Annotated in this window: 43 protein-coding genes; 12 read left to right on the plus strand and 31 right to left on the minus strand. The window is 65.0% G+C overall.

Annotated elements, in window-relative coordinates:
• The first annotated feature begins 544 nt into the window (after positions 1-544).
• The 4 genes from E5Z01_RS14725 (at position 545) to E5Z01_RS14740 (ending at position 3373) form a co-directional block, all read left to right on the plus strand.
• Positions 545-1171: an endonuclease dU gene (locus E5Z01_RS14725; RefSeq protein ID WP_135230058.1), complete on the plus strand. Its 627-nt coding sequence runs from the start codon at positions 545-547 to the stop codon at positions 1169-1171.
• Between the two features lie 83 nt (positions 1172-1254).
• Complete coding sequence (locus E5Z01_RS14730) at positions 1255-2427, plus strand: amidase (RefSeq protein WP_240738459.1); 1173 nt, start codon at positions 1255-1257, stop codon at positions 2425-2427.
• A complete protein-coding gene (locus E5Z01_RS14735; RefSeq protein ID WP_135230060.1) occupies positions 2424-2849 on the plus strand; it encodes a hypothetical protein in 426 nt (141 codons plus the stop codon). The genes E5Z01_RS14730 and E5Z01_RS14735 overlap by 4 nt, the downstream gene beginning before the upstream one ends.
• A 77-nt stretch (positions 2850-2926) precedes the next feature.
• Positions 2927-3373, plus strand: a complete 447-nt coding sequence (locus tag E5Z01_RS14740; protein ID WP_167757952.1) for a hypothetical protein — start codon at positions 2927-2929, stop codon at positions 3371-3373.
• Between the two features lie 79 nt (positions 3374-3452).
• Here the strand turns inward: E5Z01_RS14740 and E5Z01_RS14745 are convergent, their stop codons facing one another.
• On the minus strand, positions 3453-4538 hold the full coding sequence (locus tag E5Z01_RS14745; protein WP_135230061.1) for an NADH:flavin oxidoreductase/NADH oxidase: 1086 nt from the start codon (positions 4536-4538) through the stop codon (positions 3453-3455).
• A gap of 78 nt (positions 4539-4616) precedes the next feature.
• Between E5Z01_RS14745 and E5Z01_RS14750 the strand changes: the two genes are divergently transcribed.
• The gene (locus tag E5Z01_RS14750; protein WP_240738461.1) at positions 4617-5027 is read left to right on the plus strand and encodes a GNAT family N-acetyltransferase; all 411 of its coding nucleotides are present in this window, start codon (positions 4617-4619) and stop codon (positions 5025-5027) included.
• On the opposite strand, the gene E5Z01_RS14755 is transcribed toward E5Z01_RS14750, so the two are convergent.
• The 4 genes from E5Z01_RS14755 to E5Z01_RS14770 form a co-directional block, all read right to left on the minus strand.
• Complete coding sequence (locus tag E5Z01_RS14755) at positions 5010-5462, minus strand: hypothetical protein (protein WP_167757953.1); 453 nt, start codon at positions 5460-5462, stop codon at positions 5010-5012. The two genes, E5Z01_RS14750 and E5Z01_RS14755, sit on opposite strands and share 18 nt — an antisense overlap.
• Positions 5463-5491: 29 nt before the next feature.
• Positions 5492-6280: an ABC transporter permease gene (locus E5Z01_RS14760; protein ID WP_135230064.1), complete on the minus strand. Its 789-nt coding sequence runs from the start codon at positions 6278-6280 to the stop codon at positions 5492-5494.
• Positions 6281-6353: 73 nt separating this feature from the next.
• A complete protein-coding gene (locus E5Z01_RS14765; RefSeq protein WP_135230065.1) occupies positions 6354-7157 on the minus strand; it encodes an ABC transporter permease in 804 nt (267 codons plus the stop codon).
• On the minus strand, positions 7154-8167 hold the full coding sequence (locus tag E5Z01_RS14770; RefSeq protein WP_135230066.1) for an ABC transporter ATP-binding protein: 1014 nt from the start codon (positions 8165-8167) through the stop codon (positions 7154-7156). Before E5Z01_RS14770 ends, E5Z01_RS14765 begins: the two co-directional genes overlap by 4 nt.
• A 70-nt stretch (positions 8168-8237) precedes the next feature.
• Here E5Z01_RS14770 and E5Z01_RS14775 point away from each other — a divergent pair, with 70 nt between their 5' ends.
• Positions 8238-8552: a hypothetical protein gene (locus E5Z01_RS14775; RefSeq protein WP_135230067.1), complete on the plus strand. Its 315-nt coding sequence runs from the start codon at positions 8238-8240 to the stop codon at positions 8550-8552.
• Here E5Z01_RS14775 and E5Z01_RS14780 read toward each other — a convergent pair.
• From E5Z01_RS14780 to E5Z01_RS14825, 10 genes are all read right to left on the minus strand, one after another.
• Positions 8542-9285 carry a hypothetical protein gene (locus tag E5Z01_RS14780; protein ID WP_135230068.1) on the minus strand — a complete coding sequence of 248 codons (744 nt, stop codon included), beginning with the start codon at positions 9283-9285 and terminating at the stop codon, positions 8542-8544. The genes E5Z01_RS14775 and E5Z01_RS14780 overlap by 11 nt on opposite strands.
• A gap of 371 nt (positions 9286-9656) precedes the next feature.
• On the minus strand, positions 9657-10682 hold the full coding sequence (locus E5Z01_RS14785; protein WP_135230069.1) for an ABC transporter ATP-binding protein: 1026 nt from the start codon (positions 10680-10682) through the stop codon (positions 9657-9659).
• A complete protein-coding gene (locus E5Z01_RS14790) occupies positions 10679-11728 on the minus strand; it encodes an ABC transporter ATP-binding protein (protein ID WP_135230070.1) in 1050 nt (349 codons plus the stop codon). The genes E5Z01_RS14785 and E5Z01_RS14790 overlap by 4 nt, the downstream gene beginning before the upstream one ends.
• 47 nt (positions 11729-11775) lie before the next feature.
• Entirely contained in the window at positions 11776-12903 is a 1128-nt protein-coding gene (locus E5Z01_RS14795; RefSeq protein WP_135230071.1) for an ABC transporter permease, read from the minus strand.
• A 7-nt stretch (positions 12904-12910) separates the two neighbouring features.
• Entirely contained in the window at positions 12911-13891 is a 981-nt protein-coding gene (locus E5Z01_RS14800) for an ABC transporter permease (RefSeq protein WP_119766190.1), read from the minus strand.
• A gap of 97 nt (positions 13892-13988) precedes the next feature.
• Positions 13989-15743, minus strand: a complete 1755-nt coding sequence (locus E5Z01_RS14805; protein ID WP_135230072.1) for an ABC transporter substrate-binding protein — start codon at positions 15741-15743, stop codon at positions 13989-13991.
• A gap of 326 nt (positions 15744-16069) precedes the next feature.
• On the minus strand, positions 16070-16300 hold the full coding sequence (gene secG / locus E5Z01_RS14810; RefSeq protein ID WP_119766188.1) for a preprotein translocase subunit SecG: 231 nt from the start codon (positions 16298-16300) through the stop codon (positions 16070-16072).
• Positions 16301-16422: 122 nt separating this feature from the next.
• Complete coding sequence (gene trmD / locus E5Z01_RS14815) at positions 16423-17223, minus strand: tRNA (guanosine(37)-N1)-methyltransferase TrmD (protein ID WP_135230073.1); 801 nt, start codon at positions 17221-17223, stop codon at positions 16423-16425.
• 1 nt (position 17224) lies between these two features.
• A complete protein-coding gene (rimM, locus tag E5Z01_RS14820; protein ID WP_135230074.1) occupies positions 17225-17773 on the minus strand; it encodes a ribosome maturation factor RimM in 549 nt (182 codons plus the stop codon).
• On the minus strand, positions 17770-18009 hold the full coding sequence (locus E5Z01_RS14825) for a KH domain-containing protein (RefSeq protein WP_167757954.1): 240 nt from the start codon (positions 18007-18009) through the stop codon (positions 17770-17772). Before E5Z01_RS14825 ends, rimM begins: the two co-directional genes overlap by 4 nt.
• A 499-nt stretch (positions 18010-18508) precedes the next feature.
• Between E5Z01_RS14825 and metG the strand changes: the two genes are divergently transcribed.
• The 3 genes from metG (at position 18509) to E5Z01_RS14840 (ending at position 23008) form a co-directional block, all read left to right on the plus strand.
• Positions 18509-20518, plus strand: coding sequence for a methionine--tRNA ligase (metG, locus tag E5Z01_RS14830; RefSeq protein WP_135230075.1), 2010 nt, complete (start codon positions 18509-18511; stop codon positions 20516-20518).
• Positions 20519-20804: 286 nt separating this feature from the next.
• Entirely contained in the window at positions 20805-21647 is an 843-nt protein-coding gene (gene rapZ, locus E5Z01_RS14835) for an RNase adapter RapZ (protein ID WP_119766182.1), read from the plus strand.
• On the plus strand, positions 21644-23008 hold the full coding sequence (locus E5Z01_RS14840; protein WP_338069159.1) for a gluconeogenesis factor YvcK family protein: 1365 nt from the start codon (positions 21644-21646) through the stop codon (positions 23006-23008). Before rapZ ends, E5Z01_RS14840 begins: the two co-directional genes overlap by 4 nt.
• A 157-nt stretch (positions 23009-23165) precedes the next feature.
• Here E5Z01_RS14840 and E5Z01_RS14845 read toward each other — a convergent pair whose 3' ends face one another.
• The 3 genes from E5Z01_RS14845 to argJ all read right to left on the minus strand — a co-directional run bounded on the left by E5Z01_RS14845 (position 23166) and on the right by argJ (position 25615).
• Positions 23166-23498, minus strand: a complete 333-nt coding sequence (locus E5Z01_RS14845; RefSeq protein WP_119766665.1) for a cyclic-di-AMP receptor — start codon at positions 23496-23498, stop codon at positions 23166-23168.
• Between the two features lie 162 nt (positions 23499-23660).
• Positions 23661-24179, minus strand: a complete 519-nt coding sequence (locus E5Z01_RS14850) for a transcription initiation factor IIE subunit alpha family protein (protein ID WP_119766181.1) — start codon at positions 24177-24179, stop codon at positions 23661-23663.
• Between the two features lie 284 nt (positions 24180-24463).
• Positions 24464-25615: a bifunctional glutamate N-acetyltransferase/amino-acid acetyltransferase ArgJ gene (argJ, locus tag E5Z01_RS14855; protein ID WP_167757956.1), complete on the minus strand. Its 1152-nt coding sequence runs from the start codon at positions 25613-25615 to the stop codon at positions 24464-24466.
• 168 nt (positions 25616-25783) lie between these two features.
• Between argJ and E5Z01_RS14860 the strand changes: the two genes are divergently transcribed.
• Entirely contained in the window at positions 25784-26308 is a 525-nt protein-coding gene (locus E5Z01_RS14860) for a hypothetical protein (protein ID WP_119766179.1), read from the plus strand.
• A gap of 119 nt (positions 26309-26427) precedes the next feature.
• Here the strand turns inward: E5Z01_RS14860 and E5Z01_RS14865 are convergent, their stop codons facing one another.
• The 3 genes from E5Z01_RS14865 to E5Z01_RS14875 form a co-directional block, all read right to left on the minus strand.
• A complete protein-coding gene (locus tag E5Z01_RS14865; RefSeq protein ID WP_135230077.1) occupies positions 26428-27375 on the minus strand; it encodes an aldo/keto reductase family protein in 948 nt (315 codons plus the stop codon).
• 83 nt (positions 27376-27458) lie between these two features.
• Positions 27459-28094, minus strand: a complete 636-nt coding sequence (gene mqnB / locus E5Z01_RS14870) for a futalosine hydrolase (RefSeq protein WP_135230078.1) — start codon at positions 28092-28094, stop codon at positions 27459-27461.
• Positions 28095-28118: 24 nt separating this feature from the next.
• Positions 28119-31013 carry a hypothetical protein gene (locus E5Z01_RS14875; protein ID WP_135230079.1) on the minus strand — a complete coding sequence of 965 codons (2895 nt, stop codon included), beginning with the start codon at positions 31011-31013 and terminating at the stop codon, positions 28119-28121.
• 163 nt (positions 31014-31176) lie between these two features.
• Between E5Z01_RS14875 and E5Z01_RS14880 the strand changes: the two genes are divergently transcribed.
• Positions 31177-31881, plus strand: a complete 705-nt coding sequence (locus E5Z01_RS14880; RefSeq protein WP_135230080.1) for a tetratricopeptide repeat protein — start codon at positions 31177-31179, stop codon at positions 31879-31881.
• Positions 31882-31909: 28 nt separating this feature from the next.
• On the opposite strand, the gene E5Z01_RS14885 is transcribed toward E5Z01_RS14880, so the two are convergent.
• The 10 genes from E5Z01_RS14885 to E5Z01_RS14930 form a co-directional block, all read right to left on the minus strand.
• The gene (locus tag E5Z01_RS14885; RefSeq protein ID WP_135230081.1) at positions 31910-33031 is read right to left on the minus strand and encodes an RNA-guided endonuclease InsQ/TnpB family protein; all 1122 of its coding nucleotides are present in this window, start codon (positions 33029-33031) and stop codon (positions 31910-31912) included.
• Complete coding sequence (gene tnpA, locus E5Z01_RS14890) at positions 33032-33430, minus strand: IS200/IS605 family transposase (RefSeq protein WP_135230082.1); 399 nt, start codon at positions 33428-33430, stop codon at positions 33032-33034. It lies immediately after the preceding gene.
• A 188-nt stretch (positions 33431-33618) separates the two neighbouring features.
• Positions 33619-34938, minus strand: coding sequence for a tRNA uridine-5-carboxymethylaminomethyl(34) synthesis GTPase MnmE (mnmE, locus tag E5Z01_RS14895; protein ID WP_135230083.1), 1320 nt, complete (start codon positions 34936-34938; stop codon positions 33619-33621).
• A gap of 128 nt (positions 34939-35066) precedes the next feature.
• Positions 35067-35843 carry an ABC transporter permease gene (locus E5Z01_RS14900; RefSeq protein ID WP_135230084.1) on the minus strand — a complete coding sequence of 259 codons (777 nt, stop codon included), beginning with the start codon at positions 35841-35843 and terminating at the stop codon, positions 35067-35069.
• Between the two features lie 48 nt (positions 35844-35891).
• The gene (locus tag E5Z01_RS14905; RefSeq protein WP_119766173.1) at positions 35892-36830 is read right to left on the minus strand and encodes an ABC transporter ATP-binding protein; all 939 of its coding nucleotides are present in this window, start codon (positions 36828-36830) and stop codon (positions 35892-35894) included.
• A gap of 100 nt (positions 36831-36930) precedes the next feature.
• Positions 36931-37794: a 1,4-dihydroxy-6-naphtoate synthase gene (locus tag E5Z01_RS14910; RefSeq protein WP_135230085.1), complete on the minus strand. Its 864-nt coding sequence runs from the start codon at positions 37792-37794 to the stop codon at positions 36931-36933.
• Between the two features lie 89 nt (positions 37795-37883).
• A complete protein-coding gene (gene ribF / locus E5Z01_RS14915) occupies positions 37884-38795 on the minus strand; it encodes a riboflavin biosynthesis protein RibF (protein WP_135230086.1) in 912 nt (303 codons plus the stop codon).
• Complete coding sequence (locus tag E5Z01_RS14920) at positions 38792-39283, minus strand: NUDIX domain-containing protein (protein ID WP_135230087.1); 492 nt, start codon at positions 39281-39283, stop codon at positions 38792-38794. The genes ribF and E5Z01_RS14920 overlap by 4 nt, the downstream gene beginning before the upstream one ends.
• 77 nt (positions 39284-39360) lie before the next feature.
• Positions 39361-40440, minus strand: coding sequence for a [LysW]-lysine hydrolase (locus tag E5Z01_RS14925; protein WP_135230088.1), 1080 nt, complete (start codon positions 40438-40440; stop codon positions 39361-39363).
• Positions 40430-41713, minus strand: a complete 1284-nt coding sequence (locus tag E5Z01_RS14930; protein ID WP_135230089.1) for a hypothetical protein — start codon at positions 41711-41713, stop codon at positions 40430-40432. Before E5Z01_RS14930 ends, E5Z01_RS14925 begins: the two co-directional genes overlap by 11 nt.
• Before the next feature lie 233 nt (positions 41714-41946).
• Here E5Z01_RS14930 and E5Z01_RS14935 point away from each other — a divergent pair, with 233 nt between their 5' ends.
• Positions 41947-42204 (plus strand): hypothetical protein, encoded by a 258-nt coding sequence (locus E5Z01_RS14935; protein ID WP_135230090.1) that lies wholly within the window; start codon positions 41947-41949, stop codon positions 42202-42204.
• The last annotated feature ends 416 nt before the right edge of the window (positions 42205-42620 follow it).

Here is a 42620-nt window from a genome sequence, read left to right on the forward strand (position 1 = left end):
ACGCCCTGCTGGCCCAAGTGATTTTGTCCAAGTTGGATCTCTCGGCCCGCTTTGAAGAATTAGAACATCTGCCGTCCAGTCCGCTAAATTTCGGCCTCAAAGCCGCCTAAAACTGCACGAACCATTGTGCGTGTCCTAGGCGCAAAAAACCTGTTTGGTGAGACACTGTACCTGGCGTACCACGGTCATGCTCGATTGGCTCTGGAACGCTATGCCAAAAGGTGGAATTGCGAGAACATGCACCAGGCGATGAAATCCAGAGGATTTCATCTGGAGGATACGAATGTGACCGACCTAGAGCGGATTTCAACACTGTTTGGAGTGCTGTCCCTGGCATTCATGTGGTGCTGCTTGATTGGGGAATTCGAGGAGCAACGCGAACCAGCCAAGCCACTGAAACATGGCTATCCGCCCAAAAGCTTATTCCGCCGAGGATTGGACGCCCTGAGAAAAGCTATCGAGAACCTTGCCTGGGGGAAAAGATCCACTAGGACGAGGTTCAGGCACCTCCTCGCTACTTTTGTACCCTAGAGAGAAAACTTTTATGACGCACGCACGAAATCCGCTTAGGCTGGAGGGCGTGAACCCCACCGGGCCTGACGCATCACGCTCCGCCGGCAAGATCAGCCACGCCATCGGCTTCGACGACGCGCCGTTTGACCGCACCTGGCGCGGCGACGTTCGGATGTTCGGCACGGTGTATGCGCACAGCACGCTGCACGCGGTGCTGAGTGGTCAGGTACGGCGCGACGGGCGCAACAGCACCGACGAACTGACGCGGCTGGTGGGCCAGACCCGGCATCTGCACCTGATTTTCCTCCAGGGCATCGCGCTGGCGGGGTTCAATGTCGTGGACATTCACCGCCTTCACATTCAAACCGGCCTGCCCGTGCTGGTCGTCGCGCGGCGAAAACCCGACCTGAAAAAAATCAGGGCGGCCCTGCTGGAACACGTTCCCGCAGGCGCGCGCAAATGGAAACTCATCGAGCAGGCCGGCGACATGGAGGCGTGCGGGCCGGTGTTCGTTCAGCGGGCTGGCCTGAGCCTGGGTGACGCGCGGGGGGCCTTGCAGACCTTTACCCGGACCGGCACCGTTCCTGAACCACTGCGTACCGCCCACCTGATCGCCAGCGGCGTGACCCGCGGCCACAGCGCCGGACAGCGGGTGTGAACGGGAAAGAGGCGTCCAGGGGGGGTGGAACGCGGTTTTCCATTCCCCAGTGACCCTTGCCGTTTTCTGCCATCATGCGGCCCATGGGTGCTATCGGCAATGATCCGCAGCGGGCGTGGGCTTTCGTGGCCCCGGAGCCACTTCAGGGGCAGGCGGGCGGGCCGCTGTCGGGGTTGACCTTCAGCGTGAAAGACCTGTACGGCGTGCCCGGCTGGCCGCTGCGGGCGAGTACCCGGGCGCCGGTGCCTGAGCCGGGCCAGAGCGTGCTGGTACAGCGCCTGCTGGAACTGGGCGCGGCCGCCGTGGGCAAGACGCACCTTCACGAAATCGCGCTGGGCATCACCGGGCTGAACGGCTTAGGGGGCACGGCCCACCCCTTCCGGCCGGACGCCGTGCCGGGCGGCAGCAGCAGTGGCGCGGCGGTCAGTGTGGCGCTGGGGCAGGTGGATTTCGCGCTGGGCACCGACACGGGCGGCAGCATTCGCGTGCCGGCGGCCTGGTGCGGCGTGGTGGGCTTCAAACCCACCAAGGGCCACCCGGACTGGAGCACCGAGGGCGTGCTGCCCCTTTCGTGGACATGCGACCACGCCGGGCCACTGGCGCGCGACGTGAAAACGGTGGTGCGCGTGCATGAAGCCCTGACCGGCGCGGGCGTGGCCAAGCAGGCCTGGGACGGGGTGCGCGTGGGCCTGTGGCTGCCCGAAGGCTGGACGGACACCACTGTGAAAGAAGCGGTGCTGTCCTTCGCGGGCCGCTTGAGGGGGCTGGGGGCAGACCTCTCCCCCGTTCACCTGCCGGAAATGCTGGACGCCTACTCGCCCATCGTGCTGAACGAGGCGGCGCAGGTTCATGCCGACGCGCTGAAACAGGATGATCCGGGGTTCCTGCCCTTCACGCTCGCGTCGCTCAGGCAGGGCGCGGCGCTGAGTGCCCAGGAGGTTCAGCGGGCCTTCGACTTGCGGGCCGACTACGCCGCCCTGCTGGACGGAATTTTCACGGCATTCGACGTGATTCTGGCGCCCGGCGTGCCCACGCCGCCTCCCCTCCAGGGTCAGGAGGAAGTCGAGCTTGGCGAGGGTATTACGCCGCTGCGCCGGGCTGTGCTGCGCCTGACCACGCCGTTCAGCCTGCTGGGGGCGCCCGTCGTCGCCTACCCGACCGCTGCCCCGTTTGTGGGTGTGCAACTGGTGGGCCGTCACGGCGAGGACGACCGCCTGCTGGGTCTGGCCCTGGGTCTTGAGGAAAGCGGCGCATGAAGCGCCTGCTGCCGCTGCTGGCCCTGAGTGCCTGCCTGAGTGCCTGCGCCCCCAGGCCCCAGCCCGTGCAGGTATGGGAAGGTTCCGGGCGCGTGCTGCTACAGGAGCAGCTCTACCGCCTGACCTTCACTGTGAACGACCAGACGCACGCCCTGCGCGGGCAACTTCAGAACCGCAACAATGGCGTGAACTACCTCGTGGACGGCACCTTTCTGCCGGTGCAGGGCGGCGCGGAAATCACTGCGAAAGCCAGTGCCGGGGACTCCGCAAAACTGAACGCCTCCCTGCTGGGCTTCGGCGTAAGCAACATCACCCCGAAATCCGACGCGCTCCTGACCGGGCGGGTCACGGGGAACACCTTCGACGCCACCCTGACCGTGAACGGCCTGCGCTACAGCGTGGCTTTCACGCGGGTGCAGTAACGCCGGGCGCAATAACGACTGGTGCAGAACCACACCGTCATCAGCCTGATTTCATGAGTGGCCTTTAGGGTGCAAGTATGCCCGCCGACAAGTTGCTCTATAGCCTGCTGCCCGTCCTGGCCCTGCCCGCCCTGCTGGGCAGTTGCGCCATCGGGGCGTACTTCTCGCCCGTCACGGCCTTCGAGCGCAGCGTGAACGGCATGTACGAGGGCGAGGGAAACGGCATCACAGGCCGCGTGCCCTACCGCCTGACGCTGACCGTGCAGGAGCAGGCGCAGCGGGCCAATGCCGTTCTGGTGAATCTGGAAAGCCGCAAAACCTACACCGGCAGCGGCAAGTTCACGCGCACCACCACGGGCGGGCAACTCGACCTGAACTTCTTCGAGGACGGCAACAAATTTCGCGCCGCCATCCACGCCGACCTGACCCCGGAAACCATCAGCGGGCAACTGCGCACCGTCCTGCTGGGCCGCGAACTCCTGCCGTACAACATCACTTTCAAGAAAGTCTCCAGCGGGCCGTAAAAGGCGGAGTCCTCAAGCCAGAAAAAGACAGCCCAGCCAGATTCTTTCCACAATCCACCGGCCAGGCACCCACCCCCGTTTACCAGCCCGCGCGCGCGTACGCCTGCGGCAGTTCGGGCCTGAGGCCCAGTTCGCGGGCGGCGCGCTGCGTCCAGTGGGGGTCGCGCAGGAAAGGGCGCGCCAGGGCGATCAGGTCGGCGTCGCCGGCTTGCAGGATGCCTTCGGCCTGCTGGGGCGTGTCGATCATGCCGACAGTCATGACCTGCAGGTCAGGCACTTCGCGCTTGATATGCGCGGCGAAAGGCGTCTGGTACAGCGGGCCGGGCGTAATCTGCTGCGCGGGCGTGAGGCCGCCGGTGCTGACATCCAGCACGTCGACGCCCTCGTAACGCAGCAGGCGGGCCAGTTCGGTGGTCTGCGCGATGTCCCAGCCGCCCTCGGCCCAGTCGGTGGCACTGACGCGCACGAAGATGGGCAGGTGCCCCGGCCACGCGGCGTACACGGCCCGCACGACTTCCAGGGTCAGGCGCACGCGGTTCTCGAAACTGCCGCCGTACTCGTCGGTGCGGGTGTTGGCAAGCGGCGACATGAACTGGTGCAGCAGGTAACCGTGCGCGGCGTGAATTTCCACCGCGTCGAAACCTGCCATCTGGGCGCGGCGGGCAGCGTCCGCGAAGGCTTTCACGACGCCCTGAATGTCCTCGACGGACAGGATGCGCGGCGAACCCAGCAGTTCGTGGTAGGCGTTGCCGTCTGGGCCGACCACGATCCAGCCGCCCTCGGCCTCCGGCACCCAGCCCCGGCCGCGTCCGGGCGCGTAGGTGCTGGCCTTGCGTCCGGCATGCGCCAGTTGAATACCGATTTTCCCGCCGTGCTGGTGCACGAAATCCGTGACGTGGCCCAGTTGCAGCATCTGAGCGTCGTTCCAGAGGCCCAGGTCTTCGGGGCTGATGCGCCCTTGCGGCGTCACGGCCGTGGCCTCGGTGAAGATCAGGCCCGCGCCGCCCAGCGCGTACTGCCCGTAGTGAACCAGGTGGAACTCGTGCGCCGCGCCGTCTGCTCTGGCGGAATACATGCACATGGGCGACACCACCACGCGGTTGGGCAGGGTCAGGTCCTTCAATCTGAGCGGCTCGAAAAGCAGCGGCACGGAAGCTTCGGTCATGCCCTCAATCTATGGTCGCCGGGCCAGGTCAGCCAGTTCAGGCAGGTTTTCCAACCGTTCATGGGGCAACATGATGGGGTGCACATCCAGACCGATTTGACAGGCATCACGCCGGACATGCTTTCAGGCTTCTTCGAGTTCTGGCCCAACCCGCCCAGTACCGACACGTTCCTGCGTCTCCTTCAGGGTTCCTCGCATGTGGCGCTGGCGGTCGAGGAAGGTCAGGTGGTGGGCTTCGTGAATGCCCTCAGTGACGGCGTGCTCAGCGCTTATATTCCCCTGCTGGAAGTCCGCCGCGAGTGGCGTGGGCGCGGCATTGCCAGCCAGCTTATCCAGTCGCTTCTGGCGCAACTGGACGGCCTGTACATGATCGACACCGCCTGCGACGACGACCTGGTGCCGTTCTACCAGCGTTTCGGCATGGGGCGCGGCAACGCCATGATCCTGCGAAACTACGAGCGCCAGAACGGTTCAGCGCCGCAACCGTGACCAGGCCGCGTGGCGCTGCCGGGCGAAATCACCCGCCTGCCGCCAGAAGGCCTGTTCCAGCGCCGCCAGTTCAGGCGCTGGCGGCACCCCCAGCCGGGCCGTGAGCGAGTCTCCAGCCCCCTCGCCGTGAGGAAACACCGCCCTGAACAACCTGGAGTACAGCCGCGTCAGGATCTGGAGTTCCCGGACGTTCTGAACGAAGACCCACGGCCCGCGCTCGTCCAGCAGAGCCAGGAACCCGGCCCACTCCGAATCGAGCAGGGCGGCGGGAATGTCCCGCCCCGCCATCTCCGGCGCCAGCCAGGGGCGAACGCGCCGCAGGTCGTCGGCGAAGTGCAGCTCCCGCCCGAACTCGGCGCCCGTGCGCCGCGCCGCCGCAGGCGAATCCACATCCCTCAACTCTGCCAGCATGGGCAGGGCGGGAGGCAGGCTCATCTGTCGCTTGAACATCGGGTCTGGGGCCTTCAACTGCTGGCGCTGGTGTAACTGCCGACCGCCTTGCGCCAGAAGAGGCGGGTGCCGATGAACAGGGCAGCGGCAATCAGCGGCGAGGCGATGGCCAGCACAGGGGTAAGCTGCCCGGTCATGGCCTGCGCCGGGACACTGGTAATCAGCGCCACGGGAACGATGAACGTGAGCAGGAAACGGATGGGAACAGGAAAAGCGGTGACGGGGAAGCGGGCCGCGCCGAAAATCCCGTTAAAAAGTTCCGAGGCGTTCTGCGTTTTCACGAACCAGAAGGCCGTGGTGGAAAGGCCCAGCCAGATGCAGTACACGATGACAAGGGACGACAGGTACAGCACGGCGGCCACCAGGACGCCCATGGCGGAGATGGTGAGGCCCGACGCGGCGTAGATGATGAGACCCAGCCCAATCAGCAGATCCGGGATGCGCAGGATGTTCAGGTAACGCGTGGACACGTTGAATTGCGCGTCGATGGGCTTCAGGAGCGTGAAATCCATGTTGCCGGTGCGCACCGCCTCGGCAATGCGGCTCATGTTCGGCTGCACCACCACGCTGATGAAGCCCTCAGTCAGCATGAAAAACCCCGTGACCAGCAATGCTTCCCGAAACGTCCACCCGCCCACCGTCTGGGTGCCCGGTTGAAAGAACAGCACCGAAATGCCCAGCAGCGCCACGCCCACCTCGCCCAGGCTGGCCAGCACTGCCCCCACGAAATTCGCGCGGTACTCCATCTGCGCGGCAACCGTCGCCCCGATGAAAATACGCATGAGCCGCAGGTAACGGGTCATGCCTGCCCCCGGCGCTGGTCGTGGCTTGTGGAACGCTGGCTGGGGATGAAATTAATCCGTGACACACGCCCTTTCACGCGCCCACCGCCCCGTATTTCTTCAGTCCGGTGCGCCACACCAGGAGGCGCAGGGCGGCGAAGATGACCAGCCAGGCCAGCAGGACAAGGACGCCGCGGGTGGCCTGCTCCAGGGTGGCTTTTCCGGCCAGGAGCTGGGCGGGGAGGCCCAGCATGTAAGGAAAGGGCGTCCATACGGCTATGTTCTGTACCCAGACCGGGTAGAAAGACAGGGGCGCGAACATGCCGCCGAGCGCGGCGTAGGCGAGCCACAGCAGCTCATGAAAGGCATTGCTGCTTTCGGTCCAGAAGGCCAGCAGGCCCACGGTGTACTCCCACAGGAAGCGGGCGGTAAAGCCCAAAAAAGCGAGGGCGAACACGGCAGGGTAGACGCGCCAGTCGCTGGTAAAGCGTGCGCCGGACAGCCACGCGAACACCGTCACCAGGCCCAACATGGGAAGCAGGCGGAACAGGCGCTCAGAGAGGTGGCCCAGGTAGTGAATCCAGAAGGGGTCGAGGGGCCGCATGAGCTTGGGGGAAAGTTGCCCCTGCCGGATATCGAAATCCAGTTCGTAGGTGACCCACACGACAATAAGTTGCGACACGAACCAGGTAGAGAGGAAGTAACTGGCGAATTCGGCGGGGCTGTACCCGTTGACCTGCCCGCCGGGGCTGCCCTCGGCCTGGGCCATCCAGACCAGCATCATGATCAGCGACAGCGTGCCGGACAGCATCCAGATGATGACCTCGGCGCGGTACTCGACCATCTGCGCGAACTGCGTGGCAAAAATAACGCGGATTTTCCGGATGGTGTGGCTCATACCGTGACCTCCTCGCGCCGGGTATGCTTGCCAAACAGTTCCGCCATGATGGCCTCGATGGGCGGGTCTTCCACGGTCAGGTCGGCCACGTCCAGATCGGCCAGGAGGCGGGCGGCACGGGCGCTGACTTCGCTGCGCGCAATGGCGAGTTCCACGCTGAGGCCGTCGTTGCTGACGACCTGCCCGTACTGGCTCAGGCGGGCATTCTCGGCGGGGTGCCGGAGCTGGAGTTTCACAGTTTTGCCCCCGGAACCCTGCTCGGCGAGGTGGGCCAGGTCACCGTCGAACACCAGTTCGCCCTTGTCGATCACCAGAATGCGTTTGGCGAGGGCGGTCACGTCCGCCATGTAGTGACTGGTCAGGATCACGGTGGCATCGTAGCGGCGGTTGTACTCGCGCACGAACTCACGCACGGCTTCCTGCATGTTCACGTCCAGGCCGATGGTGGGTTCGTCCAGAAACAGGATTTTCGGGCGGTGCAGCAGCGCGGCGGCCAGTTCGCACTTCATCCGCTCGCCCAGGGACAGTTTGCGCACCTGTTTCTTCAGGATGCCGCCCAGGTCGAGGACTTCGGTGAACTCGCGCATGGTGGCGTGGTACTGCTCATCCGGAATTTCGTAGATGGCCTGGTTGACCAGGAAACTGTCGAGGGCGGGCAAGTCCCAGATGAGTTGCTGCTTCTGCCCCATGACCAGGGTGATCTGTTTCAGGAAGGCCGTTTCGCGCCTGCGCGGCTCGAACCCGCCGATGGTGGCCTGCCCGCCGGACGGGTGCAGCAGCCCGGACAGCATTTTCAGGGTGGTGGTCTTCCCTGCCCCGTTCGGCCCCAGGAAACCCACCACTTCGCCGGGCGCCAGGTCGAAGGTCACGCCTTTCACGGCGTCCACGTAGTGCGTCTTGCGCTTCACGAACGAGCGGAGGCTGCCCAGCAGGCCGGGGTCTTTCTCATGAACGGCGTACTGTTTCCTGAGATCGCGCACCTGCACCGACGCCGGGTTGAGGTTGGTCATAAGTGGCCTCAGATTACGTCATGGACGGATTTTAATGAAGGCGCTAGGCCAGTCGGCGTAGTGTGTGGCCATGCATGACGCTGAACTTCTGGTGCGCCACATGCTGACTGATCTGAAGCTCACGCTGCCGGACGATTTCGAATGGTCAGTCAGTCAGGACGCACACATGGTCTACACGACGTTCAGAAGCGGAAAGTTGCGCAGCACTTCCGGGATTCCCCTGCTGAACTCCTCACGCTGTGAGGTGGCCGAGAGGGTTGTGAGCAACGTGCAGGACTTCATGGCGGACACCTACTCGGTGTGGTGGCCCCAGCTGGCTGAACAGCGCTTGCAGTACGAAATCGACTGCCTGGACGACCGCCCGCGCCTGATCTTCAGGCTGTAACGACAAGTGTCAGGGTTTTTCCCACTCGACGACCCGGCGGCCCCGGCGGTAACTGTAGAACTGCCCCAGCAGCAGGAACACGTTCATGATGGCGGCCGACAGCACGCGTTCGCAGATGCCGTAAAACTTGCCGAGCGGCGAGTGCAGGTCGGTCGGCGACAGGAAAATAACGGCCCACAGAGTCGCCAGCACCACCAGGGACGTGATGTTGATGTTGTAGACGTGCTCGCGGTAGAAGCCCTGCCACAGCCGGTGCCGGGCCGGCGTGACGCGCCCGGTGGTCAGGTCGGTGCGTTCGCCGTGTACGTCCAGCAGTACGAAGCAGCGCGTGTGCGGCGTGATCCTGCACGTCCAGCAGGCGGTGAATAAACCACTCGCTGGTGCTCTGAATGTCGGTCAGGAAACGGCCGAAAATGCGCACCGTCACTTCACTGGTGGCCGGATCCAGGCTGATCAGGCACTCGTTCGGGGCGGGCCTGTCCACGTCCTCCAGCAGCAGCACCTGCCCGGCCAGCGCCTTCTGTCTGGCCTCCGGGTTGAGGCGCGCCATCACCTGCTCCATGCGCGGCGTGAATGCGCCTGCCACGTCCCGCACCGGCAGGAAAGTCCAGGTGGGCAGCAGGGCGCGCCAGAACGCCTCACGGCCCACCACACTGAGGTCACGGGCATGGACGGTCGTGATGGAACGCAGAAAACTGGGCAGCAGGACAGACTGGACGGACGACGCGGTCATTTCACTTCAAGGTACGTCAGGCCGATCAGGCGGGTGACGGGTTGTTTCGACGTTGACGACATATTCAAGCGACCCTGCCGCGCGTCTCTCTGGAGCAATCAGGCCTCCAGGCGGAAGATGAGCGCGTTTGCCTGGGCCATCGCTGTTGGGTTTCCGCTTGATGTTCCAGATGAAGTTCAGCCACTTCAGAAACTCAATACGGGTGGCGCGCCCGAAGGCGCAAGATCATCGGAGAGAGCACTCCACCATCGGAACGCTTTTTCTTCCTTCTCCCGCTGCTCAACCCTTCACTGTCAGGCCTTTACGGGGAACCGCACCCTTATGACATCAAAAAAGACCCGGCATGAACCGGGTCTGGCAGGAAAAAGGCTTTACAGCACGTCGTCGCGGATGCAGGCCTTGTAATGATCCGGGCCGACCTGACGCAGTTCCGGTACGGTGGTGGCGCACTCGGCAATAGCGTAGCGGCAACGCGTGCGGAACACGCATCCACTGGGCGGGTTGATGGGGCTGGGAATGTCCCCTTCCAGAATGATGCGCTGGCGCTTCACAGTGGGGTCCGGCACGGGCGCGGCGGAGAGCAGCGCCTCGGTGTACGGGTGCTTGGGGTTGCGGTTCAGTTCACGGCTGGGCGCCACTTCCATGATGCGGCCCAGATACATCACGATCATGCGGTCACAGATGTACTCCACGACGTGCAGGTCGTGCGCAATGAACAGCACGGTCAGGCCCAGTTCTTCCTGCAAGTCCTGAATCAGGTTCACGACCTGCGCCTGAATGGACACGTCCAGCGCCGAGACCGGCTCGTCGGCGACGATGAAGCTCGGGTCGACCGCCAGGGCACGCGCAATCCCGATACGCTGGCGCTGCCCGCCCGAAAACTCGTGCGGGTAACGGCCCATGTGCTCGGGGCGCAGGCCCACACGCTGAAGCAGTTCGGCGATGCGGTCGATGCGGCCCTTGCCGGGGTGCAGGTTGTGAATCTGCATGGCCTCGCCGATGATGTCGGTCACGGTCATGCGCGGGTTGAGGCTGGCGAAAGGATCCTGGAAGATGATCTGCATTTCGCGGCGGTAATCGCGCATCTGCCCTTTCGACAGTTTGGTGATGTCGGTGCCGTTGAAGACCACCTGTCCGCCTGTCGGTTCGATCAGGCGCAGAATGGCGCGCCCGGCGGTGGTTTTCCCGGAGCCGGATTCGCCGACCAGACCCACCACTTCACCGCGTCGGATATTGAAGCTGATGTCGTTGACGGCCTTGACGTTCCCGACCACGCGCGACAGCAGCCCACCGCGGATGGGGAAGAACTTTTCCAGATTCTTGACGTCCAGCAGCACTTCACCGCTGGCGGCCATGGCGCTGCGGTCGCGCGCCACCGATTGAGTTGCTGCCGTCATGCCCGTACCTCTTCCTCTTGAACCTGAGTGAACTCCTGCCAGCGAATGCAGCGTGACATGTGGCCGTGGCCGGTGTCTTCCAGCGGGGGAACGGCGTCATTGCACTGGGGAATCGCAAACTTGCAGCGCGGCTCGAAGGCGCAGCCGGGCGGCAGGCTCAGGGGGTTGGGCACGTTGCCGGGGATGGCTTCCAGGCGCGGCTTGGGCTGGCCGGGCACGTGCTCGTAATCGCTGGGCCGCGGAATGCTGTTGAGCAGGCCCATGGTGTACGGGTGGCGCGGGGCCTTGAAGATCGGCACCACGTCCCCTTCCTCGACCACACGCCCGCCGTACATGACCACCACGCGGTCGGCCATCTCCGCCACCACGCCCAGGTTGTGCGTGATGAACAGGATGCTCATGCCGATGTCGGTCTGCAATTTGCGCATCAGGTCAAGAATCTGCGCCTGAATGGTCACGTCCAGCGCCGTGGTGGGCTCGTCGGCGATCAGCAGGGCCGGGTTGCACGAGAGGGCCATGGCGATCATGACGCGCTGGCGCATCCCCCCGGACATCTGGTGCGGGAACTCGTGCACACGCTTCTCGGGGGCAGGAATGCCCACGAAACGCAGCATGTTGGTGGCGACTTCCATGGCTTCCTTCTTGTTCTTACCCTGGTGCAGCATCACCGCCTCGGCGATCTGATCGCCCACCGTGTACACCGGGTTGAGGCTGGTCATGGGTTCCTGGAAGATCATGGCGATGTCGTTGCCACGAATCTTGCGCATGTCGGCTTCGGTCAGTTTCGTGATGTCGCGCTGCACGTTGTCACTGCCCGTGAACAGAATCTCGCCTTCCACGATCTTGCCGGGCGGCATAGGAATCAGGCGCATGACCGACAGGCTCGTCACGCTCTTGCCGGAGCCGGACTCGCCCACCACGGCCAGCGTCTCGCCCTTGTTGATGTGGAAGGTCACGCCGTCCACGCTTTTTACCACGCCGTCATCCGTATAGAAATACGTTTTAAGGTTATTGACGGCCAGAATCACTTCACCCTGATGGGTCATTTATTCCCCCTGTCATGCATGCTCATCATCATACAGTCCCCGAACAATTATTTGCGTTTGCGTGGGTCGAAGGCGTCCCGCAGCCCGTCCCCGACCAGCTGCCAGCACATCACCGTGAACACGATGAAGAAGCCCGGAATCAGCACCCACGGGCGGCTGGTAAATGAGGAGAACCCCCCTTCCTGCGCCTTGTTCAGCAGACTGCCCCAGCTGGCGTAAGGTTCCACTGCACCGATGCCCAGAAAGCTCAGGCCAGATTCTGTGAGAATGCTGCCAGGAATGGCGATACTGAGGTTCACGATAAAGAGCGTGGTCATGCTGGGCAGCATGTGCTGAAACATGATGCGGGGCGTACTGGCGCCCAGGGCGTTGGCGGCCATCACGTAGTCCTGTTCACGCACGGACAGCAGTTGTGCGCGCACCAGCCGCGCCACCCCACCCCAGTTGATGAAGGCGAGCACGCCCAGCACGATGTATAGACGCAGCAGTGGGTTCACGTTGGCCGGGAAAATAGACACCAGCATGATGATCAGAAAGAGGTCCGGAATGGACGCCAGCACCTCGACGATACGCATGATCAGGTTGTCCACCCAGCCGCCGAAGTAAGCGGCCAGCGAACCCATGACCGCGCCGATCAGGTAGGAGATGAACACCGCCGCGATCCCGATGGTCAGGCTGATCTGCGCCGCGTACATGATGCGGGTGTACAGGTCACGACCCAGGTTGTCGGCCCCCAGCAGATACACCTTGCAGTCAGATCTGCCGGTGCCAAAGAGGTGCGTCGACATAGGAATGACGCCCAGCAGCTTGTAACTGTCACCCCGCGCAAAGAAGTTTACCGGGCACTTCTCCGGGGTGGCGACGTATTTGTTCTCGAAGGTGGTCATGTCGAGCTGCTGGGTGTACTTGTACACGAAAGGCCCTTTGATCTCCCCGGCGGGATCGCGCCAGTGGATGGCGGTGGGCGGGTGGTAGGGAGTCAGCGTTTCGGTGGAGTAGTTGTTCAGGCTGTCCTGCGCCAGAAAGGGCGCGAACAGGGCCATGAAGTACAGCAGGGCCAGTCCCAGCAGGCCAGTGCGGGCCAGTGGGTTTTTGCTGAACTGCCTCCAGGCGACCTGCCACTGCGTCTGGGCTTTGGGGGTAACGCCCTGTTTTTGAGTCGTTGCAACAGTCATGTGAGCCTCAGTGATAGGAGATACGCGGGTCGACCACGGCCAGAAGAATGTCGCTGATGGCGTTGCCGATCACCAGCAGAAACAGCGTGATCATGGTAAAACCGGCGATCAGGTACAGATCCTGCGTCCCGATGGCGTTCAGCAGCATGGGCGTAATGCCGGGGTAGGCGAACACCACTTCAACGAAACCAGCGCCGCTGATCAGGCCGGGCAGCAGACCGCCCAGCGTACCGATAAACGGAATGATGGCGTTACGCAGGGTGTGCTTGTAGATCACCGAGCGTTCGCTCAGGCCCTTGCTGCGGGCGGTGCGGACGTAGTCGGAGTTCAGGGTGTCCAGCATCAGGCCGCGCAGACCGCGCGTGAATCCCGCCAGGCTGATCAGGGTCAGCACCGTGGCCGGCAACAGCATGTGCGAGAGGTAATCCCAGAATTTGCCCAGCACGCTCAGAGAGGCGTGATTGTCGCTGACCATACCGTTGAGGGGAATGTCCCAGCCGGTCTTGAAGCGCAGTTGCAGCGCGAAGAAAATGACGATCAGGGCCAGGAAGAAGGTCGGGAAGCCCAGCAGGAAGTACAGCAGCACGCTGAAGAAACGGTCGCCGAAGGAATACTGGCGCACGGCTCCGTACACGCCCAGGGCAATCGCCAGCGGGTAGAACATGCCGATGTTCAGCAGCACCAGCCACAGCGAATTGAGAATGCGCGGCAGCGCGATCCCCAGCACCGGTTGCTCGTAAGCGAAGGACTGGCCGAAGTTGCCGGTGACCATATTCTTCAACCAGATCAGGTACTGCTGCCAGACGGGCTTGTCCAGGCCGAACTGCTGGGTCAGAATGCGGATCTTCTCCTCACCGCCGGAGGGACTGAGTTTCAGTGGCGTCAGGAAGTCGCCGGGGGCCATCTGAATAATGAAGAACACCAGGGCGCTGGAGAGCAGCAGCACCGGAATGCTGGCGATGATGCGCCGAAAAATGAATGGAAACATGACTGGAACTCCCTACCACGGAAAAGGGAGAGAAGACGAGTGGCTCGGCCTTCCCTCCCAGAACATGAACGTTTACAAGTAAGTCAGGTGTGACCCGTTATTTGATGTAGGTCTGGATGAAGTTGCGGCTGCCGTAGTAGGCGTCCCACAGGTTCCTCGGCATTTCACCGCCCAGGCGACTGTTGAAGGTCACGTGGTAGTTGGTGGCGGCCAGGTACACGACGGGTTGCAGCGCGGCTTCGGCGTCCAGCAGTTTCTTACCGATGGCGATGCGTTTGTTCATGTCGACTTCCTGATCGCCCTGGTAGAACAGTTTGGTCATGAGCTGTTCCTGGGGGGTCAGGCACTTGCCGTTGGTGGGGTTGTTGTAGCTGTGCAGTGCGCCGCCGCAAGGCACCACGTTGTCACCGAAGGGCCAGATGTTGTCGCCGCCGGACAGTCCCAGCAGGATGGCGTCAAACTTGCGGTTCTCGCCTTTCTCGTACAGCATGTCGACCAGGTTGTTGAAGTTGATCGGCACGAAGTTGACCTTGACACCGGCTTTCTTCGCGTCGTCCGCGAAGATGCGGCCCAGTTGCTCGCGCACGGTGTTGCCGCTGTTGGTGTTCAGCGTGAATTCCAGGACTTTGCCCTTGCTGTCGACCAGGTAGCCTTCGCTGTTCTTCTTGGTGTAACCCATTTCGGCCAGCAGCTTACGGGCGGCGTCCAGGTCGTACTTGTACTTGGGCGCGGAGTCCGAGATCCAGGACTTGAACACGGGGTAGACGCTGTAGTACACCTCGCTGCCCAGGCCGCCCAGCGCCAGTTGAATCATGGCCTGACGGTTGGCGATGTGGCTCATGGCGCGGCGGAAACGCACGTCACGGAACAGCTTCTGCTTGGCGGGGTCACCGCTCTTGTTCCAGTTGAAGGTAATCCAGGAGCTGGTGGACTGTGGCCCCACGTTGGGGAACAGTTCGGCTTTCAGGCTGCCCGCGTCGATGGCTTTCTTGATCTGGGCCAGGTCGTCGGCGCCGCGAGCAGCGTAGACGTCCAGCTGTCCGGCCAGGTAGGCGGCCAGCGCAGCGTTCTGGTTTTCCAGCACACGGAAGGAGATCTTGTCCAGGTAAGGCACGGGCTTGCCGGCGGCGTCCACGTTCCACTCACCGAAGCGCTCGTTGCGCTTAACAACTGCACGCTGACCGGCCTGGTAGGAGTCCAGGGTGTAAGCGCCAGGCACGACGATCTGGCTGGCCGGGGTGCTCAGGCCCCACATCTTGGTCACGGCAGCCGCGCCGCCTTCACGGTAAGCCTTGCCGAACACGTGGTCGGGCCAGGGGGTGTAGCTCATTCTCACGTAAGCGGTGGCGCTGGGGCTGGGGAAGTCGAACTGCAGGGTGTAGTTGTCGAGCTTCTTGACCATGATGGGTTTTTCGGCGACAAAGAAGCTGTCGCGGCTGTTGCTGCCCACTTTGTCGTCTTTGTGCAGGGTCGCGGTGGTCACCCAGTCGTCGGCCGTGATGGCCTGACCGTCGCTGAACTTCATGCCCTGGCGGATTTTCACGACGAAACGCTTGCCACCGTTGCTGACGACAGGCATGGATTCAGCCATGTTCGGAATGAATTTGTCGTTGGTGGGGTCCTGGGTAAAGAGGCCCGTACCGGCCGCAAACCAGGTGGTGGGCAGGCTGCCCGATTCCTTGCTGGTGAAGGGGTTCAGGGTTTTGAAGTCGGAGAGCGTCCAGTTGCGCAGTTCACCGCCGCGCTTGGCGCTGGCCGCCGGGTCAGCACTCCAGGCCTGCGGGTAGACAAAGGGAGCAGCCAGCGAGGTGCTGGCCATCAGGGCAAAAGCAAGGGCGAAAGCTTTCTTCATTTCATTCCTCCTGAGGATTCTGGAAAAGAACGTGTTAGACGAAACTTGGTCTACACGTGGGTTGGGTTGAGGTGAGTTTCCAGCGCGGTCAATATACGAATTGGCTTAGTCAAGGTCAAGTATTCGTCAGTCATTTCCATTACACTTGTCTCTTGACTGACAAGTGCGTGAATGGAGCACCCGCTTCTGGAGCAGACCAAAAGCTTGCACTTCAACGTCTGTTGTAAACACAAGACCGGATTGCTCATGAAAGGAGGCAGCAAGTGCCATGCACTGACGCCTCCTGCCCCTATTGCGCTCGCCCGTGTCGTTTCCGCCTTCAGAATTTACTTCGAAATGAAGTCGATCAACAGCGCCAGCAGCATGAAAAAGCCCCCCAGTACGCTGCTGATGCGCACCAGTCCGCCTTCTACACCGCGCCCGCCGAGCAGCGAGCCGCCGGAGGCCATGCTGGCACTCAGGCCTGCCTGTTTAGGAACTTGCAGCAGCACGAAGAACACCAGCCCCACACACACCAGAGCGAACAGCACCAGAAACAGATTCAGAATTGCAGTCATCGATTATCCTTGCAAAGGCCGCCAGACGCGGCTTTGACTTCATGAAGTGACGGAGTCCGAGCGACCCACAGACGCCCAGTATATCCGGAGAGACAGGGGATCTGGAGGCCTGGCAGCCCCCTTCAGGAACTGGAGGTGTCCTTTTTACGGCGGCGCTGGGCAGGCGGGGGCGGCGCACCCCACTGCGCGAGTTGCTCGGCATGCACACCCAGGTTCAACAGGGTGGCGCTGTCGGCGGGTTCCAGAGGGGCCGTGTTCAGCAAGTCAGGGCGGCGTTCCAGCGTGCGGCGCAGCGCCTCTCCCCTGCGCCACTGCCGGATGGCCGCGTGATTTCCGGAAGTCAGCACGGTGGGCACCGCTTGCCCCTGCCACTCCAGCGGGCGGGTGTATTCCGGGTAATCCAGCAGCCCGCTGGAGAAGGAATCGGCCTGATGCGATTCCTCGTCGCCCAGCACGCCGGGACGCAAGCGCGACACCGCCTCCAGCACGCAGGCCGCCGCGGCCTCGCCGCCCATCATCACGAAATCCCCGATGCTCAGTTCGCGCGTGACCAGGTTCTCGACCCGCGCGTCAAACCCCTCGTAACGGCCACACAGGAAAACCATGTGCGACTTCTGCGCGAGTTCCTCGGCCACGCGCTGATCGAAGCGCTGCCCGGCAGGGGTGAAGAGAATGACCTCGTCGGCGGGCGGCAGGCTGTGCAGGGCGCGCTGGGCCACGTCCACCCGGATCACCATGCCGGCCCCGCCCCCGTAAGGCGTGTCGTCCACCTTCAGGTGTTTGTTTTCTGCGAAATCGCGCATGTTCACGAGGTTTACGTCGATCAACCCGCGTCCGCAGGCCTTGCCGATGAGGGCCTCACGCGCGAACGGTTCCAGCAACTCCGGGAAAAGAGTCAGGAAGGAGAAAACCAGCGGGGTCATGTCAGCGGTCACTCTCACCGTCGTCCTCGCCTAGCAGGCCTTCCGGGGCGTCATCGGTCAGGCGCACCAGGGTGGGTTTTCCACCCGCTTGTTCAATGACCACGTAAGGCGCTTGCAACGGCACGAAGGACTGCCTGGCCGCGTCCCGCACGACCAGCAGATCCTGATATCCGGCGTCCTCCACTTCCTCTACTGTGCCAAGCGTGCGGCCCGTACTGTCCAGCACCGGCAGGCCACGCAGCTCATGGTAGTAGTAATGGCCTTCCTCCAGCGGCGGCAATTCGCTGTCGGCCGCGTACACCTTCAGGCCCCGCAGTTCCTGGGCAGCCTCGCGGGTGGAGACGCCGATCAGGTGCAGCACCAGGCCGGGCGCGAGTGGCTCGGTCTTGCGCAGCCGCAACCAGCCTTTGCCCTCCACGAACACGCGCCTGAGGGCCGTGACCTGTGCCGGATCGCCCAGCAGGTACAGTTTGACGCCGCCCTGCACGCCGTGCGGGCCGAGCAGGTGGCCCAGGCGCGTGGTGTCGGCGGGCTGGCCCTCCCCCGTCATGCCTTACGCGGGGCGTCCAGATCGACGTTCATGCGCTCGCGCGGATCGGTGGCGCTGCGCACGAGCGTGCGAATGGCCTGGATGACGCGGCCTTGCCGTCCGATCAGGCGACCTTCCTCGCCCGGCCCGACGCGCACCACCACGACGTTGCCGCGCTTGCTGGCACGCACCAGGGACGGCTGATCGACGACGCACTGCGCCAGAAACAGGGTGAGGTCAACGGGATCGTTTTTCATGCCGGGCAGTCTAGGGCATTGGACAAAAGAACGAAGTGCTTTCTGGTTGAGTGGACTGGCATAGCTTCAGAGAGCAAGTGAATTGAGATGAACACGACACAGAATGGAGCCATGTAGGGCACCCTTCCACACCTGACAGAATTCGGAGAATGGCGCCAATTGCAACCCCACCGGGTGCGCCGCCTTTGCCACTGGGCCGCGGCGCCCTGGGCGGGCACAGACGGCCTCGACCATCTGGCGTATCGTTTTTGACCGCCCGGCCCCCTACACTGCTGGGATGAAACTCGTGCAGATCAGCGTAATGCGTAGGCCCCGGCGACCCTGAACCGACTGGGCGGGGCCGCGCGGGGCGTACCTGAAGGGGTGCGCCCCCGCTGCTTTGTCCCAGGATTTTGCTCCAGGGGTTGGCTCGGGGCTTTCGGGGAAGGCTTTTTCCTTTATTCTGGGGAGGTTGTCCGGCGGGCCTCCCATCAGGGCCAGCGGCCGGAAGGGAGCAGACATGGCACAGCAGAACGATTTTTTCATCACGACCGCGATCGATTACCTGACCGGCCCGCCACACGTGGGGCACGTCTACGAAAAGATCCTGACCGACGCTATTGCGCGCTATATGCGCCTGGCGGGCAGGAACGTGCATTTTCTGACCGGCACTGACGAACACGGCGAGCGCATCGTGAAACTCGCGGCGCAGGCGGGCGTGACTCCGCAGGCCTTCGCGGACAACCTCAGCAACAACGCCTTCCGGGGCCTGTGGGACCGGCTGGGCCTGAGTTATGACGATTTCATCCGCACCACCGAGGGGCGGCACAAGCGCTACGTGCAGGAGGTGCTCCAGCGGGTGTACGACGCGGGCGACATCTACTTCGCGGAGTACGAGGGCCTCTACTCGCTGGGCGCCGAACGCTACGTGACCGAGAAAGAGCTGGTGGAAGGGCCGGACGGCGTGCGGCGTTACCCCGGCGACAAGGATCCGCCGGAAATGCGGCGTGAAGCGAACTACTTCTTCCGGATGGAGAAGTACCAGGCGTGGCTGCTGGAGTACCTGCAACAGAACCCGGGCCTGATCCAGCCCGCCGGCTACCGCAACGAGGTGCTGGAGATGCTGAAGGAACCCATCGGTGACCTCAGCATCAGCCGCCCGAAAAGCCGCGTGCCCTGGGGCATCGAGTTGCCGTGGGACGCCGATCACGTCACCTACGTGTGGTTCGATGCGCTGCTGAATTACGTCTCCGCGCCGGTCAGCCACGGGCAGCCGGAAAGTGTGATCGGTGAGACCTGGCACGTGATCGGCAAGGACATCCTCAAGCCGCACGCGGTGTTCTGGCCGACCATGCTGAAAGCGGCGGGGCTGCCCATCTACCGGCGCCTGGTGGTGCACAGCCACATCCTGGCGGAAGATGGGCGCAAGATGGGCAAGTCGCTGGGGAACGCCATCGACCCGGAGAAACTGGTGGCGGAGCACGCGGTGGACGCCATCCGGTACGCGCTGCTGCGCGAGGCGACCCTCAGCGCCGACAGCCCCTTCGGCGAGGGCATCCTGACCGCCCGCCTGAATAGCGACCTGGCGAACGACCTGGGCAACCTGCTGTCGCGCACGGTCAGCATGATTCAGAAGTACAGAGGCGGCGCCCTGCCGGCGGCGTCCGAGATCACCGGGCGTGAGCAGCAGATCGAGGCGGCGGCCCGCGCCTTGCCCGGCGAAGTCCTGAAGCTGGTGGACGAACTGAAGATCAACATGGCGATCGACGCGGCCATGAATTTCGTGCGTGACCTGAACCGCTACATCGCGGAGAGTGCGCCGTGGAACCTGGCCAAGTCGGAGGACACCCAGAAGCGCCTGGACACCGTGCTGTACACCGCCGCCGAGGGCCTGCGTGTGGCCAGCGTGGCCCTGGAAGCGGTGATTCCCTCGAAAGCCCGGGAGTTGCGGGCACAGCTGGGTCTGGGGCAGCAGCCCTACCTGCTGGAGCCCGCCTGGGGCCTGACGCCCGCGGGCACCCGGGTCGTGGGCGGCCCGATTCTCTTCCCGAAACCCGAACCGAAGGAGGAGCCCCCGAAAACCACCGAGAAACCCACGGTTCCGGCCCCTCAGAAAAAGGAACAGAGAAAGGAGAAACGCCCCGTCATGGAAAAAGCGGCTGCACCCGTCACTCCCTCCCCATCCCCCATCCCGGCCGACGATGGCCTGATCAGCATCGAGGATTTCGCCAGAGTCGACCTGCGCATCGCCGAAGTGATCGCCTGCGAGGCCGTGGAGAAAGCCGACAAGCTGCTGAAACTGACCCTGAAGATGGGCGATGAAACGCGCACAGTGGTCAGCGGCATCCGCCGGTGGTTCGAACCGGACGCGCTGGTGGGGCGCCGGGTCGTGTTGGTGGCCAACCTGAAACCCGCCAAACTGCGCGGCATCGAATCGCAGGGCATGATCCTGGCCGCCGAGGACGATCAGGGCAACCTCGACCTGGTGGGCACGCGGCTGGACTTGCCTACGGGTACGAAAGTCCGCTAATAAGGAAAAATCTGGCTATTACTTGCATCTCCGATAGCCTGGATTCCATTTCAACTCTCCTAGAGCAGTTCTCCAAATTATGCGCTCTGTGGAACTTCATCCCAGAGCGCTCCATTCTCTGCTTCGCAGCTTTATAAGTCCGTCCTGCTCGTTTAAATTCACTCGCGCTGCTCGGCCAAAAGCACTGCGCTCTTTTGTCAAATGCTTTAAAGTAGGCGCGCCGCGGAGGGCGGATCGCAACGGATAAGAAAGCCGTGCGCGATCCGCCCTCCGCTACACTGCGCGTATGCCTTTCATCATCGTCTCGGGTCTGTCCGGCAGCGGCAAGAGCACGGTGCTGCGAACGCTGGAGGACACGGGGTTTTTCATTACCGATAACCTGCCGCCCGAGTTGTGGGGGGCCATGAACGACCTGGTGGAAGCGCGGGGCCTGACACGTGTGGCCGTCAGCACCGATGCACGCACGCGGGATTTCCTGGCTTCGCTGGAGTCCAGCCACGCGCGGCTGGCGCGGCGGCAACAGGACTTGCGCATCCTGTTTCTGGAAGCCAACGCCGAGGTGCTGCTCAAGCGGTACAACCTGTCGCGCCGCGAGCACCCGCTGGGCAACAACCTGATGCTGGATTTCGTGCGCGAACGCGAACTGCTGGCCCCGCTGCGGGCCATCGCCGACACGGTGATCGACACCACCGATCTGAGCGCCAAGGAACTTTCCGAACGGGTCATGAAGATGTTCCGGCTGGAACACGAGTTCACCCTGCGCATCCTGAGTTTCGGGTTCAAGCACTCGCCGCCGCGTGACGCCGACCTGGTCATCGATGTGCGCTCGCTGCCCAACCCCTACTACGATCCGGAGCTGAAGGCCCGCACGGGCCTGGAGCCGCAGGTGCAGCAGTATATTTTCCGTGACGACGACAGCGTCAAATTTTACGAGGAGATCCGCGACTTCGTGCGCAACTCGGCCCAGCGGACGCGGGCAGCCGGGCGGCACGGGTACACCGTGGCGATAGGCTGCACCGGCGGGCAGCACCGCAGTGTGGCGGTGGCCGACCGCCTGGCGCAGGATCTGCGCGACCTGAACGTGGACGTGATGGAGCACCGCGACATGAAGCGGGTGAACGACACGTGAGCGACCCGCCGCTGCGTCGGGACGGGCCGGCCTGGCGCCCTGAGCGTCCCGACGTGCGGGCGCGCGAGCGCCGGCCTCAGCGTCAGGGCCGCGCGGTGCGCTGGCTGGCCCCCGGCATCGGGGTCAAGCGCTGGCTGAGTCTGTTCGTGCTGTGCACGCTGGTGGGCGCCGTGGGCTTCCTGCACTTCACCTGGACCGGCCCGTGGCATTTCACCGCCACCCGCTGGATTCTGTGGGTCAACCACCTGGCGAACCCCGACCGGTTTCCGCTGCACCTGGCCGGCCTGACGCTGGCGGGGCTGTCCCTGCTGGGGGCGCTGTACTCGATCGCCATGCTGAACCGCTCGCTGCTGCGCGGCACCGGCAGCACACCGGCCAGCGCCGTGGACGTCATCTACGAGAAGCGTACCCTGGCACGCGGCGTGAAGGTCGTGGCGGTGGGGGGCGGGACGGGCCTGTCGAACCTGCTGAGCGGCCTGAAGAAACAGACCGGCAACATCACGGCGGTGGTCACGGTGGCCGACGACGGCGGCAGCAGCGGACGGCTGCGCGAGGCGCTGGACATGGTGGCTCCCGGCGACCTGACCGACTGTTACGCCGCTCTGTCCGACAGCCCGGTGCTGGCCCGCCTGCTGCTGCACCGCTTCGAGCGCGGCGAGGGCATCGAGGGCCACACCTTCGGCAACCTGATGCTGGCCACCCTCAGCGAGGAGCAGGGCGGCCTGGAAACGGCCATGCAGGACATTCACGAGGTGCTGCGCGTGCAGGGCGCGGTGTTCCCGGCCACCACCCACCCACCCACGCTGGTGGCCCACCTGACCGACGGCCGCACGGTGCGCGGCGAAAGCCAGTTCGTGAGCCAGGTGGGGGACGCCCGCATCGAGCGCGTGAGCCTCGACCCGCCCGACCTGCCCGCCCTGCCGCAGGTGCTGACGGCCATCGCCGAGGCCGAGGTGCTGGTGCTGGGGCCGGGCAGCCTGTACACCAGCATCATTCCAGCGCTGCTGGTGCCAGATATTGCCCATGCCGTGCGCAACAGTGCCGCACCCCTGATCTATGTGGCGTCCATCATGACCGAGCCGGGCGAAACCACCGGCTTTACTTTGCAGGATCACGTCAGTGCCATCGCGCAGCACCTGGGCCGCCTGCCCGACTGCGTCCTGATGAATGACATGCCCGTTTCGGCCCAGGTGCTGCGGCGCTATCACGACGACGGCGCCGAACTGGTGAACCTGCGCGGCGCAGACCGCGACCTGCGGAGCCGCGTCCTGTTCGCGCCGCTGCTACAGCCCGAGACCGCCTGGCACAACCCCGATGCACTGGCCAACGCCATCGTGGAACTTACCAGTAAACAACGCTAGCGGATAAGCACGGAGCCTGCTGGTCTACCGAACGGAGCAGACCGACACAGGCTGCAGAGCAAGCGAATGGAGCCGAGAGAGGCGGAGGGGCAAGGCAGCCAAACAGGGGATATCTAGTTCCGCAGCAGAGAATGATGCTGTTCGTGGGAAAACCACTCTAGACTTTCAGGAATTCCTGCACGCCCAGCACGAACATCACTGCGCCGCCCACAGGGACTTCCACAGGGTCTTGCGGCACGCCGCCCTCGTTGGGTTCGCCGACCGGGACGGACTGCGCCACCAGCCGGGTGCGGGCGCGGCACTTGTGCCCGATGATGGTCTTCAGTTGCTCCAGCCGCTGATCCTCGACGCCGATCATCAGGGTGGTGTTGCCTTCACGCAGAAACCCGCCGGTGCTGGCCAGTTTGGTGACGTCAAAAGAATTCTCGGACAGGTACCGGATCAGCCCTGGGGCGTCTGCGTCCTGAATGACGGCCAGAACAAGTTTCATGACCGTCAGCATAGCAGGGGCTGGTGAGGGCACCATCAGGGGCGCAGCCGTTAAGGGCAAGAAAGGAACCAGCCAGCCTGGGTGAATTTCGTTCCCGCTTCTCGCAACCGGCAAAAGAAAAACTGCTGCCCAGGCAGGCAGCAGCGGTGGGGTGCAATCGGATCAGGCCAGGGCCACCTGTTTCTTGCGGCCGGCTTTTTCCTTTTCGGGCGCGGTCTGCTCCTGGCCGAGCGCCTGGGTTTCTTTCAGGCGGAAGATCACCAGGCTGCCCACGAAGGTGCAGGTGATCTGTCCGTGCGCGTTCAGCAGGCTCAGGGCGGCCATGACGTCTTCACGGGTCATGCGCAGTTGCTCACTCATGTACAGGGCGCTGTCGGCGCGGCCTTCCAGATAATCGCGGACTTTCAGCGCGTCGGCGGTCAGGGGCGTGGCGGGCACGTCGGCCAGGCCAGGGTCGGCCAGGCCATACACGGCGCGGGTACCGGTGCCGGGCAGGCGGCGCACGCGGCCCTGGTCGAGCAGGCTGGCCAGCGCGGCCCGCAGGTGCGAGAGGGCCAGGCCGGTGGTCTTGGCGAGTTCGGTTTCCACCCACTCGGGTTTACTTTCCAGCGCCCTTAGCACCAGTTTCTCGTTGGCGCGGCGCGTTTCCTGGAGGTCTTCAAGGGTTGGGGGGTTGAACATGTGGTGTCCTCCGGTTGAACTGCGGCGAGGCGGCGGCGGTCAGCCCGCGCCCCGGGCAGATGACTCAGGTTTTAACTGGATGCGCCTGGTGCGCAACTTTCCTATTGTTACAGGTTTTCTCTCATCTTGCATGAGGAAACGGTCAGGATCAGCCGGGATGAACAGCGGCACAGCCTCAGAAAACCGTGTTTTGAATACAGGTGAAGCCGGAGCGGCGTGAGCGCCTGACGGGCAAAATTGGTCAGCTATTCTGGACACTGCGCCTCGTGTTTTGCGTCGTGTCTTCAGGTGGTGTAGTCGGCGTTGATACTGACGTACTCGGCGCTGAGGTCACAGCCCCAGGCTTCGCCCCGCGCCTGCCCCACTCCCAGGTTGATGTCAAACACCACTTCGCTGGCGGCCTTCATTTCGGCACTGGTGTTCGCCGCGTCATAGGCGAGTGGTTTGCCGGCAAAAACCGGAATACCCTGCACACTGACCTGCATTTTTTCGATGTCCACCTTTGCGCCGCTGCGGCCCACCGCCATGATCACGCGGCCCCAGTTCGGGTCGCTGCCGTGAACGGCACTTTTCAACAGCGGGCTGACGCAGCAGGTGCGGGCGGCGGTCAGGGCTTCGGCCTCGCTGGCGGCCCCGCCCACGCGCACTGTCAGGAGTTTCGAGGCTCCCTCGCCATCGGCCGCGATCTGGCGGGCCAGGTCACGCATGACGCCCTCCAGCGCCGTCAGGAAAGCCGGCAACTCGACCGGCCCCGCCTGGCCGTTCGCCAGCACTGCCGTCAGGTCACTGGTGCTGGTGTCGCCGTCCACCGTCACGGCGTTGAAGGTGCGGGCCACGATGCCGGGAAAAGCGGCCCGCAAGGCGTCCTGCGGCACCTGGGCGTCGCTGAACGCGAAGGCGAACATGGTCGCCATATCCGGATGAATCATGCCGCTGCCCTTCGCCATGCCGACGATGCGGGCCCCACCGGGCAGCGTCACGCTGGCGGTCTTGGGTTTCGTGTCGGTGGTCATGATCGCCGTGGCAAACGGCAGGGCCGCGTCCGACAGTTCCTCCGGCAGATGCTCGATGCCGCTCAGCACCTTGTCCATGGGCAGCAGGTGCCCGATGATGCCGGTGCTGGCGGTCAGGACGGCGTCCTCGGGGATGTTCAGGACACTGCCCAGCGCGTCGGCCATGGCGGCGTTGTCCTGTGCGCCCTGGCGGCCGGTGGCGGCGTTCGCCACGCCGGCATTCACGACCAGCGCCCGCACTGACTGCCCCGAGGCGTACAGTTCACGGTTACGCAACACACTGGCAGCGGCGGTGGTGCTGCGCGTGCCAGCAAAAGCCCAGGCACAGTCGGCGCTGCTGACCACGCAACTCAGGTCGGTTTTGCCACTGGGCTTCAGGCCCGCCGCCAGCGCCGCCGCCCGGAACCCGCGTGGAAAAGTCAGGGAGAAGTCACTCACCCGCTCAGTTTAGCGGGCGCAGGTGCGGCAGCGGCCGGTGGCCTTTCTCTGGAAAGATCAAGATGAGCCAGGCTGACGGCGGCATGACCGGCACTGCACATTCCTCATGGAAACTTCATAAGCGGGCCGCGCCGTGCCGCTAAGTTGTCTGGAATGAAGCGAGTCCTTTCCCTGGTGGCCCTGAGCCTCAGCACCGCCGTCCTGGCCCAGACCACCACCGGCAAGGTCGGCGACCTGCCGCTGGCCGTCGATCTCGGCCCGAAAGTCTCCATGCTGAACGACGCCTGGATTCGCAAAGCTTACCCACGCTTCGACGGTCGGCCCGACGCTGTTTTCCGCACCGAGGACGGCCGCGTGACCATGACCTTTCAGTGGCGTGAGGCCAAACTGGCCCCCAGCGAGGTCGAACGCCTCGCCACCGAGTACCCCGCCGTTCTGAAATCGCAGGTGCCCGGCCTGAAAACCCTGAAAGCCAACGTGATGCAGCTGAACGGCAAGAACTGGGCGCAGATCATCCTGACGGCCCCCGGTCAGAGTGACGATCTGCGCCGTGAACTGCTGATGACCAGCCTGAAAGGCCGCATGCTGGTGGTGACCATTCAGTCGAACGTGAAGGACTTTGCCCGCAACGAAGCGCAGGTGCGCGCGTTTACGTCCAGCCTCAAGTCGCTGGAATAACGGCAGGAAGGATGGTGCGGCCCGGAGATCAACCACCGGGCCGCACCATTTGCTTTGAAATTACAGCCTAGAAAAGGGAGAGGATGATGTTGTCATCTCTTTTCTCCCCTACTCCTCTGTCAAACTGGTTTCAGGATTTCCTCGATGCGGCGCTGCACGTCATCGCTCAGGCGCACGCCGGCGGCCTTAACGGTGTCCTCGATCTGGCTGACCTTGGTCGCGCCGGTGATGACGCTGCTCACGCCCTTCTGCCGCAGCAGCCAGGCCAGCGCCAGCTGGGCGCGGGTAATCCCCAGATCGTCGGCGATGGGTTTCAGGTCGCGGACTTTCTGGATGTTCTCCTCGGTCAGGAAATTGTTGCCCCAGTTTTCCTTCTCGGTCAGGCGCGCACCCTCGGGTTTGCCGTTGTCGTACTTGCCGGTCAGCAGGCCCATGGCCAGCGGGCTCCAGACCACCAGGCCGATGCCCGCGCCCTCGGTGTAGGGCAGGATTTCCTGTTCCACACGGTCGCGGCGGATCATGCTGTACTCGGGCTGCTCGGTCACGGGCGCGTGGAAGCCGTGTGCCCGCGCGAACTCCACCGCCTGGGCGATGCGGGCCGCCGGCCACATGCTGGTGCCCCAGTACAGCGCCTTACCGTCGCGGATGACCTGATCGAAGGCCATCACGATTTCCTCCATGGGCACGTCCGGGTCGTAACGGTGCGCGAAGTAGATGTCCAGGTAGTCGGTGCCCAGGCGCCTGAGACTCCCGTCGATGCTTTCCAGCACGTGCTTGCGCGAGAGGCCCCGGTCGTTGACGTGGTCGCTCATGGGCCAGAACACTTTGCTGGCCAGGACCAGCGTGTGACGCGGGAAGTCCTTGAGGACGCCACCCATCAGTTCCTCGGACTTGCCACGGGCGTACACGTCGGCCTGATCGAAGTAATTGACGCCCAGATCGTAGGCGCGGCGCACGATGTCCTGAATGTGGCGCGACGCGTCGTCGCTGACGCCGTAGGTTTCCCAGCCGCCCAGGGCCACTTCGGAAACTTTCAAGCCACTTTTGCCGAGGTTCCTGAATTCCATGCCGTCACTGTAGAGCATGGGCCGCTGGGAGCGGCTTCTCGTGGCCGGACGATGAACCTGAACTGGAGTCAGTTCAGCAGGGTTCAGTTCAGCAAGACGCTGAGGCCGTGCCGGGCCGCGTCCAGCGCCTCGCGGATGCGCCAGGCGTGGCGGTCGCGTGGGCCGACGGGGTTACTGACACCGCGCAGCTCCAGGGCCGGAACACCCAGCAGCGTGGCGGCGTGGGCGACGCCGGCGCCCTCCATGCCCTCGGTGAGTGCGCCGGGGTACAGGCGCGTGAGTTCCTCGGCCCTGGCGTGCGCACCGGTCACAGTGTTCAGCGTCAGCAGGGGGCCGCAGGCGGCACCCGCGGCGTGGGCGAAGCGCTGCGCCTCCGACCACACCTCAAAATCCGCGCCCTGCGAACGATCCGGAAAAACCGAGAGGTTCAGTTGCGCCAGCGGCAGAAAGTGTGGGCCGTCCTGGGCGCCCAGATCCGCCTGGACGATGCGGCTGGACACTGCCAGGTCGCCCGCTTGCAGCCCGCTGCCCGGATAGGCCCCGGCGATGCCCGCACTGACCACCAGGTCGCACGGCTGCGCGGTCAGGGCCTGCCAGGTCGCCAGGGCCGCCGCAGTGGCTCCCACGCCACTCACCACCACGCGGGCCACAGAGCGGGCGTTAGGAACGTGCAGGGCCTCGGCTTCCGCGGGCGTAGCAACGACAATCAGGACGTTCACGACCCCAGGGTAGCAAGCCTGCGCTTACTCGCCCGGTATCTCCAGCAGCGGCAGGGCGTCGCGAAGGCGCATGGGCAGGGTGGTCAGCGCGGGATGAAGGGCCAGCACGAGCGCCCGGCCTTGCTCGCCCAGGGGTTCGAGGGCGCGGCCTGTTTCGCGCCAGACGCCGGGCCGGAAGGGATGCAGGCCGGGATCGGCCAGGGCGCTGCGCAACCACTGGATGGTGCGCTGGCCCTCATGAATGGTGGCGCGGGCTTCCAGCGCCAGCAGGCCGGCGTGCAGGGCAGGGTCGGCCTCGTTGGTGGCGGCTTCATGATTGCTGGGCAATCCCACCTGCACACGCCGCAGCAGGGCGTGGGCGCGGTTGATTTCGGTCAACGCGGCGTCGGCGTGCCCCTGGCGCAGCAGGGCGTCGGCGCGGATGGCGCGGGCCTGCGCCTCGGCGTAAGGGTGGTCGGTCATGTCCAGGGCGCGGGCCAGGTGTTCCAGGGCCTGCGCGGCGTCCGGTTCAGCCAGAGCGCGGCTGAGGCGCATGTCGAAAGTCAGCACCTGCTCGCGGTCACTGCGGTCGGGCAGGCGGGTCAGCAGGGCGTCCAGCAGCTCTCGCGCCTGCTGCAAGTCCGGGTGGTCGTGTTCCGGGCCGCAGAGGGGTTGCAGGTACGGCACGCCCAGGCCACGGGTCAGGTACGTGAGGGCCACGCGGTAGTGCGTGCGGCGCTGGCGGTACTGTGCTTCAGCCTGCCGGTATGGTGCTTCGGCCTGCCGCGCCTGCGACTGGGCCAGCAGCGCCAGCGCCTGACCGGCCACCTGGAAAGCGGCGCCTGGGCGGCTGAGGGCCAGCAGAATGGGAATCTGTTCGGACAGCAGGCGGGCACGCAGTACCCGGTCATGCTGACGATCAGCAGGGGCCAGCAGTTGCAGACCCTGCCGCGAGCATTCCAGGGCCAGCCCGGGGTGGCCCAGTCGGCGCTGGGCGGTGGCGGTGCGGGCCAGGATGCGGGCCTGTTCTTCCGGCGTTCCGCCCGCCGCCTCCAGGCGCGTGGCGGCGTCCAGCAGGGCCCCGAGGGCCGCCCCGGGCTGGCCCAGCCGCAGGCGCAGGTCGCCTTCCTGGTAGCGGGCGCGGGCGTGCAGCAGCGGGCTGGTATCCGGCACCGCCTGAAGGTTCTGAAGGGCTTCGGGCCAGCGTCCGGCATCCTTGGCGATCAAGCCGCGCCACAGGTGCACCCGGGGGCCAGACGAGGCGGCGCGGCTGTCCTGCACGGCCCGCGTGGCGGCGTCCATGTCGCCCTGCCAGCGCGCCAGGGCCGCCTGCACCAGCAGCGCGTCCGCCTGCGCGGCCAGCAGCCACGGATCTGCCCTGTGATCCAGGGGCAGGTGCAGCGCGGCCTGCACGTCAGGGTGCGCCAGTTGCTCTTCGGAAGCGGTGAAATTCCCGGCGTCCAGGCTACTTTCCGCGAGCTTTACCCTGGCCCAGATGCGCACCGCGCCCACTTCCGATTCCAGCAGGCTCAGCAGCGCGTCACGGGCGCGCGGGGCGCCATACTCGCCGCGCCCGGCATGGTGAGTCACGACGGCCCGCGCCAGCAGTTCGCGCTCGGGTGTGGGCGCGTCACGGCGAATCCGGGGCCACAGCTCGGGCAGAAACCGGGCCGCGTCCGGATGCCGGGTAATGGCCTGTGCCAGTGACGTCCACTCGTGCAGGAAGGCCAGGGCCGCCAGGGCCGCAGCGCTGCTGGCCGGCTGATGCGCGAGTCGCCGGGCCGCCTCCAGGACTTCCGGAGCAGGCACAGCCGGCAGGGCGCGCTGCAGGGTCGGGTTGGGCGACCAGCCGCCGGCGGCGTGCCCGGACAGTTGAGCGCGGGCGTGCAGAGGCAAGGCCGCCACCTCCTGCCCCAGCGCGGCTTGCAGCAGCTGATCCGGGAAGGGCGCAGTGACCTCCAGTTCCTGCAGGGCCTGGAGACTCGCGGCGAGGCGGCGCACGGGCGGGTCGGCCAGCAGCTGCGTGACCGAGCCTCCTGCCCCGGTCAGCAGGGTCAGGTGATCGAGGTTGCGTCCGGTTTCCTTCAGCAGTTCCTGCGCGGCCTGGCGGGTCACGCCCAGTTTCTGAATCAGGTACGTTCGCGCTTCGCTGGGCGTCGGTGGGCGAATCTCGGTGAGGGGCGGGGCGTCGGCCGGCCAGCCTTGCGGGTCTTCCAGCGCCAGCAGCGCCGCCACACCCGCCGGCACGTTGTGCAGGACGTGCGCGGCCCACCCGGCGGACGTGACCGCCTGACCGTCCGGCGCGCGCGGAGGTGAGTCAGCGAACTTCAGGTCAGCCGTCACGCGCAGCAGCACTACGCCGTCGGTGGGCAGCAGCCCGCGGATCCAGACCTGCTGCTGCTCGGCCAGGGCCGCGAAGGAACGCCCGGTCGCCACGGGCGGCACAGTACCAGCCACAGTAACAGCACTGTGAAACACGTCTCCGCTGAGGTTCAGGCGGGTCACGCGCAGGCCCAGCAGTTCGGCGGCCTGCGCCACCTGCCCCAGCAGCACGGTTTTGCCGGAACCGCGTTTCCCGTAAATGGCCAGCCTGGGGGCGCGGCCGGCCGTCAGCCCGGCTACGAACTGCTTGTACAGGCGTTTCTTGGTGCGGCCCAGCAATTCAAGCTCGTCCGGCAGCGCGGCGGGACTGCGCTGGGCCGGCAGGTCGAGGGAACGCCCGGCTTCCCGCGCCAGGTCGGCCAGGATGGCGCTCAGGACGGCCTTGTCGGCCGCCAACCCGGTATCGCGGTAGATGATGTTACGCAGGGCTGCCGGGTTGGCGCCCCGGCGCTGCATCTCGGCTTCCAGCCAGCGCAGGCTGCCGCGCTGCACCCCCCCGCCCGGCCCGGAGGGCGGCAGGTGGGCGCGCAGGTCACGCAGGGCGGCTGGCCAGTCCACGGTCAGGGCAGCGTACCACCCTGGCCTGGCCTTGAACCCGGTTCACAAAACAGTCGTGTAGACGTTCCTGACGGGCATCATCAGATTTCCCGGCGCAGGCTGTGTATACTTCGTTCCACCCAATTGCGTCTCTGCGGCCTGTGGCCGCCCCTGGAGGATTCCTATGAAACGAACCCTGCTTATCCTGACGGCCCTGCTCGGCAGCGCAGCCCTGGCCCAGACCCAGTCCGCCGCCCAGAACCTGTTCGATGACGGCAAGTGGCAGGAAGCCACCGCCGCTGCCCTGGCCATGAACAATGCCACCGGCTACGCGCTGGCCGCCGAGTACACCACCGCCGGAGCCGGCCTGGTCGCCGCCAACCAGAAAAACCCACTTTTCAGCAAGGCGCAGGAATACGCCCGCAAAGCCATTGCCCTCGACCCCAACAACGCCGAGGCGTACTTCGAGCTGGCCCGCGCTCAGGGCCGCCTGGCCCAGACCAAGAACCCGCTGGAGCAACTTGGACTGGCGAAGGAAATGAAAGCCAACCTGGACAAAGCCATCAAGTTGAACCCGAAACTGGCCGGCGCTTACGTGGCCGTGGGACTGTGGAACGCCACGCTGGACGCGGGCGGCCTCAAGGGAGCGATTGCGAAAAGCCAGACGGGCGCGAACCGTTCGCAGGTGGTTCCCAACTTCGAGAAAGCCATTGCGCTGGAACCCGACAACATCACGCACCGCCTGGAGTTTGCCAATGCCTACATGCTGATGGGCAACAAAACCGCTGCCAGAGCCCAGGCCGAAAAAGCCGTGACCATGAAAGCCGACGGGTACTGGGGCAAACTTGACCTGGCTGCCTCACAGGCCCTGCTGGCGAAACTGAAGTGACCTACCAACGGATAAATCCGTTGGCTTCTCAGGCAACGCTTGCGTTCACTACCGCTACGTTGATGCCTGAAGGGGCGGCCCGCCCCAGGATGTTCCGCGCTGCGTTCAGGTCGGCGTTCTCCTGATGCCCGCAGGCGACACATCGAAAGCGCGACTGACTCGCCCGGTTCTCCCGGCAGGTGTGCCCGCAGGCGTTGCACCGCTGAGAGGTGTACCGGGGGTCTACGCGAACAACTTTCCGAGCGGCCCATTCTGCCTTCTGGGAAAGGAGAGAAAAGAATTGACCCCAGCCCACATCGTGAATGCTGCGGGCCAAGCTGCCCCGCCCCATCCCGCCGACGTTGAGGTCTTCGTGAGCTATCAAGTCGTTCTCTCTGACGAGCTTGAGAGCGGTCTTGTGATGGAAGTCCAACCGCTGACGGCTGACCTTGCGGTGCAGCTTGGCAACCCGCTGAACGGCTTTCCGCCTGCGGTTGCTGCGCTTGTTCCGCTTGCGAGACACCGCACGCTGAGCGACCCGGAGCTTCTTCATGGCGGTCTGGAAATGCCGGGGATTCTCCACGAACTCCCCATCGGAGGTGATGCAGAAATAGGTCGTCCCCACGTCCACACCCACCGAGCTTCCCGTTTCGGGAAGCGGCTGGGCTTCCACCTCGCAGACGTAGGACACGTACCACTCGCCGCAATCCCGCGTGATGGTGGCCGTCTTGACCTTGCCTTCCAGCGGGCGGTGCAACCGGATTCGGATGTTGCCGATTTTCGAGAAGTACGCGGTCTTCTCGGAGACACTGAAGCCCGACTGCGGGTAGCAGATTGAATCGTACCTGTCCCGCCCCTGGAAGCGCGGATAGCCGGGGGTTTGCCCCGCCTTCACGCGCCGGAAGAAACCCTGAAACGCCTTGTCCAGCCGCTTGAGAACGTCCTGAAGCACCTGGGAGTAGACCCCCTTGTACTCCGGCAGCGCGGCCTTGATTTCGGTCAGGTGCTTCATCTGGTCGTACCCGGTCACGGTCTTCCCGGCCTTGCGATAGGCGTCCCGGCGCTCCTGAAGGGCGCAGTTGTACAGGTTGCGGCAGAGACGCAACTGTCCTTGCAGCGCGGCTTCCTGGGTCGTCGTGGGGCAAAGACGGTAGCGAAATGCCTTCAGCATTCAGTCCCTCGTCTTCTGTTCCGCGATGTACTTCTCGATGACTTCCGCGCTGACGTTCCCCGCCGTGCTGACCCAGTAGGAGCGCGTCCACAAAGACGGCATGGTTTGCAGCTTCGGGAACTCCTGCCGGAGAATCCGCGACGTGTATCCCTTGAGGGCGTGCATCACCTGAGTAGGCGACACGTCCGGGTCGGTGCCGAGGAACAGGTGAACGTGGTCGGGCATGATTTCCAGCGCGACGATGCTCCACCCCAGTTCGGCGGTCTTCTCTTCCAGCAGTTCCTTGAGCCTCAGCGCCACATTCCCAGTCAGCACCTTCCGACGCCGCTTCGGGCACCACACGAAGTGGTATCGCAGGAGCGACACGGACGTGTTCTTGTGAAGATAGGGCGTCGGCACTTCCACAGTCTACTACGGCGGGGCAGCGTGTCAATAGCGCCTTCGCATCAACACTCAGCATCAGCACCCCGCCCTTCGGGCGGCTGGGCTATCCATCCCACCCTTAAAAGGGTGGGTTTTCCGCCCAGACCCTTTTCTTGTAAACCGCCAGCAGCGCACACCCAGCCTCCCGGCAGGGAGGCTTTTTCTTACTTTCCCACGCAGAAGTTGGCGAACACAGCGTCCACCACGTCCTCCTGCACGTCACGCCCGGTCAATTCGGCCAGGGCGCGCAGGGCTTCTTCCAGCTCGTACCCGGCCAGATCGTCGGGAAGCGCCTGAGCGGCCTGCACGTGCCCCAGGGCGCGGCGGGCAGTGTCGGCCTGGCGCTCGGTGGACAGCCACGCCTCACCCCGCGTGGCGTCGCCCAGCAGGGCCTGCTCGACGGCGGCGCGCAGTTCCGGCAGGCCCGCCCCAGTCACAGCGCTGACCCGCAGGGCCTGTGGGTCGTGCCAGGCCGCCGGCAGGTCGGCTTTCGTCTGCACGGAAATGAGGCTGGCCCCCGCCGGAAGATCGACCGGCAGCGCCTCGCGGGGCGCAGAGCCGTCCTCCAGCACCAGCACCAGATCGGCGTTTCCGGCCAGGTGAAGGGCCTGTTTCACGCCAGCGGCCTCGATGGTGTCGGCGGTTTCGCGGATACCGGCGGTGTCCACCAGCGTCACCGGCACGCCGGCCAGTTCCAGTCCGGCTTCCAGGTAATCGCGGGTGGTGCCGGGCGTGGCGGTCACGATGCTGCGTTCGTAGCCCAGCAGCGCGTTCAGCAGGCTGCTTTTGCCGGCGTTGGGTTTGCCGATAAGGGCCAGTTTCGCGCCGCGCGTGGCGGCCTGCCCGGCGCGGGCGGTGTCCAGCAGGTGCTGCAACTGCGCGGCGGCCTGTGCCAGCGGTTCGCGGCGGTCTTCGTCCGGCACGCCCTCCTCCGGGTAGTCCAGCAGGGCCTGAATGGCCGCCAGGGTGCGCGTGACCAGCCGCCCGATGTCCTGCACCTGCGCCCCCAGCGCCCCGCTGAGGCCCAGCGTGCCCTGCTTGCGGGCGGTTTCGCTGCTGGCGTTCACCAGTTCCAGCACCGCCTCGGCCTGCACCAGATCAAGCCGGCCCGACAGGTAGGCGCGCAGGGTGAATTCGCCGGGGCGGGCGGGCCTGGCCCCCAGTTCCAGGGCGCGGGCCAGCACGCGGCTCAGCACGGCCGGGCTGCCGTGCGTCTGGAACTCGACCACGTCTTCAGCGGTGTAACTGTGTGGCGCGCGGAACACCAGGCACAGGCCCTCGTCGATTGTCTCGTCCTGTGCGCCCATGATCTGCCCGAACAGGAAGCATCCGGGGGCGGTGCGGCTGGGAAGGCGGCGGGCGCGGAACATCCGGTCGGCCACGCTGTGCGCCTCTTCCCCACTGATGCGCACGATGCCCACGCCCGCGCTGCCCGGCGCGGTGGCAATAGCGGCAATGGTGTCGGCAAGGCCCGTGCGAGTCATGCCAGGCAGGCTAGCAGCCACAGCCGCAAAAGAAAAAACCACCAGCAGGGAAACTGGTGGCAAGGGGCTGAGCTTTTCAGTAGGCAGGCGGCCGACCAGTGGAACGGAAACCCGCGCTGGGTAGCGGCCTACACGTCGCGGCGGTCGAAGGCGAAGACGGCCATCAAGCCGAACCCGATGGTGTAGATCAGCAGCAGCAGCATGGAAGGAAGAATGTTGCCCTGCTCGGCGTACAGCGCCAGGTGGCTGGTGAGCAGCACCTGTTGCAGGCCCTCGGGGAACACCACCAGCAGGCGCATGATGTTCAGGGTGGCCAGGGTGGCCAGCGCCGCCGAGGCGGTATTCAGCAGCAAGATGCCGCACAGCAGGGCCAGGGCCGCCACCGGCATCAGCATGAAGGCGGCCAGGAAACTGCCGCGCAGCACTTCCATGAGAGCGCCGACACTCGACAGTGACCCCACGCCCACGAAGAGACCCGGCCCCAGGCCGGTGCCGCCCACGAAACTGCCCAGACCGCGCGGCAGGCCGGCCAGCAGCGAGCCCAGGACAGTCACGCCGATCAGCAGGAAAGGAAAGGCCAGCGCCGTGACCAGTTTGGCGACGATCAGGTTGACGCGGCTGATCGGGCGCAGCAGCAGCGGGGCCAGCGTGCCCTGCGAGACTTCGGTGCCGATCAGCTCGGCGACCACCACTGCGATAAACAGCGGGATCATGAACTGCACGGCCACGCCGATGCTCACGGCGGGCATCTGCCAGCCACTGACCAGCGCCATGTCGCCCAGCAGCATGTTCAGGCGCGGGGCGACGGCCCACAGCAGCGGCAACAGGAAACTGACCAGCAGGGCCAGCTGAACGCTGCGGGACAGCAGCAATTTACGGAATTCCAGGGCAATCAGTGTCAGCACAGCGTTCTCCGGCAGGCAAGCGTCAGAAGGCGGTCGGGAAAGGGCATGTCAGGGGTGCTCCACGCGCTCGCGGTAGTACTCGTACAGGTCGAAGTGATCCGGCGTGGCTTCGTAGACCCGGATGCCCTGGGCCGCCAGGTGCGAGAGCACTTCGGGCACGCCGCCGTCGCGGCCCAGGTTGACGATGGCGTAGGGACTGCGGGTTGTGGCGCGGCGCACGAAGGGCAGGCCTTCCAGGGCCGCGACGGTGCCCACCGGGTCTTCCACCCGGAAGCGGTAGGCGGCGTGCCGCTGGCGCAGGTCGATGGTGTCCACCATGCGCCCCCCGGTCAGGATGCCCACGGTGTGCGCGTAGGTGGCGATTTCACGCAGGTGGTGGGTGCTGAGAATCACCGCGCAGCCGTGACTGGCCAGGCTGGTCACGATGCGGTGAATCAGGCCGATGCCGAGGGGATCGAGGCCGCTGGTGGGTTCGTCCAGAATCAGGACTTTGGGGTCGGCCAGCATGGCGCTCGCCACACCCAGCCGCTGGCGTTGCCCCAGCGAATACTCCGCGACCTTGCGTTCTCCCATGCGCGTCAGTTCCAGCAGGGCCAGCACCTCGCGGATGCGGTCGCGCCCGATGCGCGGGGCGCCAGGGGCCATTGCGGCCAGGTTGGCGTGCAGCAGCAGGTTCTGGGTGCCAGTGAATTGCGGGTAGAACTTGGCGGGGGCTTCCACCACCGCGCCCATCTGCGAGCGGGCCTTGGTGCCCTCCTTGTGGACGTCGACGCCCAGCACGCGCACGCTGCCGCTGCTGGGAAAGGCCAGCCCGGTGATGGTACGGATCAGGGTGGTTTTGCCCGCGCCGTTGGGGCCGGTCAGGGCGTACACCTCGCCGGCGTTCACCTTCAGGTTGACGCCTTCCAGAATGGCGTGCTGGCCGTACTTCTTCGTTAAATCCTGCACTTCGATGGCAGGAAGTGCGAGGCCGGTTACTTTCGTCACGCCACTTACCTTAAGGCAACAATCATCAACGGTCTCTTACATTCCGGACAGGACACCACTGATCGGGGGCAGTGTCCCGGTCGGGGCAAAATAGGTAGGCTCAAGGCAGGTCGACGAACAGCGGCAGGTCAGTGGCTTCCACGGCCCCCACCTCCACCGCCCGGCGGTGTAGTTCGCGCACGGCCCGTTCGCCTTCCTGGCCCACGTCCAGACTGAAAGGGTTGACATACAGGTCGATGTGGGCCTGCATCACCTCATCGGACATTTCCAGGGCGTGCTGGCGAATGTAGCCCCTGGCGGCCTCGGGGTGGGCGTAGGCGTACTCCAGGCTGGAACGCACCGCCGCGTTCAGGGCCACCTTCATGCGCTCCGGCAGGTCGCGTTTGACCAGAATGGCCCCCAGCGGCAGCGGCAGCCCCGTCTCCCCTTCCCACCACGCGCCCAGGTCAAGGTGCTTGAGCAGGCCGTACTGCGGAAAAGTGAAGCGCGACTCGTGAATGATCAGGCCCGCGTGAACCGGCTGGCCCTGCACCTCGCCGCGCTGCACGGCGGGCATCACCTCGTCGTAACGCAGGCGAACCACCTGCACCTGCGGGTACACCAGGCGCAGCAACAGTTCGGCGGTGGTCAGCGCCCCGGGCGACACCACCACTTTGCCGTTCAGGTCGCTCACTTCCTCCCGCGTCACGATCAGCGGCCCCACCCCGCGCCCCAGCGCTCCGCCCGAACGCAGGGCCACATACTCCCGCATGACACTGAAGTAGGCGCGGTAACTGATTTTGGTCATGGGCAGGCGGCCAGAAACTGCCCACTCGTTCAGGGTCTGCACGTCTTCCAGCACTTCCCGAACGGGCAGCGGCGCGGCCACCAGTCCGGCGTGCAGGGCGTGAAAGATGAAAGTGTCGTTCGGGCAAAACGAGTAGCCCAGCGTCAGGACATCGGCCTGCGAAACAGATGAACTCATGGCCCCAGAGTAGCCAGTGCGCAGAGGAAGGTGGTCAGTGGAGGTCGCGGGAACCTTCACTCCGGCGTCCGGTCAAGGGAAATGGAACTTCAGTGACCGGGTTCGGTGGGAAGATCCACCAGCGCGTCGCGGGCGGCCTGGGCATCGCGGGCCAGCTGGGCTTTCAACTCGTCCAGACCACTGAATTTCTGTTCGCCCCGGAGTTTGCGGTGAAAGCGGATCTGGAGTTCCTGGCCGTACAGGTCGCCGCTGAAGTCGAGCAGGTTCACCTCGAAGCGGCGTTCGGTGCCGTTCACGGTCGGCCGGAAACCGACATTCGCCATGCCCGGCCAGAAGCCGTGGTCGCCCTGCACCGTCACCACGAACACGCCCAGCGGCAGCGCCTTGCCCTGCGGCACGCGGATGTTGGCGGTGGGATACCCCAGCTGCCGCCCCAGCTGATCGCCCTGCACCACCACGCCCTGCGCGTTGTAGGCGCGGCCCAGCAGGCGGCGGGTTTCCTCGACGTTGCCGCTGTGTAGCAGGGCGCGGATGCGGGTGCTTTTGATGTCGTCGCCGCCCAGCTGGTGCATGGGCAGGGTCATGACGTCCGGCGTGACCTCGCGGAGGTCGGCGGCCCCTCCGGCGCGGTTTTTACCGAAATGGAAGTCCTCACCGACGACGATGGCGCGCGGGCGCAGGGCCCGCAGGTCGTTCAGGAATTCCTCCTTGGGGCGCGACGCGAACTCGGGCGTGAAGGGCACGGCGATGGTTTCATCCACGCCGTAGCGGGCCAGCAACTCCAGTTTCTCGGGCAACGTCGAGAGGTACTCCACGCCCTGCATCAGCACGCGGGTGGGCGGGTCGAAGGTGTACACCACGCTGGGCACGCGGTGCTGCCGCGCTTCGGCCTTGAGCTGCGCGATCAAGGCCTGGTGGCCCAGGTGAACGCCGTCGAAGCTGCCGATGGCGACCACCGTGTCGGTATCGGGTCGCTGGCTGGTGGACACGAAGGTTTTCACGTCGGCACCCGCGAGGCGAACAGCGCCGCCGACACGGTGGACGCGCTGCCCACGATGCCGCCCTCGCGCAGGCCCGCCAGCACCTGCTCGGGCGACATCCACAGCACCTCGATGTCCTCATCCTCGTCCATCGGCAGGCGCGAGTCGCGCAGATTACGGGCATGAAACACGAAGAGTTCCTCGTCGCAAAAACCCGGGCTGCTGTAAAAGCGCGTCAGCAGGGTCATGTCGGCGTCGAAGCCAGCTTCCTCCTGCAGTTCCCGGCGGGCGGCGGCTTCCGGTGTTTCGCCGTCGTCGATGAGGCCAGCGGGGGCTTCCAGCGTCGCCTGCCCGATGCTGGGCCGCCACTGCCGCACCAGCAGCATCTCGCCCCGCTCATTCAGGGCCAGGATCACCACCGCCGCGGCGTGGCGCACCACTTCCCAGCGGCCATCCAGACGCTCCACGCGGATGATCCGGCCATCGTACAAAACGTCAGTCGAGGACATGCAGGCACTCTACCCCAGCAGATCTGCACCCCAGCCAGTCTGTATCTCAGCAGGTGGCCCGCGCCGCCCGGCAAAAATTAACGGGGGGCGAGCACCAGGCGGGTCAGCGCGGCGGTCAGGATGCCCACCGCCTGGTCGTACTCACGCAGGTCGAGGCGCTCCTCGGGGGTGTGGTCGAGGCTGCTGTCGCCGGGGCCGTAGGCGACCGTGGGCACGGGCCAGTGCCCGGCGACCACGTTCATGTCGCTGGTGCCGGTCTTGACCTTAAAAGTGGGTGTGCCGCCCGCAGCGCGAATGGCGACGCGCAGGGCGCGGGTCAGGGCGTTGTCCTTGGGGTGGCGCACCGCAACCTCATGTCCGGTAAAAGAGGTTTCGACGTTCAGGTCAGCCAGAACCTTTTCGATGGCGGCCTGCGCCTGCTGAGGTGTCAGGGCAGGCGGCAGGCGCAGGCCCACGCTGGCCCAGGCGGTCTGCGTGAGGCCGCCCGCGCTGTCGCCACCCAGATCCTGCAGGGTGGCCTGCACGCGGTCAAACACGCCCATTTCCTCGCCTATCCCGGCCGCCCAGGCGCGCACCCGGAACCACGCTTCGGTCAGGTCGTCGGCGGCGCTGGTGCCCTCGCCCGCCGTATGAAAGTTGTCCTTGTGGACGCGCAGTTTCACCACCAGGCGGCCCTTGTAGCCCAGCGTCAGGCCGAAAACGCCGCTCGGCTCGCCGATCAGGACGAAATCCGGCCCGTAGCGGGTGCGGGCGAAGCGGGCGCCCTTGCTGCTGGGGGCTTCCTCCTCGGTGGCGCCCACCACCACGAAGCGGGCGGCCTCCAGCGCTTCGGTGGGCAATCCGGCCACGGCGGCCATGAAGGTGCATAGGCTGCCCTTGGCGTCCACGCTGCCACGCCCATGCAGCACCTCGCCCTCGTCCACCCGCACCGGAATGTCGCCCGGCACGGTGTCCATATGGCCCAGCAACACCACCGTCAGCGGGCCGTCGCCGCGCTCGCCCACGGCGTTCCCAGCCTCGTCCATATGCGCCCTGAAGCCGTGAGCGTTCATCCACTCCGTCAGGTATGCAGAAACCTCGCCTTCCAGACCGGAAAGCGAGGAAATCTGTACGGCGCGCTGCAGCAGGTCACGGGCGACCTGCGGGTCAATCGACATCCATCACCCCGCCTTCGGCGCTGACCGCCTGCGCCAGCGTCACCAGCAGTTTGACCAGGTCACTCAGCACCCACAGGGCCACCGCGCCCATGCCTCCCGCGATCAGCGACCAGAAGCCATTCAGGCCCTGGCCCTTGTCGTACTGGAAGTAAGCCATGGCGAAGGTGGCCAGAAGCATGATCAGCGACATGGCTTTCAGCGCACCCATCCAGCGGGCGACGCCGCCGGCCACCGCCGCCAGGCTGGCCAGCGTGCTCACCGCGCTGCCGTTGGTTCGGGTGCCGTTCGACCTGGTGGGGAGCGGCGCAGTGTCCATGGCCGGGCTCTCCGCGACTGGGTTATTCGCAACTGGGCCATTCGTCATCGGGCTGGAGGCCAGGCTGCTTTCCTGGCCGGGTTGCGCGCTCAGCGGAGCCGGATCAGCCGACACCCCAGGATCGGTGATGACCGTAGGCGTACGTACAGCCCGCACCGTGGGTTTGGGCGTCGGCTGACTTTCCTGCGGCCTGAACCCAGGCGAGGTCAGGGGCGACGGCTGGGTGCTTGACGGCTGCATGCTTGACGGTTGCATGCTTGACGGTTGGGTGCTCGACAGGCCCAGCCCGCCACCGGCCAGTGGCGCCGTCGCGCCCGCTATCGGGAAGGCGGCACCCGAATCGGCGCGGGCGTCCGGGAAAGTCGGGGTGACCACGGTGCGGGACGAGGGGGGCGGCACCGGCGTGGGCGCCGCCGCTGGGGCCACACCGGGCGCACTCGGCGGAGTGACCGCTTCCTGGCCCGTCCATTTCGCGGCCGTGCCGGCAGGAAAACCACCGCTCGGTGGGGCGGCCGGGCGAGCCTGTGCAGCTGGCGCAGGCGGCATCTGGGCAGGCGCGGCAGAGGCCGGCGTAAGAAATTTCGGGGCAACCGGCTCCGGGTTTGCCGCAGGGATCACTGGGCCAGGCGCCGTGCTGGTGGACGTGTGCGTCTGCTGCTTGGCTCTGGCGGTGGCGTCGCGCACCTGCGCGAAAAAGGACTGCACGCCCGCCGGGTCGAACCCCACCAGGTTGGCCGTCAGGGCCGTGCCGGCGGGCGTTTCGACGCGCAGCAGGCCTTCCTGGTCACTGTGAATGCGTTTCAGGTCGCGCAGGGTCACGCGGCGCGTGCCGCCCACGTCCTGGTACAGCAGGGTCTGATCCGTCAGGACGAACACCGCCTCCCCGCGCTCCAGGGTATTCAGGACGGGTTCCTGCAAGCCGGCAGCCTGCATCAGGGAGTCCACTCGCGTGCTCATCTCGATACCTCTGTGCACATCTGCTGCACCTGACGACTGACCAGCCCGGTCAACCCGGCGGGAATTTCCATGATTGATCTCGACTGTGAAACGATCATTCTGCTGGTCAGCATATAACGGCAACAGAGAGAACGTGACGCTCAGCACATGGCGCACGCGGAAAATCCGGAACGCCTAACGTCGACTGAATACCCGTCTCACGCCGCCGGCCACCCCCTCCGGGACAATGATTCATGACCGACAACCGTTACGGCAACACCCCGCTGGGCAAAAGTGTGGAAGAGGTGCAGGACGAAGCCGGCAACCGCATCAATTCCCCGGTGGAAGGGGAGGCCGTGCGGGCCAACGACGAGAAACTCATTCCGGCGGTGGTCAATTCGAACGCCTCGGGAACGCCGGTCGGCGTGCTTCACCCGGACGCTCTGGTGGAGGCGGGCGGTTCGGGAGACGACGGCAGCGCCCGCACCAACCGCGACAGCAGTCAGGAATAAATTCCCTTCCTGCCCGCGCGTGTTTATTTGCTGAAGGCCCGGCAAACTGCGTGGGGGCGGATTCTGGCTCCCTGCGGCCTCCATGACTCAGAGCAGATGAAGTTTAGATGTCTTTCTGCTCCGCCTCCTCGCGAAGTGGCCCGCCTTGCTTGTTGTGGTGGAACATACAAGTCACCCAAAACGCTTCTTTGGTAGAAAGTGAGCGCAGGGCTGAATCGATTCATTAAGGTGACGGTTTTTCTTAGGCGAGGGTCATCTGACGATGAGACAAACCACGAGCCGGGCTGTATAATACGGGACTAAAGTGATAATCAACTATGCGAGCTGCCCAGTTGACCACACACCGCACGACCGATGAGCTGGAACAGGCGTACCGAGCTGCCACGCGACCCGTCGAACGCTCACGCTGGCAACTT

Origin of the sequence: Deinococcus fonticola, from assembly GCF_004634215.1 — a bacterium.
GTDB lineage: Bacteria > Deinococcota > Deinococci > Deinococcales > Deinococcaceae > Deinococcus > Deinococcus fonticola.

What these genes read in the sequence shown, in the direction of transcription:
- E5Z01_RS14725 (WP_135230058.1), top strand. Translation starts at nt 545, where the DNA reads ATGACGCACGCACGAAATCCGCTTAGGCTGGAGGGCGTGAACCCCACC.
- E5Z01_RS14730 (WP_240738459.1), top strand. Translation starts at nt 1,255, where the DNA reads ATGGGTGCTATCGGCAATGATCCGCAGCGGGCGTGGGCTTTCGTGGCC.
- E5Z01_RS14735 (WP_135230060.1), top strand. Translation starts at nt 2,424, where the DNA reads ATGAAGCGCCTGCTGCCGCTGCTGGCCCTGAGTGCCTGCCTGAGTGCC.
- E5Z01_RS14740 (WP_167757952.1), top strand. Translation starts at nt 2,927, where the DNA reads ATGCCCGCCGACAAGTTGCTCTATAGCCTGCTGCCCGTCCTGGCCCTG.
- E5Z01_RS14745 (WP_135230061.1), bottom strand. Translation starts at nt 4,538, where the DNA reads ATGACCGAAGCTTCCGTGCCGCTGCTTTTCGAGCCGCTCAGATTGAAG.
- E5Z01_RS14755 (WP_167757953.1), bottom strand. Translation starts at nt 5,462, where the DNA reads ATGAGCCTGCCTCCCGCCCTGCCCATGCTGGCAGAGTTGAGGGATGTG.
- E5Z01_RS14760 (WP_135230064.1), bottom strand. Translation starts at nt 6,280, where the DNA reads ATGACCCGTTACCTGCGGCTCATGCGTATTTTCATCGGGGCGACGGTT.
- E5Z01_RS14765 (WP_135230065.1), bottom strand. Translation starts at nt 7,157, where the DNA reads ATGAGCCACACCATCCGGAAAATCCGCGTTATTTTTGCCACGCAGTTC.
- E5Z01_RS14770 (WP_135230066.1), bottom strand. Translation starts at nt 8,167, where the DNA reads ATGACCAACCTCAACCCGGCGTCGGTGCAGGTGCGCGATCTCAGGAAA.
- E5Z01_RS14775 (WP_135230067.1), top strand. Translation starts at nt 8,238, where the DNA reads ATGCATGACGCTGAACTTCTGGTGCGCCACATGCTGACTGATCTGAAG.
- E5Z01_RS14780 (WP_135230068.1), bottom strand. Translation starts at nt 9,285, where the DNA reads ATGACCGCGTCGTCCGTCCAGTCTGTCCTGCTGCCCAGTTTTCTGCGT.
- E5Z01_RS14785 (WP_135230069.1), bottom strand. Translation starts at nt 10,682, where the DNA reads ATGACGGCAGCAACTCAATCGGTGGCGCGCGACCGCAGCGCCATGGCC.
- E5Z01_RS14790 (WP_135230070.1), bottom strand. Translation starts at nt 11,728, where the DNA reads ATGACCCATCAGGGTGAAGTGATTCTGGCCGTCAATAACCTTAAAACG.
- E5Z01_RS14795 (WP_135230071.1), bottom strand. Translation starts at nt 12,903, where the DNA reads ATGACTGTTGCAACGACTCAAAAACAGGGCGTTACCCCCAAAGCCCAG.
- E5Z01_RS14800 (WP_119766190.1), bottom strand. Translation starts at nt 13,891, where the DNA reads ATGTTTCCATTCATTTTTCGGCGCATCATCGCCAGCATTCCGGTGCTG.
- E5Z01_RS14805 (WP_135230072.1), bottom strand. Translation starts at nt 15,743, where the DNA reads ATGAAGAAAGCTTTCGCCCTTGCTTTTGCCCTGATGGCCAGCACCTCG.
- secG (WP_119766188.1), bottom strand. Translation starts at nt 16,300, where the DNA reads ATGACTGCAATTCTGAATCTGTTTCTGGTGCTGTTCGCTCTGGTGTGT.
- trmD (WP_135230073.1), bottom strand. Translation starts at nt 17,223, where the DNA reads ATGACCCCGCTGGTTTTCTCCTTCCTGACTCTTTTCCCGGAGTTGCTG.
- rimM (WP_135230074.1), bottom strand. Translation starts at nt 17,773, where the DNA reads ATGACGGGGGAGGGCCAGCCCGCCGACACCACGCGCCTGGGCCACCTG.
- E5Z01_RS14825 (WP_167757954.1), bottom strand. Translation starts at nt 18,009, where the DNA reads ATGAAAAACGATCCCGTTGACCTCACCCTGTTTCTGGCGCAGTGCGTC.
- metG (WP_135230075.1), top strand. Translation starts at nt 18,509, where the DNA reads ATGGCACAGCAGAACGATTTTTTCATCACGACCGCGATCGATTACCTG.
- rapZ (WP_119766182.1), top strand. Translation starts at nt 20,805, where the DNA reads ATGCCTTTCATCATCGTCTCGGGTCTGTCCGGCAGCGGCAAGAGCACG.
- E5Z01_RS14845 (WP_119766665.1), bottom strand. Translation starts at nt 23,498, where the DNA reads ATGAAACTTGTTCTGGCCGTCATTCAGGACGCAGACGCCCCAGGGCTG.
- E5Z01_RS14850 (WP_119766181.1), bottom strand. Translation starts at nt 24,179, where the DNA reads ATGTTCAACCCCCCAACCCTTGAAGACCTCCAGGAAACGCGCCGCGCC.
- E5Z01_RS14860 (WP_119766179.1), top strand. Translation starts at nt 25,784, where the DNA reads ATGAAGCGAGTCCTTTCCCTGGTGGCCCTGAGCCTCAGCACCGCCGTC.
- E5Z01_RS14865 (WP_135230077.1), bottom strand. Translation starts at nt 27,375, where the DNA reads ATGGAATTCAGGAACCTCGGCAAAAGTGGCTTGAAAGTTTCCGAAGTG.
- E5Z01_RS14880 (WP_135230080.1), top strand. Translation starts at nt 31,177, where the DNA reads ATGAAACGAACCCTGCTTATCCTGACGGCCCTGCTCGGCAGCGCAGCC.
- E5Z01_RS14885 (WP_135230081.1), bottom strand. Translation starts at nt 33,031, where the DNA reads ATGCTGAAGGCATTTCGCTACCGTCTTTGCCCCACGACGACCCAGGAA.
- mnmE (WP_135230083.1), bottom strand. Translation starts at nt 34,938, where the DNA reads ATGACTCGCACGGGCCTTGCCGACACCATTGCCGCTATTGCCACCGCG.
- E5Z01_RS14910 (WP_135230085.1), bottom strand. Translation starts at nt 37,794, where the DNA reads ATGAGTTCATCTGTTTCGCAGGCCGATGTCCTGACGCTGGGCTACTCG.
- E5Z01_RS14920 (WP_135230087.1), bottom strand. Translation starts at nt 39,283, where the DNA reads ATGTCCTCGACTGACGTTTTGTACGATGGCCGGATCATCCGCGTGGAG.
- E5Z01_RS14925 (WP_135230088.1), bottom strand. Translation starts at nt 40,440, where the DNA reads ATGTCGATTGACCCGCAGGTCGCCCGTGACCTGCTGCAGCGCGCCGTA.
- E5Z01_RS14930 (WP_135230089.1), bottom strand. Translation starts at nt 41,713, where the DNA reads ATGAGCACGCGAGTGGACTCCCTGATGCAGGCTGCCGGCTTGCAGGAA.
- E5Z01_RS14935 (WP_135230090.1), top strand. Translation starts at nt 41,947, where the DNA reads ATGACCGACAACCGTTACGGCAACACCCCGCTGGGCAAAAGTGTGGAA.